Raw genomic sequence first — 54,928 nt, forward strand, 5'->3', positions numbered from 1 at the left:
AGCTCTTCCACGGCTCGGCCGAAGCGCGGGGGCGCCATGTTTTCGGCTGCGCCGAGGGCGAGGGCGGTGGCCTGCTCGTGCTGGCAAAAGCCGGGCAGGGAACCGCTGCGGCATGGAGCGGGCGCAAGCTCGGCTATCCGGACGAGCGCCGTGTCAGCGCCCTGAAGTCGCGAGCCGGCGGGCGCTATCTTGTCGGCAATTACGGGCTGAAGGCGCCGTATGACGCGCTGCTGCGGATCGATCCGGATGCAAAGGCGCTCAAGGCGGACGATGTGCTGGCGGTGCCGGGCGGGCAGGCTGCCTGCCAGTTCGAACTGAGCGGTAATGGCAGCCGCCTCGCCAATCTGACGCCGGACGGCAAGCTCCGGATTTACGAGATCGCGCCGTCCTGGAAGGAGCTTGCGGCCTTCGATGCCGTTGCCGCCTTCGACTGTGCCTATGGCGCGAAGACGCCGGTGCCGAGCCTCGCCGTGATCGGCGGCAACGCCTTCGTCAGCGATCCCGCCAATGGGCGCATTCGCGAATTCCATCTGGATACGCTGAAGCAGGGGCTCGACATGCCCGTCGGTGGCATGCCGGCCAATCTGGCTGGCAGCGACGCCGGCTGACGGGCTTCCGCGAACCCACGGCATCCTCTAGGAAGCGCGGATGCCGCTTCGCCAGTATCCGCGCCAGTTTCGCCAGCTCGCCGCCTATGTCTTGGCCGGCGGGCTGACCGCGGTCGCGCATTACGGCGTGCTGATCGGGCTGGTCGAGCTCGGCCGCATCGATCCCGTGCCGGCGACGCTCGCCGGCTTCATCGTCGGCGCGCTGGTGTCCTATGCGCTCAATCGCTGGATGACCTTCGATGCGACCCGCAGCCATGCCCAGGCCGGCTGGCGTTTCGCCCTGATCGCGGCCGGCGGCTTCGTGCTCACCGGCATCCTGATGCATCTGTTCGTGGCGCGGGCGGGGTTGCCCTATCTGCCGATGCAACTGGTCACCACGGGCGTGGTGATGGTGTTTTCCTTCCTCGGCCACAAGTTCTTCAGCTTCGCGGACAGGACGGCGTGAGGCGACAGGCTCGCACCGCCCTGTCCGGCTTTATTGCGTCGGGGCGACGGTCAGCGTGAGCTGCCTGCGGCCCACGCGGCCTTCCTTGTCGGTGGCCTCGATCTCGATGACATGGCTGCCGCTCGGGACGACGACCGAAGGAGCGTCGATCCCGGCGGGCGTGATGAACGGCTTGATCCGCTGGGTGATGTCGATCGGCGGCTGGCGCCGGTAGAAGACGCGCACGGTCGCCGGGTCGATTGGCACGCCGTTGCTCGGCATGAAGCGCACGGCGAGGCGGAAAGGCTTGCCGTCGACGCCCTTGTCCGGGGTCGGCAGGGTGTCGATGCCGGGGCCGCGCGTCAGGTTGCGCGTGCTGGCCGGGGTCTTGGCCGCGGCCGGCAGCCCGGCTTCCTCGCGGGTGATGAGGTGGACCGGGTCGGCGGCTTGTACCGCCGTCAGCATGGCGGCGGTGGCGAGAACGGCAGGCAGCATGTGCCGAGCGAGCACAGACTTCATCATCGTCCTATTTCACTCCCAGGATTGCGGCAATGAGACCGGCGATTGCCGAAATGGCGGTGCCGGCCATCAGGATGGTGGTTTCGATCGTCTTCAGCGTTTCCATCGGCACCTTGCCGTGGACGGCCTGCAGCCCCTTTCGCAGTTCCGGCAGCGAGACGAGGCCACGCGCGGTCAGCGCAGCCTGCGTCACGCGCAGCAACATCCCCGAGAACATGGAAGCGCCGATGCTCAGCGCGTAGAACGAAGTCTCGCGCCAGGCTGCCGGCCCTTGCGGAAGGAGCGGTATGTTGTCGTGCCAACTCAGCAACGCGTTCATGGTCCCGACAGAAAAAATCGCGAAAGCGATGGCAACGCCGATATCGAAGGCGATCAGGCGCGGGCGGAGGCCGAAATAGATCAGGCCCGTCAGGAAGGGGATCGCGATCGAGGACAGGCGCAGGGTCCAGAGCGGCAGGTCGAGCCAGAGGATCACCGCGCAATAGGCGAGCAGCAGCAAGACCAGGCCGAAGGGCAGCACCCAGAAGCGCCGGCGCGCGACCGGCAGGACGCGCGGCTCGGCTTCCCGCCAAGGCCCGGCAGGCTCGACGGCGGCAGCTCTTTGAGGTTCGGCCACCCAAGTGCGGGCCATTGCAGCGCGATCTTCCTCGGCGCTTTTCTCGAAGGCGGCGAGGCGCTGTTCCAGCGCGTCGAGGCGATGCAGCAGCGGCAGCACGGGGGTAAGGTCCCGGCCGCAGCAGCGGCACGACAGCACGCCCCGATTGAGCGCGGCATCGCAGTAGGGGCAGACGAACTGGTCCTGCACGGAAATCTCGCGCCTGAAGGGGCAAGCCGCGCTCAAAGCCATATCTGATCCGCCAGATCAAGGCGTTTGGCGACATTCCGTAAGGTAATATTGATGCAGGGCGCCGAATTTCCGGCTCGAATTCTACTTTCGTCTATATCTTGGCCTTGGTTGCCTTGAACGTCATCCGGTGCGGATTGTGCCCGAAGTTCTTCGGTTGCTGCACATCGGCGAAGCCCGCTTCACGGATCAGGGCCGTGATCGCGTCCGCGGTATAGGTCGAAAGGCCGTATTGCGCCCTGAGCTTGCGATAGTCCGAGAAGACGGTCCGGATGAGGCCGCCGAGGGCCGCCAGCAGGAAGCCGCCGCGCCAGGCGAAGGCGAGCAATTGCGAGGCGTCGGTCAGGGGGCTGACATCGGGCGGGATGATGTCGGCGACGATCAGTGCGCCGCCCGGCTTCAGCCGGTCCCGCCAGATTTCGAGCAGCGCCTTCAGCTCGTCGCGCGAGAGATACTGGAGCAGCGAGTTGGCGACCACGAGGTCGAGCGAGGTCGGGGGCAGGGCCTCGACCTCTTCCGGCGAGACCACGACGATATTGTCCTTGCGGCCGAACTGCGCGCGCAGCTTGTCGCGAACGGTCGGCGCCGCCTCGCAGAGATAGAGCCGCCCACAGGATGCGGCGACGCGGCCGGCATCCAGCGCCTCGCCGCAGCCATGGTCGAGGACGACGGCGTCGCCGGCCGGGATATGGGCGATGAGATCGGTCGCGATGGCGCGGTAATGCAGGGCCTTGTGGCGTGGCGAGACGTAGATCGAATGCTCGCCATTCCAGAAATCGCGCCAGGACATGTGTTCGGTCGACCCTCGGGTTGCAGCGATGTTCGCGATGACTACGCATAAGCCGGGTGGCTCTGCAACAGCCGGGCTTTCGAGGCCGCGGCGTTTCGGCTTTAGTTGTCGCTTCGTCCGGATGTCGAATCGAGACGAGGAGCGCCATGCTGCTGCTGCCGCGATTGCTCAAGCGGTTCGTCCGCCACGGTCGCCTGACGGTCATTACGCCCGACGGCAAGAAGCATGTCTTCGGCTCGGGGCCGGCGGAACTGCTCTTCGCCGGCGTCACCAAGACCGCGCCTTCCGTGACCGTGCGTTTCCACGACAACCGCGTCGAGCGCGAGCTCTTCCTCAATCCCGAGCTCGCCCTGGCCGAAGGCTACATGGACGGGCGGATCGATTTCGAGGAAGGCACGATCCACGATCTGCTGACGCTGTTCTGGCTGCAGCGCCGCGAGATGCGCAAGGACCCGTTGCAACAGGCGATCCGCAAGGTGCGCTTCAAGATCCGGCGCTGGCGGATGCACAATCCGCTCGGCGTCGCCGGCAAGAAGGTCAAGCATCACTACGACATCCCGACCGATTTCTATCGGCTCTGGCTCGACGAGACGATGACCTATTCCTGCGCCTATTGGCACAGCCCCGATGTTGGGCTGGAGAACGCGCAGAAGGCGAAGCTCCGCCATCTCGCCGCCAAACTCAGGATCGAGCCCGGCATGAGCGTGCTCGATATCGGCTCGGGCTGGGGCGAGCTTGCGATCTACCTCGCCAAGGCCTGCGGCGCGAAGGTGACCGGGCTCAACGTCTCGCCGGACCAGATGGCGGCCGCGCAGAAGCGGGCCGAGGCGGCCGGCGTTGCCGATGCCGTCACCTTCATCAACAAGGACTATCGCGAACTCGGCGGTACGTTCGACCGCGCCGTCTCCGTCGGCATGATGGAGCATGTCGGCGTTGCGCATTACGGCGAGTACTTCGGCAGGATACGCGACCTGCTGACGCCGGACGGGATCGCGCTCGTCCACTGTATCGGTCGCGTCGGGCCGCCCGGCTTCACCGGGCCGTTCTTCGATAAATACATCTTCCCGGGCGGCTATGCTCCGGCTTTGTCGGAGGTCTTCGCGGCGCAGGAGCAGACCGGCTTGTGGGCCTCCGACTGCGAGTTCTGGCGCCGGCACTACCACTGGACGCTGGAAGCCTGGCGCGAGCGCTTCATGGCCAAGCGCGAGGAGGTCGTCGGCATGATGGGCGAGCGTTTCGCCCGGATGTGGGAATTCTATCTCTGCGCCTGCTCGATCTCCTTCGATATCGGCGGCGACATGGTGTTCCAGCTCCTGCTCGGCCCGCACAAGAGCGCCGTGCCCGTCATCCGCGACTATATCGCGGATGACAAGAAGGCGCTGGAGGCGAGAGGGTTCTGATCAGCGCTTGAGGTTGACGACGACGACCCCGGCGAGCGCCATGGCGCCGCCGATCAGCCCGAAGATCGTGGGGATTTCCCCGAGCCAGAGGAAGCCGATCAGCATCGCCATCGGCGGCACGGCATACTGGAAATTCGAGGCGCGGGCGGCCGGCAGGCGCGAGAGCGTGATCGCCCAGGTGCCATAGGCGATCAGGCTTGGCACCACCGCGAGATAGACCACCGACCAGAAGGAGATGGCGGGGGCAACCTGCGCCTGCTCGATTGCCGAGGGCAGGAAGGGCAGCAGCACGAAGCCGCCGATCGCCATGTTCCACGCGGCGACATGGAGCGGCTTGTAGCGGGCGAAGAGCGGCTTCTGCACGACCGTGGTGATGGCGTTGCAGAAGGCGGCGCCGAGGATCAGCAGCACGCTGACGCCGATCTCGACGTCGAGCCCCTTGCCGAGCGCGATCACGCCGATGCCCGCGAAGGAGATGGCCGTGCCGAGCCAGGCGGTGAGGCTGAAGCGCTCGCCCAAAATCATCATGGCGAGCACGGCCGTCATGATCGGGTTGGTGTTGATGATGAAGGCGGCGGGACCGGCCGGCACGACGCGCTGGCCGAAATTCAAGAGCAGCGCATAGCCCGCGATGAAGATCACGCCGCCGACGAGGAAGCGCCAGATGTCGCCGAGCTCGGGCAGCTTCGCCCGCGTCGCGATGAGAAAGAGCGCGGCCGGGCCTCCGGCGAGCGCGAAGCGCAGCGCCGCCATCTCGGCCGGGCCGAAGCCGGCGAGGCCGGCGCGGATCGCCGGGAAGGAGGAGGCCCAGGCCATGACCGTGAAGGTCACGGTGAAGACCAGCGTCGGGTCGAGGCGCTGGGAGCCTGAGGCGGTCAGCGCGGGGGAGGCGCAACTTGAGGAGGACATGGCGTCGATCCATCGATGACGAGAAGTTGCTCCGATAAGCGCCCATGCCAGCTGATTGACAAACGAACAATTCGCGCATGAGCTGTGAGGATGGATCACAGCTCGAACTTGCCGCCACTCGATACCTTGCGCGCCTTCGAGGCGGCCGCGCGTACCGGCAGCTTCTCCGCCGCCGCCGAGGCGCTGAACCTGACCCATGGCGCGGTGAGCCGGCAGATCGCCAAGCTCGAGCATTGGCTGGGCCTGCGCGTCTTCCTGCGGCAGGCGCGCGGCGTCTCGCTGACGCCGGAAGGGCAGCGCCTGCTCCAGCGCACACAGGAGGCTTTTGCGTTGATCGCCGATAATTCCGAGCGCTGGCGCGAGGCGCGGGGTGCCTCGGTCGTGCGGGTCAGCGCGCCGCCTTCGGTCTGCGCGCTCTGGCTGATGCCGCGATTGGCCGTGCTGGAGGCGGGGACGCCCGCGCTGCGGATCGTGCTGCAGGTCGAGCATCGCAAGGTGGATTTCGAAGAGGAAGGTGTGGATCTCGGGATACGTTGCGGGCGCGGCGGTGCGCCGGACCGGCTCTCGCTCAAGCTGTTCGAGGAGTGGTGCTTCCCCATCGCCTCGCCGCAGCTTGCCGAAGTGATCGGGGAGGGCGCGCCGGAGCGCCTGCTGGCTCAGCCGTTGATCCACGACTCGGATGCCGCCGGCTGGAAAGCGTGGTTCGCGGCGCAGGGGCTGGACTATCGCCCGCGCCCGCAGGATCGGCGCTTCGAGGACTACAATCTCGTGCTGGATGCCGCCGCGCATGGGCTTGGCATTGCACTGGCGCGCCCGCCCCTGGCGCGCGAGCAACTGGCTGTGGGACGGATCGTCAGGGTCGATGAACGCGAGGCCCTGAACCCGGTCTCCTACTGGCTCGACCGGCCGCTGGGGGCGCTGCGGCCCTCGGCTGCGGCCTTGGCCGAGCGGATCGCCCTGGAGGCAGGAGCCGATCGCGGGGAGATCGCGACGTTTCTCAGCCGGGAAGCCAGAGCGGCCTAACGCCTAGGTCTCGCGCAAGCTGTGCCTTGGCGCGGCGAACTCGCCGCGCTGGCTGGCGCGGGCCATCTCGAAACTGTCGGCGATGCGGCGCGCCCGGACGATGAAGGCCTGCGCGATATCGGGCGGGCAGACCTCATGCGCCGTGATCTCGAACAGGTCGAGCCAGCGGTCGAAATGCTTGCCTTCCAGCGGCAGGATCAGATGCGGGCGCATCGGGCGGCCATCGTAGCGGCCGGTGCGCAGCATCACGCCGCTCCAGAAATCGGTGATCTTGCCGATATGGTGGTCCCAGTCCTCGACCGCCGCCTCGAAGACCGGGCCGATCAGCTTGTCCTCCCGAGCCCGCGCATAGAAGGTGCGGACGAGCTCCGCGATCATCGGCTCGCGCAGGTCGGGGTGGGCGGCGCCCGGGTAGAGCAGGGGATTGTCGGTCATCGCAGGAGCATTCGTGTTTCCGGTATTCTCGTCGGTCAGGATCGCGAAGGCTAGACCTGCGCAACCTCTGCGACCTTGTGAGGCAGGGCGGCGGACTGTGCGGTTTCGGCATGGCCATGTTCCAGGAACAGCCGCATCTCCTCGGCCAGCGCGAAGAAGCGGTCGCGCACCGCCTTGGCATGCGGATTGGCGCGCTCGATCGCCATGAAAACGTTCGGTGCGTCGTAGCGCACCATCTCGGTCGCCTGCATCAGGAGGTCGAAGCTCGCCGTGGTCATCGTCCGGGGCAGGGGTTCCATCCGGACCAGGATCTTGGCGATGAGATGGGTCAGGCCCTGCACCATCGCAACCTCGCGGTCATGGGCGTCCGCCGTGGTGACGATGACCTTCAGCTTGAGGACATGGCGCAGGAAGGCGGCGATGCGCGGTGTGCTTTTCCCTCTGATGGGGCACAGCGCGATCTTTAGGCCGGCGAGCCCGTCGCGGGCGCTCTGCGGGCCGAAGAGCGGGTGAGTGCCGATAATCTCGACATCGTCGGGCAGCGCCGCCTGCATCGCGCGGGCCGGGCCGATCTTGACCGAGCCGACATCGAGCACGATGGCGCCGGCCTTGAGATGCGGACGCAAGGTCGTGATCGCCTCGGGGATGGCCGGGACGGGCACGGCGAGGATGACGAGATCGCAGGCGGCGACTTCAGCAGCGGTGGCAGGCTGCAAGCCCTTGCCGCTCGCATCGGGCGCGGGCGCGTTTACGGGATCACAGATGCGCAGCGCGAAATGCGGCTGGAGATGGCGGGCCATCAGTCGGCCGAAGGCGCCGAAACCCATGATGCCGATGGTGGAGATGGTTCTGATCTTGGAGGACATCGTTTTCGCTCGGTGGTGAGCCGCGATGCCGGGTGATCTGCCTGAATTCAACCGCCAGCGCGGCGGTTGAACATGGGAATGCCACCGCCTCTATGAGGACGGGGCGTAATAGCTGCGCTGGGCCATCAGGCTGGTCATAGACCGCTTAAACCGCGCCCAACCCGCGCTGTCAATCGAGCGAGGGCGAATAGGCGGTCAGGGTCATCAGGCGGTCCTCGATCGCGCCGACCATGTCGCCCTGCTCGATCTTGGTCACGCGCTTGATCTCGATCCATTCGGGATCGGCCATGAAGCTCGCCCAGGCCGCCGCCTTCGTCTCGGCATCGGGCCAGGCGAGGATATAGGCGAACTCGGTGCGGGCGGCGCTGGCCGTCTCCCACATCGCCATGATCCTGAAGCCGTGGCGCGCCATGATGCGGGCGGCATGGTCGCGGAAACGGGCATGGAAGGCCGCCTTGTTGCGCTCGAAGATCTCGTAGATGCGCAACTGGTGGATCATGCCTGTCTCCTTCGGCATCAGGACGGCCCTCAGGCCGCCTTCTTCGCCTTCTCGGTCGCCATCAGCTCGGTGAAGCGGATGAAGAGGTAGTGGCTGTCCTGCGGGCCGGGCGAGGCTTCCGGGTGGTGCTGGACGCTGAAGGCCGGGCGGTCGGTGAGCGCGATGCCGCTGTTCGAGCCGTCGAAGAGAGAGACATGGGTCTCGACCGCATGCGCGGGCAGGCTCGCCGGATCGACCGCGAAGCCGTGGTTCATCGAGACGATCTCGACCTTGCCGGTGGTCTTGTCCTGAACCGGGTGGTTGGCGCCGTGATGGCCCTGCTTCATCTTCATGGTCTGGCCGCCGATGGCGAGCGCCATCATCTGGTGACCCAGGCAGATGCCGAAGGTCGGGACCTTCCGGTCGAGCAACTGCTTGATCACCGGCACGGCATATTCGCCGGTCGCGGCCGGGTCGCCGGGGCCGTTGGAGAGGAAGATGCCGTCGGGATTGAGCGCGAGGATATCCTCGGCGGTCGCCGTCGAGGGCACCACGGTGACGTCGCAGCCGGCCTTGGCGAGCAGGCGCAGGATGTTGCGCTTCACGCCGTAATCGATGGCGACGACCTTGAACTGGCTGCTGTCGCGCTTGCCGTAGCCGGCCGGCCAGATCCAGGGCGTCTCGTCCCAGTCATAGCGCTGCGCGGCGGTGACCAGCGGAACGAGGTCGAGGCCTGCCATCGAGGGCAGCGCGGCCGCCTGCTTCTTGAGGCGCTCGATGTCGAAGACGCCGTCCGGGCTATGGGCGAGGATGGCATTCGGCATGCCGTTGTCGCGGATCAGCGCGGTCAGCGCACGGGTGTCGACGCCGCAGATGCCGACGATGTTGCGCGCCTTGAGCCAGGCGTCGAAATGCCGGTTGGCGCGCCAGCTTGAGGGCTCTGTGATGGCGGCATGGAGTACGCAGCCGCGCACGCCGGAGGAGGCCGCGGCGTTCACCGTCTCGGTGTCCTCCTCGTTCACGCCGACATTGCCGACATGCGGGAAGGTGAAGGTGATGATCTGCCCGGCATAGGACGGGTCGGTCAGGATTTCCTGGTAGCCGGTCATCGCCGTGTTGAAGCAGACCTCGCCCGGCGCCTCACCGATGGCGCCGAGGCCGAAGCCTTCCAGCACCGTGCCGTCGGCCAGCACGAGGAGTGCGGTCGCGTGCGGTTCTGTCCAGCCGCCTGCGGCGGGGTTTCCTTCGGTGGCGGTCATGTCTATGTCTCGATCCAGGCCGCGCCAGCGGCAAAATGCGGGGGCGGGGCTGCAGCAATCCACTCCGCCGGTCTGGAACGCGAGCCTTAAAGAGCCGGGCCCGGCCCGTCAATCAAAGCCGGCGCAGGCCGCACAAAAGAAAAAGGAACAACGAGATGACGAGCCTGCGCGAGCGCTTCACGGCCGACATGAAGGAAGCGATGAAGGCCGGCGAAAAAGCCAAGGTCGCGGCGATCCGCCTGATCAGCGCCGCGCTGAAGGAAAAGGATATCGAGGCGCGCGGCGCCGGCAAGGGCGAGGCGACCGCCGACGAGATCCTCGGCGTGCTCCAGAAGATGATCAAGCAGCGCCAGGAATCGATCGCGATCTACGACGCCAACAACCGCCCGGAGCTGGCCGATGGCGAGCGCGTCGAGGTCGCGGTGATCTCGTCCTACCTGCCGAAGCAGATGTCCGACGACGAAGTGAAGGCCGCGATCGATAAGGCGGTGGCCGAGACCGGCGCGACCGCCGTCAAGGACATGGGCAAGGTCATCGGCGTCCTGCGCGCCGCCTATGCCGGCCAGATGGATTTCGGCAAGGTCAGCCCGATGGTGAAGGCCGCGCTCGGCGGCTGAGCGTCTCGCGGCGACCGCCTTTCGAGGTTGCCCGCCATCACTGTGAATCACGGTTGAAAGCCAGCCGCCGGCGCGATCGGCGGTTGGCTTTCGGCTTCTGCAGGTCCACATAAGGTCGATGAAATTCCCGCCCTCCGTCCTTGATGAGATCAAGGCGCGGCTGCCTGTCTCGGCGGTCGTGGGCAAGCGCGTGCGCCTGCAGAAGGCCGGTCGCGAATGGAAGGGGCTTTCGCCCTTCAATGCCGAGAAGACGGCCTCCTTCTTCGTCAACGACCAGAAAGCTTCGTTCTTCGATTTCTCATCCGGCAAGAACGGCGACATCTTCAAGTTCGTGATGGAGACCGAAGGGCTCTCCTTCCCGGAGGCCGTCGAGAAGCTCGCGGCTGAGGCCGGCGTCATCCTGCCGAAGATCACGGCGGAGGCGCAGGTCCAGGAGGAGAAACGCAAGGGGCTGCACGAGGTCGTGGAGCTCGCGGCGCAGTTCTTCGAGGCTGAACTGATGGGCGATCGCGGCGGCGGCGCCCGGCGTTATCTCGCGACGCGCGGGCTCGACGGTGAGGCGCGCACGCGCTTCCGGCTCGGCTACGGTCCGGTCGATCGCTTCGCGCTACGCGACCATCTGGCGGGGAAGGGCGTTCCGGCCGAACTGATGATGGAGGCGGGGTTGCTCGTGCATGGCGAGGAGATCGCCGTGCCCTATGACCGTTTCCGCGACAGGGTGATGTTTCCGATCCATGATTCCCGCGGGCGGGTCATCGCCTTCGGCGGGCGGGCCATGAGCTCGGAGGTGGCGGCGAAATACCTGAACTCGCCGGAGACGCCGCTCTTCCACAAGGGCTCGCTGCTGTTCAACCATCATAATGCCCGCAAGGCGTCGCACGACACCGGGCAGGTCGTCGTGGTCGAGGGCTATGTCGACGTCATCGCGATGTCGCTCTCGGGTTTTCCGCAGACGGTGGCGCCGCTCGGCACGGCGCTGACCGAGGACCAGCTCGGCCTGCTCTGGCGCATGGCCGACGAACCGGTGATCTGCCTCGACGGCGACAAGGCCGGCCGCAAGGCCGCGAGCCGGGCGATCGACCTGGCCTTGCCGATGCTGGAGCCGGGCAAGTCGCTTTCCTTCGCCCTGCTGCCGGACGGGCAGGACCCGGACGACCTCGCTCGCTCGGGCGGGCGGCAGGCGATCGCGGAGGTGGTCGCGGCGGCGCGCCCGCTGGTCGACATGCTCTGGCAGCGCGAGGTCGAGGCCGGTCCGCTCGACACGCCGGAGCGCCGCGCCGCTTTCGAGCGGCGGCTGAAGGAACCGCTCGGGCAGATTCGCGACGAGACCACGCGCAAGCATTATCGTCGCGAGATGGACGAGCGGCTGGGGCAGCTCTTCGCCAGCACCGCGCCGGCGCGACAGGAGCGTGGCGGCGGAGGTGGAAATTTTCAGCGCAACCGGGGCGGATCGCCTCAGCGCGGCGGGTTCGGTCGGCAGGTGCCCCCCTGGCTTGCCGGGCCGCTCAAGGCTTCGAGCGCGGTGACACAGTCACGCATGCTGGCGAAGCTGCGCGGCGAGGACCAGCGCGAGGCCTTCATCCTGCTGGCGCTGGCGAGCCATCCCGATCTCATCCTGCGCTGCGCCGACGAGATCGCAGAGCTTTCGCTGGACGGGACCGCGGCCGAGCGTTTCCGGCAGGCGCTGCTCGATTCCGTCGAGGGTACGCTCGATCGCGAGGTGCTGGCGAATCGCCTGGCGCAGCCGCGGGTTCGGGAAGCGCAGGGCCACCTGATGGCGGTCACAGGGCCGGCCGAGCGATTAAAACTCGCGCAAGACGCTGATCCTGAATCGGTTTTCGACTCGATTCATCAGGCTCTCGTCTTGCATCATCGCGCGCGAACGCTAAATAGCGAGTTGAGAGCAGCCGAGCGCGCCTTGGCTGACGACGCGACCGAAGCCAATTTCGCCTGGATCAAGGACGTCAAGGCCCGCCTCGAGACGATCGAGGGTACCGAGGCCATGTCCGAGGATTGATCACCCAGCGATTGGTGGACGCGGGTCCATGCGCGCAAGCTGTCGGGTGGTTCACGATTCGTCAACGACGTCTGGTGCCATCTGCGAGCAATGATTTGGGTGGGTGAGCGCGCCGGACCTGCGGTCGCGCCGCCCTTTTATGCGTCGGTATATGGCTTTCTCGGTCATGGCCGGCGCGAGTGCGGAGCGCTGATTGATGGCGACTAAAGCGAGCGAACGGGAAAAGACCGATCAGGTCGTGCCGGATGCCCCCCCGACGACCGATGGCCCGTTGCTCGACCTGACTGATCAGGCCGTAAGGCGGATGATCAAGCTCGCCAAGAAGCGCGGCTATGTCACCTATGACGAACTGAACGAAGTGCTGCCTTCGGAGGAATTCTCCTCCGAGCAGATCGAGGACGTGCTCGGCCAGCTCAGCGAGCAGGGCATCAACGTCGTCGACAACGAGGATCCGGAAGCTGCCGGCGAGGAGCGCGCTGCCCGCAAGGATGGCGGCGCCGACGAGGAAGAGCCCGAGGGCGGCGACATGGTCGACGCCTCGCGCCAGACCCTGCCGGTCGAGACCAAGCGCAATCTCGAGCCGACCGAGCGCACCGACGATCCCGTCCGCATGTATCTGCGCGAGATGGGCTCGGTCGAGCTGCTCTCGCGCGAGGGCGAGATCGCGATCGCCAAGCGCATCGAGGCCGGCCGCGAGGCGATGATCGCGGGCCTCTGCGAGAGCCCGCTGACGTTTCAGGCCATCATCATCTGGCGCGACGAGCTCGTCGACGGCAAGGTGCTGCTGCGCGACATCATCGATCTCGAAGCCACCTATGCCGGCCCCGACGGCAAGAACCCCGCCGTCGCCGGCGAGGAAGAGGCCGAGGAGAGCGAGCAGACCGAGACTCCGGAGGGCGAGACCCCGCCGGACATGGACGACGACGACATGGAGAACAACGTGTCGCTCTCGGCCATGGAGGCCGAGCTCAAGCCGCGCGTGCTCGAAACCTTCAACGCCATCGCCGACGACTACAAGAAGCTGCGCCGCCTGCAGGACCAGGACATCGCCAACCGGCTGGAGAACACCAAGCTCTCGCCGTCGCAGGACCGCAAGTACAAGAAGCTCAAGGACGACATCATCACCGCGGTGAAGTCGCTCTCGCTCAACAACAACCGCATCGAGGCGCTGGTCGAGCAGCTCTACGACATCAACAAGCGCCTGATCGGCCATGAGACGCGCCTGCTGCGCCTCGCCGAGAGCTATGGCGTCGGCCGCGAGGACTTCCTCAAGCAGCATGTCGGCGGCGAGCTCGACCCGAAATGGGTCCTGCGCGTCTCCAAGCTCGGCTCGCGCGGCTGGAAGGAATTCGTCGCGGCGGAGTTGGAGCGGATCAAGCAGCTGCGCGAGGAGGTGCATACACTCGCCTCCGAGACCGGCCTGGAGATCCAGGAATTCCGCAAGATCGTGCTGATGGTCCAGAAGGGCGAGCGCGAGGCCCGTCAGGCGAAGAAGGAGATGATCGAGGCGAACCTGCGTCTCGTGATCTCGATCGCCAAGAAGTACACGAACCGCGGCCTGCAGTTCCTCGACCTGATCCAGGAAGGCAATATCGGCCTGATGAAGGCGGTCGACAAGTTCGAGTACCGCCGGGGCTACAAGTTCTCGACCTACGCGACCTGGTGGATCCGGCAGGCGATCACCCGCTCGATCGCCGACCAGGCCCGCACGATCCGCATCCCCGTGCACATGATCGAGACGATCAACAAGATCGTGCGGACCTCGCGCCAGATGCTGCACGAGATCGGCCGCGAGCCGACCCCGGAGGAGCTGGCCGAGAAGCTGGCGATGCCGCTGGAGAAGGTGCGCAAGGTCCTGAAGATCGCCAAGGAGCCGATCTCGCTCGAGACGCCGATCGGCGACGAGGAGGATTCGCATCTTGGCGACTTCATCGAGGACAAGAACGCGATCCTGCCGATCGACGCCGCGATTCAGTCGAACCTGCGGGAGACGACGACCCGCGTGCTGGCCTCGCTCACGCCGCGCGAGGAGCGCGTGCTGCGCATGCGCTTCGGTATCGGCATGAACACCGACCACACGCTCGAAGAGGTCGGCCAGCAGTTTAGCGTCACCCGCGAGCGCATCCGCCAGATCGAGGCGAAGGCGCTGCGCAAGCTGAAGCACCCCAGCCGCTCCCGGAAGCTGCGAAGCTTCCTCGACAACTGAGATAAAAAAGAAGGGCGCCATCGGCGCCCTTCTTCGTTTCCCGCTCGACTTTGGTCAGCTCAGAGCGTTCGCGCCAGCGTGACCAGTTGCTCCCAGGCCGCGCCCCAGCCGTCGTGGAAGCCCATCTCCTCGTGCTGCTGCTTGCCGGCGGCATCCTTGTGATAGGCGCGGGCGATGTAGAGCGTGCCGGTCGCCGTCGGCTCGATCGTGACCGAAGCGGTCATGAAGCCGCCCTCGATCGGACGGAAACCCGGGCCGAGCGCGTCGGTGAAGAGCAGGAAGGTTTCCGGCACCACCGCCAGCACGCAGCCGTTATTGTCGTGCTTCTCGCCGTTCGGTCCTTCCATCACGGTGTGGAACTTGCCGCCGGGACGCAGGTCGAGCTCGCAGGCGGTCGTCTTCCAGGGCGCCGGGGTGAACCACTGCATCAGCAGCTTCGGCTCGGTCCAGGCACGCCAGACCAGGCGGGGTGGAACGTCCGTCTCGCGCCGCAATTCGAGGTCGAGCGCCGGGTCGAAGGCGGTCGCATGCGTATCGGTCATCCGTTGTCCTCCTGATTTTTCAGTTGCAGCACCAGCCGGTCGAGCTGGTCGAGGCGTCTGGTCCAGAGTGAGCGCTGCGCCTCCAGCCAATGCTCGGCCGCGGCGAGCGGTTCCGCCCGCAGGGTGCAGGTGCGCACCCGGCCGGCCTTGCGCGTGGCGACGAGGCCGCAATCCTCGAGCACCTTGAGATGCTGCAGGAAGCTCGGCAGCGCCATCTCGAAGGGCTTCGCCAGTTCGCTGACGGAGGCCGGCCCACGGCCGAGCGCCTGGACGACCGCCCGGCGCGTCGGATCGGACAGCGCGCGGAAGGTGTCGTCGAGGGCGGGCTGGGTTGCGACCATGCTCCTCGATAGCGTGCCGATAATACTTAGGTCAACGCCTAAGTTTTGAGAGCTGCTGACACGGCCTTGATCTTCGCTGCGGGAGAGGGCTTCCTGCGCATCACGTTTTTGGAGGCACCATGTCCCCTGAATTCCTGCTGACCTCGCTCATCATCGTCGCTTCGCCGGGAACGGGCGCGATCTACACGATCGCCGCCGGGCTGACGCGCGGTTCGCGGGCGAGCGTGCTCGCGGCCTTCGCCTGCACGCTGGGGATCGTGCCGCATCTGATCGCGGCGATGATGGGGATCGCGGCACTGCTGCATGCCAGCGCGCTCGCCTTCGCCATCGTAAAATATGCCGGCGTCGCCTATCTGCTCTACATGGCCTGGCAGACGCTCCGGGAGCATGGCGCGCTCAAGGTCGAAACCACCGCGGATGCGCGCTCGGCCTGGCTGGTGCTGCGCGACGGGCTGGCGCTCAACCTGCTCAACCCCAAGCTCTCGATCTTCTTCGTCGCCTTCCTGCCGCAGTTCATCGCGGCGAACGAGGCAAGCCCGATGGCGCGCATGCTGGAGCTCTCCGGCGTGTTCATGGCGATGACCTTCATCGTCTTCGCGCTCTACGGGCTGTTCGCCGCGGCGATGCGCGACAAGGTCATCGGCCGCCCAGTGGTGATGGCCTGGCTCAGGCGCAGCTTCGCCGCAGCCTTCGTCGCGCTCGGCGCCAAGCTCGCGCTGACCGAGCGCTGATGGCGCGGCAGACGATCCTGAGCGTCGAGACGCGCGGGCCGGGGCTCTACGAGTTCACCGACCGCGCGGTCGCCTTCGTGAAGGCGAGTGGAGAGGCGAGCGGGTTGCTGACGCTGTTCGTGCGCCATACCTCCTGCTCGCTCCTGATCCAGGAGAATGCCGACCCGGATGTGCGTGTTGATCTCGACGCGTTCTTCCGCAGGTTGGTACCGTCCGCGGATGATCCGGCGATGGCCTATCTCGTCCATCGCGACGAGGGGCCGGACGACATGCCGGCCCATATCAAGGCGGCGCTGACGCCGGTCTCGCTCTCGATTCCGGTGATGGGCGGGCGCCTCGCGCTCGGCACCTGGCAGGGCATCTATCTGTTCGAGCATCGCCAGCGGCCGCATCGGCGCGAGGTCGCCCTCCATCTCTCTGTGTGAGATCAGGCCGGCGGCGCCACCACGAGGGCGACGAGGCGCCGGACGATCGGCAGGACCAGCATCAGCGTCGGGAAGGCGACGATCCAGGACAGGGCCCAGGAGGCAGGCCAGGTCTGGAGGAATGCGGTGGTTGGGCCGAGCGCCTTCAGGGTCGAGATGCCGGAGACGACGAAGGTCATCAGCACGGACAGGAAGAACGGCATCACCACGCCGGCGTAGCGGGCGGGGAGGCGAGGGTAGGCAGAGCTGGACATAGATAAATCAGGCTTTCGCAAGGGGCAGGCTGGTCGGACGCATCCGAGACGGCCTATGCCGAATGGATGCGTTGCCTGACGTGAGACGCTTACGAACGGGACCAGAGCCCGATGGGGGCCTCCATACCGAACGACCTCACTGCTGCCAAGGGCTTCTATTGCGCCGCGAAGTGTTCTGGAGTCGGCAGGGGCTCCCAGGCCTCGCCGGAGCCGATCAGGCAACTCCTCCCGGTGGGGACGGTGGCGAGCAGGGTCCAACTGCCATTGGCCCCGACATAGAGCTCAAAGAGGACGCCGCTCTCGGCCAACCCACTGCCGATCATGCGTTCGCCGAAGGTTTCGCGAAGCTGGCCGGCGACATGGTCGCGATCGGCGCAGGGCGGGCCGCGCGGCGAGGGGTTCTGGGCGAGTACGGACGTCGCCAGCGTCGCGCCGGTCAAGCCCGCGATCATCAGGAATTTGCCGAGTGTCATGACCACCTCCCTGTCCGGAGGCAGCCGCTGGAGCGGCAGGATATCGGGAAGCCTTGCGGCTGCCCTGAACATTATCAATGTGGGAAGCGGCGAAACGCCGTTCAAGCGGTAGACCGACGTGGGGTTTACTCGATCAGGCGAAACAGCGCTCCCCTTGGCGCTGCTCCTGTCCTATACCGGGCCGCAAGCAATGCGGAGGCACCATGTCTTTCTTCAAGTCGCTGTTCGGGGGCCGCAAGCCGGCCGAGGAGAAGCCCGCCGGCCCGGTCAAGACGATCGAGCACAATGGTTTCACGATCCATGCCACGCCCTACCAAGAGGCGGGCCAGTACCAGCTCTGCGGCGTCATCGAGAAGGTCGTCGACGGCGAGACGAAGAGCCATCGTTTCATCCGGGCCGACCGCTTTCCCGGACAGGCCGAGGCCGCCGACTTCACCTTGGTGAAGGGCCAGCAGATCGTCGACATGGAAGGCGACCGCATCTTCCGCTGAGCGGCTGATGCCGGGTGCCTGCCGCTGGCGCGCGGCAGGGCTGCCCCGCAGGCGCTTGCCCGGCGGATTCCAGTCGCTAAAGCTGCCCGGAGAAGAGCCATCTCCCAAGATATGGCCGCCGAGGAAGCATGTCCCAGGACGCCGACCGCTACCAACCCGATTCGTCCTATGCCTGGCTGAGGCTTGCCGTCGCATTGCTGGTCGGCACGATCGCCTGCGTCGGTTCCTGGTCGGTCGTCGTCGTGCTGCCGGCGATGCAGGGCGAGTTCGATACGCTGCGGGCTGGGGCCTCGCTGCCCTATACCTTCGCCATGCTCGGCTTCGGCGCCGGCAACATCATCATGGGCCGGGTCGCGGACCGCTACGGCATCATGGTGCCGATCGTGATGGGTGCCTTCCTGCTTGCGGCTGGCTATGCCGCAGCGGCGATGTCGCATTCGCTCTGGCAGTTCGCACTCGCGCATGGGTTGCTGATCGGCATGGGCAGCGCCGCCGGCTTCTCGCCGCTGATCTCGGATCTGTCGCACTGGTTCCGCAAGCATCGTGGCCTCGCCGTCGTCTGCGGCGCGTCCGGCAGCTATCTCGCCGGCGTGTTCTGGCCGCAGATCATCACCTGGGGCGTGGCCAACCATGGCTGGCGCGCGACCCATTTCGGCATTGCTGTCGTCACGCTGGTGGTGCTGCTGCCGCTCGCGCCGTTCTTCCGGCGCCAACCGACCGCTGCGACCATGGCCGCGGCAGAGGCGAGCAGCGCCGGGGCGCGCGGCGATCTCGGCCTCAGCGCCGGCCAGCTCCAGCTCCTGCTCTGCGTCGCGGGCTTCGCCTGCTGTGTCGCCATGGCGATGCCGCAGGTCCATATCGTCGCCTATTGCGGTGATCTCGGTTACGGCGTGGCGCGCGGCGCCGAGATGCTCTCGCTGATGATGCTGCTCGGCATCGTCAGCCGCATCGGCTCGGGCTTCGTCGCGGACCGGATCGGCGGCGCGGCGACGCTGGCGCTGGGCTCGCTGATGCAGGGCGTGGCGCTGTTCCTCTATCTCTGGTTCGACGGCCTGCAGTCGCTCTATGTCGTCAGCGGCATCTTCGGTCTGTTCCAGGGCGGCATCGTGCCGATGTACGCCGTCGTCATCCGCGAATACCTCCCGGCCAAGCAGGCCGGCATCCGGATCGGGCTGGTGATGTCGGTGACCGTGCTCGGCATGGCCTTCGGCGGCTATCTCTCGGGCGTGATCTTCGACTATTTCAGCTCGTACCGGATGGCGTTCCTCAACGGGCTCGCCTGGAACCTCGTCAATCTCAGCATCGTCTGCTGGCTGATGCTGCGGGCGCGCCGATCGATGCCGCCACTTCAGGTCGCGGGCTGAGAAGGGCGATAGGTGCCAAAGCACCAGACGTGGCCCTCGGGGTCCTTGCAAATGAAGTCGCGGCTGCCATAGGGCTGGTCGGTCGGCTCCATGCAGATCTGGGCGCCGGCCTTGCGAGCGCGTTCACAGCGTGCGTCGATATCGTCGGTGGCGATATAGGGCGAGGCGGTGGTGCCGCCGAGCTCGGCCGGGCGCGAGACAAGCTTGCCGAATTCGTTGCCCTCGGACGAACCGAGCATGACGAAGCTCGCCCCCATCCTGAGTTCGCCATGGAGGAGCGTCCTGCCGTCCTCCGAATAATAGGCAGCGTGCTTCTCGAAACCGAAGGCCTCGATCAGCCAGTCATACATGCGCGGTGCATCGGCATAGCGCAGCGAGATGATGATCATGGGCTCGGGTTTGGACGCATTGGCGCTGGGCATGGCATGAATCCCTGTTCGCGAGGCTTGCCGCGATTGTCGGCGAGATGGCCGGGCAGTGCAAAGCGCCCGCTTGCGTGTCCACCATGGCGCCAGCATCATCGGCTGAGCGGATTCCCCGCCTGCCTGAAGGACGCCCATGAGCCCTGCCACTGACGGACCCGAGGAAGCGCCGCGCGGGACGCTGACCGTGCGCACCATCGCCATGCCGGGCGATACTAACGCCAATGGCGATATCTTCGGCGGCTGGGTGATGTCGCGGATGGACCAGGCGGGCGGCATCGCAGGCGTCGACCAGGCGCAGGGGCGCGTCGTCACCATCGCGGTCGAGGCCATGACCTTCATCCGGCCGGTCAAGGTCGGCGACGTGCTGAGCGTCTATACCGAGATCGAATCCATCGGGCGGACCTCGATGAAGATCCATGTCGAGGCCTGGGCCAAGCGCTTCCGCACGACGCTGCACGAGAAGGTCACCGACGCCACCTTCACCTTCGTGGCGATCGACGAGGAAGGGCGGCCCCGGCCGGTGCCGAGAGGATCGGCCTGAATATTCGGCCCGATCCTCCCGGCTGTTTGATCGTGCATCGGCTTTTCGAAAAAACCGCGCTCCACTTTCGGGCCGATGCTCCCCTCAGAAGGTTGACGGGATTTAACCTCCCCTAACGTCAGATGAATCCCGCGACTGTCGGAGTGATTCAAAAGAATCCACTTTTAAGCGTTCTTTAAGCGCAATTGGAGGATGCTGCGCTCCAGACCGGGGGTACGCCTCGGCCGGGGGACTTCCATGGCCTTTCGACGCTGCATGCGGACCCAACCGCCTGGCTCATATGCCGGGGGAGGGAGGGGATTCGCGCATCAGTCTGATGATCGAGGCCGGTTCAGGGTGAACCTGAGCGGGGAATTCTTCCCGTTTTCCGAGCTCCTCTCCAGCGTTGCGTGAATTCCGGAGTACGACTTCATGACGAAAGCCAAGCCCGCGCGTGAGGGCAAGCCGCTGCGGATCGGTATCGCGCCACGCATCTACGCCGCTCTCGGCGTGATGACGGCGCTGACCATCGTCTCATCCTCGGTCGCCTGGTTCTCCTATAACAGCGTCGACCATACGGTCGACGACCTGGTCGGTCAGAAGATGCCCGTCGTGGAACTCGCGCTTGAGCTCTCGCAGGCGGCGACGCAGTCGACTGCACTGGCGGCGCGCTTCAGCGAAGTATCGACCCTCCAGCAGCGCGCGGCCCTGACCGGCGAGCTCGACAGCGTCGAGGCGCGCCAGCTGGAGCTGCTGCGGCGCATCGCCGAGCAGGGCAAGGTCGACAAGTCCAAGCCGCAATCGGCGATCGACGACCTGGCGCGGCAGATCAACGACATCAACGACCTGACGGGAGAGCGGCTGCGCAACGCCGCCGACACCGCCACTGCGCTGGCCGCCCTGTCCAAGGCTCGCGAAGGTTTCAGCGCCATGGCCGATTTCGAGACGGCTGACGCCCAGTTCAACGTCAAGATGAACATCACCAGCGCGGCGCAGCTCAGCGGCGCCGAATTCGATGCCGCCCTGTCCAAGGTGCTGGACAAGGATCTGTCCTCGCTCCAGACCGCCCAGGCGCTCCAGCTCCAGATCAGCGAGACCGTCGGCCTGCTGCGCGAGATCTCCCAGGTCGACAGCACCGAGAAGCTCGAGTTCGCCAAGTCGCGCCTGAAGGCCCAGCTCGGCCAGGTTCGCGGCCTCCTGACGGCAGCGGACATGCTGCAGGCCAACCCGGCGCGCGGGCAGGCGGTCAGCGCCGTGACCGATCTCGGCGAGGGCGCCAGCGGCCTGGTTGCCATCCGCGAGCGCGATCTTGCGACGCAAGCCGCTATCGTCGCCGGGCTGAAGAATCTCGACCAGGCGGCGCAGAAGGTTCGCCGCGAAGTCGGCGAGCTGGTGACGGCTGCCCGTGGTGGCGCCATCGCCGGGCGCGACTCGACCAAAGCCCTGATCGAGCGGAGCGAGCTCACGCTCGCCGCCATCGGCATCGGCGCGCTGCTGATCGCGCTCGCGCTGTCCTTCTTCTTCGTCCGCCCGATGATCATCGGGCGCCTCAACCGGCTCTGGGCTGCGACCCGTGCGATCGCCGATGGCGCGCTGGAGACGGTGGTCGATACCAAGGGCAATGACGAGATCTCCGACATCTCGAAGAGCGTCCTGCTGTTCCGCGACAATGCGGTGGCGCTGCGTGCCGCCGAGCTCGCCAAGGTCGAGGACGAGGCGCGGGCGCAGGAGCAGCGCCGCGAGATGATGCGCGAGCTGGGCGAGGCCTTCGGCGTCGTCGTCGCGGCCGCCGCGGCCGGCGACTTCACTCAGCGCGTCGCCGCGCAGTTCGCCGACCCCGAGCTCAATGCGCTCGCCGGTTCGGTCAACACGCTGCTGGAGACGGTCCAGACCGGCCTGCTCGAGACCTGCGACGTGCTGGCAGAACTCTCGGCCGGCCATCTCTCGACCCGGATCGAGGGGATGTATCAGGGCGCCTTCGCCGAGCTCAAGGACGGCACCAATGCGCTGGCCGAAGAGTTCGAGAGCACGCTCGCCCGCCTGGCCGAGACGGTTACCGCCGTCCGCAGCGCGACCAGCGAGATCCTCGACGGCGTCACCGATCTCGCCGAGCGCACCAGCGAGGAGAGCAATGCCGTCTCGATGGCGACCAACCAGCTCGGCGCCTTCGCCGGCACCGTGAAGAAGACCGCGAGCGAGGCGGCCCAGGCGACCGGCATGGCGCAGGGCGCGGAAGAGCGTGCGCAGCAGGGCGAGAAGGTCGTGGCCTCGGCGCTGGAAGCGATGCAGCGCATCCGCCAGTCCTCGAGCAAGATTTCCGAGGTCATCGCGATGATCGACGAGATCGCTTTCCAGACCAACCTGCTGGCGCTCAACGCAGCGGTCGAGGCGGCGCGTGCCGGCGATGCCGGCAAGGGCTTCGCTGTGGTCGCGACCGAGGTGCGCAGCCTCGCCAAGCGCTCGGCCGATGCCTCGAACGACGTCAAGAAGCTGGTCGAGGCGGCGCATGGCGACGTCAAGGTCGGCGTCGGCCTGGTCGAGGAGACCTCCGCGATGTTCGGCGCGATCGTCTCCTCGGTGAACGAGCTGACCGGGCTGATGAACGGCATCTCGCAGACCGCCCGCAGCCAGGCGAGCGACGTCTCGGCGATCAACACCGAGATCGACGGCATCGGCACGATGGCGCACCAGAACGCCGCTCTGGTCGAGGAGACGAACGCTGCGCTCGCCCTGACGGACGAGCAGACGCGGGCGCTGACCGAGCATATCGGCCGCTTCACCTTCCGGCAGAGCCAAGCGGCCGAGCATGACGAACGCGAGGTCCCCGCCGCGGCATAATGTGCGCGATTGGAGCGATCCCGCTCCCATGAACGCAACAGGGCCTCCCGGTCGACCGGGAGGCCCTTTCGATTCCGGCTGCATGTGCCTTGCTTGCCGGGCGGCGGCGATGCTAGGCGAAGAGCGGGCCGGTAGCTCAATGGTTAGAGCTCGCTGCTCATAACAGCGCCGGTGCCGGTTCGAGTCCGGCCCGGCCCACCATCTTTTTCCCAACCATTTGATTTCGCTTCCTTGCCCGTCGGTGCGGGAACAAGCGTTCGGCTTTGGTGCGGGAAACGGCCATGACGGTGGTCAGCGATTGACGTCGAGCCGCGGTGCCGCTCTCCAGAGCATGGCGGCTCCCAGCAGGGCGGCGCCGATCGAGGCGGCGAAGACCGCAATCTTGGCGGCGGCGAAATCGCCGGGATCGGCGAAGGCCTGGCCGGCGATGAACAGCGACATGGTGAAGCCGATGCCGGCAAGTGCGCTCGCGCCGGCAAGCTGCAGCCAGGAATACTCCGCCGGCTTCACCGCGACGCCGAGGCGGACGGCCAGTGCGGTGGCGCCGAGCATGCCGAGCGGCTTGCCGAGCACGAGCCCTGCCACGATCGCGAGCAGCAGCATCCCGCGGCCTTCGAGGACATCGGGCGCGATGACGACGCCGGCATTGGCGAGAGCGAAGAGCGGCAGCACCAGATAGCTCGAGCGGGCGCCGGCGTGCCGGAGCAGGCGGTCGGCCGGCGATTCCAGGCGATCATGGATCGCGTCGAGCGCGCGCAGGGCCGGGGTCGAGGGGCCGTGCCGCAGGACCTCGGCACCATGGGCCGCTTCCGCCAGCATGATCGAATTGGCCTGGGCGGTGAGCGCGGTGAGATCGGCTGGCGGGCGCGTCGGAATGAACAGCGCCAGCACGACGCCGGCCAGCGTCGCATGCAAGCCTCCGGCATAGACGCAGAGCCAGAGCGCGATGCCGATCAGCGCATAGGGCGCGACGCGATAGATATGCGAGCGGTTGAGCGCTGCAAGCCCGCCCGTCAGGACCAGCGCGGCCAGCAGGTAGCCGAGCTGGAGCTTGCCCGAATAGAACAGCGCCACCACGATGATCGCGCCGATATCGTCGACGATGGCCGCGGCGGTGAGGAAGATGCGCAGCTCGATCGGCACCCGCGAGCCCATCATGACAATGATCGCGATCGCGAAGGCCGTGTCTGTCGCCATCGGCACGCCCCAGCCATGCGACCAGGGGCCGCCGGGCAGGACGAGCATGTAGAGCGCCGCCGGCACCACCATGCCGCCGACCGCGCCGGCGATCGGCAGCGCTGCGGAGCGCCGGCCGGCGAGATGCCCGACGGTGAACTCGCGCTTGATCTCCAGCCCGACGACCAGGAAGAAGATCGTCAGCAGGCCGTCATTGACCCAGTGCTGGAGCGACATCCCGAAGCGGGCCTCGCCGAAGGACAGCGCCAGCTCGCGATGCCAGAACGCCTCGAAGCCCGGCCCCAGCGGCGAATTGGTCAGCGCGATCGCGAGGATCGTCGCGAGCAGGAGCAGGATGCCGGCCGAGGGCCCCCAGCTGGCGAAATCGAGTGCTGCGGCCCGGAAGCGGTGGCCGAGCGTCCCCAGCATCGCATCGAGGAAGGAGCTTTCATCCCAGGGGCCATCATAACGCCGCTCGTTGATGAAGAAGCTCGGCGTGAAGCGCACGCCGCTGGCATGGGAGCTGGCGATGTCGGCTTCGACGCGTGCCGCGGCCCGTTGCGCGTCGGTGGCGTCGTGCTCGGGGTCGATATCCGCAAGGCCGAGATCGCGCGCGACCGCCTCGAGATCCTCTTCGGTCAGAACCTGGGAGCGGGTCATCAGCTTGACATGCGCGTCCCAGAACTGCTCGGCGGTCGCTGCGCGTTCGACGAGGGCGGCGGCGCGTAGTGCGATGTCGCTGCCGGTCAGGGGCCGATGGCGGAAGACGTAGCGCAGGCGCTCGCCGAGCTGGTCGCGGACCTCGGCAATGCGCTCATTGGCGGCGCGGCAATAGGGGCAGGCATAGCTGCCATATTCAACGAGCGTGATCTGGGCGAGGCCGGGGCCGAGGATGTGATCGATCCTATCATCGACCGAGCGGTCGAGGCGGTTGGCAATCGCGGCCTCGGACATCCCTGTGGTCCCCTTTCTTCGACGAAAGCCGCCTGCCGCCTGGGTGCGGCCTTCCGGGCAAACCGATCCTGCCCATGGTAGCCACAATCGGGAAGATGCGTCAGCATCGGGTTTGGCCGCGCCGGCCGTCGGTCGGGCCGTTGGGCGCGAGGGAGCAACGATGACACGCCTTCTGGGAATTTCCGGCAGCCTGAGACAGGCGTCTTTCAATACCGGCCTGCTGCGGGCCGCAACGGAACTCACGCTCGACGGCGCGACCCTGCTGGCCGGCAGCATAGAGGGCATTCCGCTCTATAACGGCGACGACGAGCGGGAGCAGGGGATACCGCCCGCGGTGCAGGCGCTGAAGCAGCAATTGGCGGCGGCCGATGGCCTGCTGCTGTTCACGCCGGAATACAACAACTCATTGCCGGGCGTGTTCAAGAACGCGATCGACTGGCTGACGCGGCCGGCCTCCGATATCGGGCCGCTGTTCGGCGGCAAGCCGGTCGCCGTGCTCGGCGCCTCTCCGGGCGGCTTCGGGACGATCCTGGCACAGGATGCCTGGCTGCCGGTGCTGCGCACCCTCGGGACCCGGCCCTGGTTCGAGGGCCGGCTGATGGTGTCGCGGGCGCAGAGCGTCTTCGACGCCGAAGGCAACCTGACCGACGAGACCACGCGTCAGCGTCTCGCGCAGTTCATCGCGGGTTTCGCCGCCTTCGCCGCCGGGCGCTGAGCCGCTGTCAGGAAGCGCGGCGCGAAAGCCAGTCCGCGGCCAGGTCGATCGACGGCCCCAGGGGCGGACGGCTGATCGAGGTGCTGCCGGATTGGGCACCGTGATGAACGATCGAGACCCAGGAGCGTGATGGCTTGAGGGCTCATACGCTCCTGGGCCGGGTGTGGCGCGCGTCCGCTCGGGACGCGCGGGATCAGGCGAGCGGCTTGAGGTTGGCCTCGATCCGCGCCCGCTGCGCCTCGAGGAAGGGCGGCAGCGCCAGTCGCTCGCCGAGCGTTTCCAGCGGCTCATCGACCGCGAAGCCTGGTCCATCGGTGGCGATCTCGAACAGGTTGCCACCCGGCTCGCGGAAATAGAGCGACCGGAAATAGTAGCGCTCGACTTCGCCGCTGGAGGGAACCCGGTTTTCAGCCAGGCGACGGGACCACGCGTTCATGCCTTCGAGATCCGGAGTCCGGAAGGCGACGTGATGGACGCCACCCGCACCCTGCCGAGCGATGGGCAAGCCAGGCTGGACCGCAACGTGCAACTCCGCGGCCGGGCCACCTTCGCCCATCGTGAAGACATGCACCTCGCCTGCGCCGTCGGGCGAGGCGTAGCTGCGTTCGCGGCGCATGTTCATGACCTGCGTCAGCACGGCTTCGGTCGGACCGAGCTCGGGCACGCTGATCGTGATCGGGCCGAGCCCCCGGATCTGGTGTTCTGCCGGGACGGGGCTGCCCGACCAGGCATGAGCCTCGCCCGTGCCGCTGTCATCGATGAAGCGCAGACGCTGCCCTTCCGGGTCTTCGGCGTCGAAGGACGCCCTGCCATCCAGCAGCGCCACGTCGGTTTTGGCGTAGCCGCCGGCCGAAAGGCGCTCGTGCCAGAAATTCAGCGCGGTCTCGCCGGCGACGCGCAATCCTGTGCGCGAGATCGAATGCGTACCGCGCCGTTCGGGCGCTGCCGGCCAGTCGAAGAAGGTGATGTCGGTGCCGGGGCTCGCCTGCCCGTCGGCGTAGAACAGGTGATAGGCCGAGGTATCGTCCTGGTTCACCGTCTTCTTGACGAGGCGCAGGCCGAGCGTGTCGGTATAGAAGCGCTTGTTGCCCGGTGCGTCGGCGGTGATCGCCGTCAGATGATGGATGCCGCTGAGTTGAAGAGCCATGATCGTCCCTTTCTGGTTTCTCCTGCCTGATATCGAGGCGCCGGCTTGGCTCGGTAGGGGATGATTCAAGAACGGGTTGTTCGATAAACGCGAACAGCTGGCCCTGCGGCCTGACCATCTCTGATTGACGTGCAAATCCGACGTTGTCCGGGTCTTGGCCATAACATCGCCCAGAAATGACCAAACCGGCTTCAGTCTGTGACCGCATTTGCACGGCCTGATACGGCTTCCATCGGCAAAACACAGGAGGATACTCCATGCGAACCGCCATGATTGCCATCGGCACTGCTTTGATCGTCTCGGGCAGCGCGATGGCGCAAGCTCCGGCGTCGCCGACAGCACCGGCACAATCGGCTCCCTCCACTCAAAAGGAAACGACGATCAAGTCGATCAGCGTCGTCGACATGGACGCATTGCCGGCTGCCGCCCAGGAGCAGGTCAAGCAGCAATCGGCGGCGCAGCCGGCCGGACAGCTTCAGCAGATCCAGGCCACGATCGAAAACGAGCCGAAACTGAAATCGGCCCTTGCCGTGAAGGGCTTCACGTCCCGGGACGTGGTGATGGCCGCGCTCGACAGCGAGGGTGAACTGACCATCGTCGCGAAACGGGCGGCGTAAGCGGGATCGGTCACCCCTCCCGGAGGATGCGGACGAGTTCCGCCTCGACCTCCGGGGGATGGCCGAGGGCTTCGAGCTTCGCGACCGTCGATTCGATGGGATAGTCGAAGCTGCGGAGTTCGAAGGCGCCATCCTGCCAGACCGCATAGCTTGGTCGGGGCTTGCCGCCGCGCGGCTGGCCGATGCTGCCGGGATTGACGACGGTCTTGTTCCCGATCCTCCGGATGAAGGGCATATGCGTGTGCCCGACCAGCAGCACGTCGGCATCGACGCTTTCCAGTTCGGCTGCCCAGCCATCCGCATCCTCCAGCAGGTAGCCGTAATGCGGGTCCGACGGCGTGGCGTGGACGAGCTGGAACCGGGTGCCCTCGCGCACGGCCTGGACGGCGAGCGGCAGCTCGCGCAGATAAAGCTTCTGCTCTTCGCTCAGCTTTGCCGAAGTATGGCGGCGCGTCGCCTCGGCGATGGCGCGGAATTTCGGCGTCCAGCGGCTGTCGTCGTCGAAGCCGACGGCGTGGTCGTGGTTGCCCTGGATCGCGATATCGGCCCGGTCGCGGATGATCTCGACGACTTCGCGCGGCTGCGGGCCGAAATTGACCTGATCGCCCAGTACCCAGAGCTCGTCATAGGTCTCGGAGAACGCCCGGAGCGCATCGAGATTGCCGTGGATGTCGGAGATGATCGCGATCTTCATGGGGCGGCTCGTCGAGGCTGTCGTCGATGGCCTATGCGGGCATGAACCACCGTCACCTCTGCTTAGGCCGGGCGCTTCGCAAAGGCGAGCCCGATCCCGAGTGCGACCATCGCGGCGCCCGAGCCTTCGCGCAGCCGGCGGACGAGGTTCGGCCGCGCCGCAGCACCCTGCCGGATGCGGCTGGCTGCGAACGCCACGCCGATATCGGCCAACGTGTTGAGGATGACAGAAACGAAGCCGAGCAACAGGAATTGCAGCGCGACATTTCCGGCGGACGAGTCCACGAATTGCGGGATGAAGGCGAGGAAGAACGCTGCCGTTTTCGGGTTGAGTGCTTCAACGATAGCGCCTTCCCGGAAAGCGCGCCGCGACCCGACCGGTGCGATGTCCTCACTCTGGATCAGGGCAGCGGCCGCATCGCGACGGGCGATCTGGATGGTGCGGATGCCCAGCCAGACCAGATAGACGGCACCGATGAGCTTCAGCGCGGTGAAGAGCTCGGCGCTGGCCAGCACGATCGCGGAGACGCCGAGCGCTCCGGCGAAGACATGAACCATGCCGCCGAGCCCGGTGCCGAAGCTCGACGCCATGCCCTCCGTGCGTCCGCCGGCCAGCGTGCGGGCGGCGACGTAGAATATGCCGGGGCCGGGTGTGATGGCGAGCAGAAGCGCTGCGACGAAGAAGAGGGCGAACTGGGTGGGATCAGGCATAGGGGCACGTTTCCGGATTGAAGGTTGGGGCTCAGACCGGGATCAGCGTCGCGACATGGCGATCCATCGGGCGATCGCTTTCGGCAAGGCCTGCGGTCACGCCCGCGCGGTCGGCCGGGCTGCGGTTCTGGCTGAGCTTGCGTTTGCCTTCGAGCGTCGCGATCGGCATGCGCAGGCCGACGATGCCGCGCAACTGGGCCTGGACGAATTCCGCCGGCGCATCGGAGACGGCCCAGGGCGCAGCGCGTTCGCCCTCGTGCAGATTGGTGAGGCGCGTCACGACATCGAGCAACCGGGCGGGGTCGTCGAAGAACTCGACCGGGCCGGAGGCGTGGACCGTGACGTAATTCCAGGTCGGCACGACCTTGCCGGTCTCCTGCTTCAGCGCATACCAGCTTGGCGTGACATAGGCGTCGGGGCCGGAGAAGATGGCGAGGCCATTGCCGACCACGGGCGCGCGCCATTGCGGGTTCGCCCTAGCGAGATGTCCGTAGAGCACGCCATGCTCGCCCTCGGTCTCATCGATGAAGAGCGGCAGCGGCGTCGCGAGCGGACCCTCCGTCGTAGCGGTGATGAAGGTGGCGAGCCGGGCGGCCCGGATCGTGGCCAGAAGGCTGCCCCTGTCCTCGTCGCGAAAGGCCGGTGGGGTGTACATGCGGGAACTCCTTGTGTCGGCGCTGTCATGCCTGCAATCTGGACCGATCGGAATATCCAGTTCTGAAGGTTTTCTGTGGTCCAGTTGGAAGGGCAGGGCATCGCCCGCCGGATCATCGCCGCGATCAAGCAGCGGATTCATGGCGGAGAGTACCACCCCGGCGATCGCCTGCCGTCGAGCCGGGCGCTCGCCCTCGAATGGGGCGTGTCGCGCACCACGGTGACGGCCGCTTATGCGCAGCTGATCGGGGAAGGCTATCTGCTCAATCGCCCCGGCGCGCGTGCCGTCGTGGCGCGCGGGCTTGCCGCGGCGCCGATACCCAAGGTTGCTGCGCCTGCAAGCGAGCGGACTTTGTCCGACTTCGCCGAACGCCTGCTGGCCTTGCCCGCGCCGGCCCGGTTCCAGACCTATCGCGTCGCCGATCTCCGCTATGGCGACTTGAACGGGGCGGATTTTCCGATGCTGCCCTGGCGCCGCGCGCTGAACCGCGCGAGCCTGCGCCGCACTGAGCGTCTGCGTTACAGCGACCCGCAGGGCTCGGCTCCGCTCAGGGCTGCTTTGCAGAGCTATCTGTGGCGCGCTCGCGGGATCAGCTGCGCGCCGGAACAGATCGTCGTCGTCAACGGCTCGCAGCAAGGCCTCGATCTCTGCGCCCGGTTGCTGCTCAATCCCAGCGATCGGTTCGTCATGGAGGACCCAGGCTACGTGCTGGCGCGGCATGCGTTCGCTGCCGCGGGCGGCGTGGCGGTCCCTGTCGCCGTCGATCGCGAAGGCATCCGGACGGATGGGCTGCCGGCAGCGCGATTAGCCTATGTCACGCCGTCCCATCAGTATCCGCTGGGCAGCGTGCTTTCGGCGGCGAGGCGACGGGCCTTGCTGGACTGGGCCGTCGAAGCCGGGGCCGTGATCGTCGAGGACGACTATGACGGCGAATACCGGCACGGCGTCGCGCCGATCCCGCCTCTCCAGACGTCGGCGCCTGATACGGTCATCTATCTCGGCACGGTCTCGAAGACGCTCTCGCCGACCCTGCGGCTCGGCTATCTCGTCGTGCCGCCCGATCTCTGCGGCGTCTTCGCGGAGGCCAAGCGCCTCACCGACCGGCACACACCGCTGCTGGAACAGGAGGCGCTGGCGGAATTTCTCGCCAGCGGTGGCTATGAGCGCCATATCCGCAGCATCCGCCGGCGCAATGCGGAGCGCCGGGCCGCGCTGTTGCAGGCTCTGGCGACGGAGTGCGGTTCGCGCCTGACGGTGGCCGGTGCGGATACCGGCCTGCATGTCGTCGCCTGGCTGAACGGTGTCCCGGCGGAGCGGGAGGCGAGCATCGTCGAAGCCGCACGCGCGGCCGGGATCGGCCTCTATCCGATCGGGCCGCTCTACGCCTCTCCCTTGGAGCGCCCGGCCGAGGCCGGGTTCGTGATCGGCTATGCGGCGCATGATGTCGACGTCATCCGCCGCGGTATCGCCGGGCTGGCCGAGGTGTTCGCGGCGGCCGGCTGAGATCAGCTCCGCAGGCCGCCGAGCATCAGGTCGCAGTAATCCTGGGCGAAGGCCGCAGCGCGACGGCCCTTGCCCGGCTTGAACCAGCGCACCATCCAGTTGAGCATCGAGAGGATGGCGCGGCTGGTGGTGTCGATATCGATCGGGCGGAAGGCGCCCTGGGCGACGCCGTCGGCGATGATCTGCCGCAGCGCCTGCTCGTGATCGTCGCGCAGCTTCTGCGCCTCCGCGATCATCACCACGTTCTCCATGCCGCCATAGCCGACGAGCATGGTGAGGAAGCCATCGTAATGCTCTTCGAAGAAATCGGCATGGGCGGTCATGAAGCCGGCCAGCGCCTCTTCGGGGCCGGAGGTTTGCATCGTGGCTTGTGAGACATGCTGGCGTAAGCCCTCCAGCGTGCGCACGATGATCGCCTCGTAGATCTCCTTCTTGTTCGGGAAATAGTGATAGATCGCGGCCTTGGTGACCCCGACGGAGGCGGCGAGTTCTCCCAGCGACGTCCCGTCATAGCCGTCCTGGGCGAAGAGACGGGCGGCATCGTCGAGGATGCGGTTGCGCGCATCCGGAATGATCGGCGGGCGTCCCTGGCGCTTCGATTTGATTTCGGTGTTGCCGGGCGCCGACATGGTCTGCGTCAGCCGATCGCGCCGGAGGACCGCAGCCGCTCGATCTGCTCAGGTCCAAGGCCGAGATGCTCGGCCAGAACCGCGTCGGTATGCTGCCCGATCGCGGGCGGCGGCGTCGGCTCCCGGCTGGGGCTTGCGGACATGCGCAGCGGACTGCGGACCGAGCGGAAGCTGCCGATGGTCGGAGCGGGCACGGAGACGACGCTCTGGCGCAGCGCCGCGATGTCGCTGGTCAGGGCCTGGCCAACGCTGCGGACTTCGCCGGCCGGCACGCTGGCGGCACGCAGCTCGGCGAGCAGCGCAGGCAGACTCAGGCTTGCGAAATGCTGTTCGAGCAGGGGGAGCAGCGTGTCCCGATGCTCGGTGCGCTTGCGATTAGTCGCGTAGCGCGGGTCGTCGGAAAGATGGGCCAGGCCGATGACCCGGCAGAAGCGGCGGAACTGCTCTTCAGTCCCGACGGCGATGGCGATGCGCCCGTCGCTGCAGGCGAAGATCTGGTAGGGCGCGATGCTGGGATGGGCATTGCCGTAGCGGCCGTGCTCCTTGCCGGTATTGAGATAGCCCGAGGCGACATTCGCGAGGAGGAACAGCGCGCTGTCGTTGAGGCCGATATCGAGCCATTGCCCCTCACCGGTGCGCTCGCGCATGTAGAGCGCTGCGAGCACCGCCTGGACCGCGTTCATGCCGGTGACGAGATCGATGAAGGCGACGCCGAGCCGCATCGGTTCGCCATCGCGCTCGCCGGTGATCGCCATGAAGCCGGATTCAGCCTGGATGATGAAATCGTAGCCGGGGCGCTCTTCAAGTTCGTGCCCGCGCCCGTAACCGGAGATCGAGCAGACGATCAGGCGCGGATTGATCGCCTTCAGGTCCTCATAAGTCAGCTTGAACTTGCGCAGCGAGGCCGGCCGGAAATTCTCGACGAGGATATCGGCCTTGCGGGCGAGCTCGATGATGATCTCGCGACCCTCGGGCCTGCCGATATCGACGGCGAGGCTCTTCTTGTTGCGGTTGGCGCCGAGATAATAGGTCGAGATGCCCTCGACCGAGGGCGGCATCCAGCCGCGCGTGTCGTCGCCGGCGCCGGGCTGTTCGATCTTCCAGATCTCCGCGCCGAGATCGCCCAGCGTCATGGTCGCCCAGGGGCCGGCGAGGACGCGGGAGAGATCGAGAACCTTGATGCCGTCCAGTACCGCGCCCATCACCGCCCGCCTCGTGCTCTCGATATTTACTTACCGGCTGGAAGGTATTTAACTGCCAGGCCTTGTCAAGGAAGCCGGAGGCGCCGGGCGAGGGCAAGCGAGGGAGACGGCGATGGCCTTGGACAGCGAGACGATGCAGGGGCTGCTGGAGAGCGTGGCGCGTTTCGTGCGCGAGCGCCTGCGGCCCCTGGAGCATCAGGTCGCGCAGGAGGATCGCATTCCCGCGGAGATCCGCCGGGAGATCGCGGAAATGGGCCTGTTCGGCCTGTCGATCCCGGAAGAGTACGGCGGTCTCGGCCTGACGATGGAGGAGGAGGTCCGTGTCGCCTTCGAACTCGGCAAGACCTCGCCGGCTTTCCGCTCGCTGATCGGGACCAATAACGGCATCGGCTCGCAAGGGCTGATCATGGACGGCACGGAAGAGCAGAAGCGGCGCTACCTGCCGCGACTGGCTTCGGGCGAATTGATCAGCTCGTTCGCGCTGACCGAGCCGGAGGCGGGTTCGGATGCGGCTTCGCTGAAGACCTCGGCGCGAAAGGTCGAGGGCGGCTATATCCTCAACGGCACCAAGCGCTTCATTACCAATGCCCCGCATGCCGGGCTGTTCACGGTGTTCGCGCGGACCGATCCGTCGCAGCCCGGCGCCAAGGGCGTCTCGGCCTTCCTCGTCGAGGCTGGTACTCCGGGGCTCTCGCTCGGGCCGATCGACAAGAAGATGGGCCAGAGCGGTTCGCATACCTCGGATGTGATCTTCGAGGATTGCCGCGTGCCGGCCGATGCGCTGCTCGGCGGGCGCGAGGGGCAAGGCTTCCGCACGGCGATGAAGGTACTCGACCGGGGACGCCTGCACATCTCGGCGGTCTGTGTCGCGATGGCCGAGCGCGTGATCGATGACAGCCTGCGCTACGCCGTCGAGCGCAAGCAGTTCGGCCAGCCGATCGCCGAATTCCAGCTCGTGCAGGCCATGCTCGCCGACAGCCGGACCGAGGCCTATGCGGCGCGTTGCATGGTGCTGGAGACGGCGCGGGCCAAGGATCGCGGCGAAGACGTCGCGACGGATGCCGCCTGCTGCAAACTCTTCGCCAGCGAGATGGTCGGCCGCGTCGTCGACCGCGCGGTGCAGATCCATGGCGGGGCCGGCTATATCGCCGATCACGGCATCGAGCGCTTCTACCGGGATGCGCGCCTGTTCCGGATCTACGAGGGCACCTCGCAGATCCAGCAGATCGTCATCGCTCGCAACATGGTGAAGGCGTTGGGCTGAAGTCCCTCAGCGCCGCTCGTCGAGCGCGTCGCGGACGCCGTCGCCGAGCAGGTTCACCGCCAGGATCAGCAGGCAGAGCCCGGCGCCCGGCAAGGCGATCAGCCAGGGGTCGAACAGGATGTGTTCGCGCCCTTCGGCGATCATCAGGCCCCAGGACGGGGTCGGCGGCTGGGCGCCGAGGCCGAGGAAGGAGAGCGCGGCTTCGAGCAGGATGACGTTGGCGATCTCCAGCGTCGCGACCACGATCAGCGTGTTGCGCAGGTTCGGCAGGATGCCGTGCAGCATGATGTAGAGATGCGAGGCGCCGAAGGATTGGGTCGCCTGCACGAACTCCCGGCTGCGCAGGCTCTGAGCCGCGGCGCGCACGACCACGGCGAAACGGTCCCAGAGCAGCAGGCTCAAGACGATGGCGAGCGTCTTCAACGAGGCGCCGCCCAGCGCCACCGCTGCGAGCGCGACCAGCACGATCGGCAGCGAGAGGCGCGTCGTCACGATGAAGCTGATCGCCATGTCGACACGCCCACCGAAATAGCCGGCGGCGAGCCCGAGCATCGTGCCGATGAACCCGGCGCAGAGTGTGACGCCAAGCCCGATCAGCAGCGAGACGCGTGCGCCATAGAGCAGGCGGGCGAGATAGTCGCGGCCGAGATGGTCAGTGCCGAGGAGGTGCGCCGGGTCCGAGCCCGGATACCAGAACGGCGGCACCATGCGCTTGCCGAGATCCTGGGCGATCGGATCATGGCTTGAGAGCCAGGGCGCGAAGATCGCGACGAAGACGATGACGGCGAGCAGGCCGCCGCCGATGCGGATGGCGCTGCTGGCGCTCAGACCCTTGAAGAGCTTGCGCCGGCGGATGGCAGGGCTGTCGGCGATCGACATCAGGCGCTCCTTAGGCGGGGATCGAGCCAGGCATTGATCAGGTCGGCCACGGTCGTCAGCGTGACGTAGATCAGCGAGAGGATCAGGATGATTGCCTGCACGACGGGCAGGTCGCTGCGCAGCAGCGATTCCCAGGCGAGGCGGCCGAGACCGTTGATGGCGAAGACGCTCTCGATCACGATCGAGCCCGAGAGCATCAGGCCGAACTGCACGGCGGCGAGCGAGACCAGCGGCAGCACGGCGTTGCGCAGCGCGTGGACCAGCAGGACGCGCGGCTGCGAGGCGCCCTTGGCGCGGGCGGTGCGGATATAGTCGGCGGTGAGCACGTCGATCATGCCGGCGCGGGTGAGGCGCATCAAAGCGGGCATCGCGTAGTAGCTGAGCACCACGACGGGCAGGATATAGCCCTGCCAGCTTTCCGTACCGGAGATCGGCACGAGCCCGTACCAGACGCCGAAGACGACGATCAGGATCAGGCCGAGCCAGAAGCTCGGGATCGCCTGGCCGAGCACGGCGAGCATCAGGGCGATGCGGTCGATCGTGCCGCCGGGCTTGAGCGAGGCGAGGATGCCGAGCGGGACGGCGACGACGAGCGCTAGCAGGAAGGCGAGAGAGCCGAGGACGAGCGTGACTGAGAGCCGCTCGGTGATGATCGGCGCCACCGGCAGGTTGAAATAGAGGCTCGTGCCAAAATTGCCGGTGAAGGCATTGCCGATCCAGCTCAGGAATTGCAGCGGGATCGGCCGGTCGAGGCCATAGGCCTGCCGGATCAATTCGACATCCTGCGCCCGGCCGGCCTGTCCGGCGAGGACGACGGCGGGATCGCCGGAGACGAACATCAATCCGAAGGCGACGGCCGAGACGGCGAGCGCCACGAGGGCGGCGACGATCAGGCGGCGCGCGAGAAAGGGCAGCATGACGGCTCCGGGAATAGCGGGTCGGCCTGCCTGGCAGGGATGGCGCCGCTACCGGGCGAAAGCCCGTAGCGGCGCGGCGATACGGATGAAGCTGTTACTTCCAGCTCGACAGCCACCAGCGGGCGAACTCGTCCGGATGGGGCTTGAAGGTGAGCTGCTGCGACAGGCCGTAATTGATGTTGAAGTCGTACATCGGCAGCCAATAGGCCTGATCGGCGATCTTCTTCAGCGCCTCGGCGTAGTTCGCCTCGCGTAGCGCGCGGTCCTGCGAGGTGTCGGCCGCGTTGACCAGTTCCATGACTTCCTTGTCCTGGACGAGGTCGTCGGCGCCGCCGCCGAAGAAGTTGGAGATGATGAAGGCGACGTCGCCGGTGCCGTAGCTGCCCCAGTTGGTGAAGAAGGCCGGCAGTTCGCCTGCGCGCCATTTCTGCACGCCGGCGGCATATTGCTGCTCGTTCAGCGTGGTGCGGATGCCGGCCTTGCCGAGATCATTGGCGATCGCCTCGGCGACCGGGCGCGGCATGGCGGCGAAGACCATCTCGATGTCGACGCCATTGGCGAAGCCGGCTTCCGCCAGCAGCGCCTTCGCCTTGGTCGGGTCATAGGCGTATTTCGTCACGTCCTGGGCGCAGCCGAACTGCTTGGGGTTGCAGGCGGCGTTGAGGACCTGCGAGGCGCCCCCGGCGAAGGCCTTGACGATGGCCTCGCGGTTGACGGCGTGGTTGATCGCCTGCCGGACCTTCAGGTTCTTGGTCGGGTAGTCCTTGCCCTTGCCGGTCACGGTCATGCCGACATAGGAGATGCGCATGATCGGGCCGTTGACGATCTGCACGCGGCTGGCGAGGCGCGCGGCCTGGTCCGGCGGGATGCGCCAGGTCCAGTCGAGCTTGCCGGCCATCAGCTCGGCGAACTGGGTGTTGAGCTCGGGGATGGTGCGCACGACGATCTTGCCGATCGCGGGCTTGCCCTTGGGGCTGCCGGCATAATGGCCGTCAAAGCGCTCGAAGGCGTAGCGGATGCCGGGCGTCATCTCGGTGAGCTTGTAGGGGCCGGTGCCGACGGGCTTGGCCGCCATGCCGGCCGAGCCGACCTCCTTGAAATAGGCGGCCGGGTAGATCGGCAGCGCATCGGCGAGCATCTCGACAGCGCCGGCGAAGGGCTTCGCCATCTTGATGCGGACCTGGAAGTCCGAGACCTTCTCGACCTTGTCGATCCAGTCCACGGCGATGCGGAAGCGCGTGCCATAGGCGGGGTCGAGCACGGTGGTCAGGGTGTAGACCACGTCGTCGGCGGTGAACTTCGCGCCGTTATGGAAGGTCACGCCCTCGCGCAGGTCGAACTCCATCGTCGTGGGATCGACGAAGCGCCAGGCCTTGGCGAGCGCGGGCTTGATCTCGCCGGTGTCGAGATCCTTGTAGAGCAGGCCGTCATAGATGTGCCGGGCGAGGATCAGGCCCTCGCGGCCGGCGATCTTGTAGGTGTCGAGCGCTTCCGGCTCCAGCGCGAAGGCGGCGTTGAGCGTATCGTCGGCCTTCCCGGCCATGGCCGGAGCCGGTGCCAGCGCAAAGGACGCAGCCAGCAGCGCGCCGGCCAGCGCGGTCGTTCCCAAAATCTTCATCGGTCTGTTCCCCTGTGTCTTCTGGATGATCCGTCCGGCCGAAGCGCGCCTCTATGGGCGATTCTGCGGCCGGGGCCTACGAGGCTCGCGATGTTTCGAAGAGTTTCCGCGCGCCGTTGATCTCGTCGATGCGTTCGCCCTTGCTGACCCGCTCGATGATGCCGGGCTCGGCCGCCTGCATTCCTGCGCAGGTCCGCGCCAGCGCTTCGGCCTCGGCGGGATCGATGACGCAGACGCCGTTCTCGTCGGCGAGGACGAGGTCGCCGGGACGCACCGTCGCGCCGCCGCAGTTCACAGTCTCGCTGATCGTGCCGCCCTTACCGAGGAGCTTCGTCGTCAGGGGCGAGCGGCCGCGGCACCAGACCGGAAGGCCGGAGGCCCGGATCGCCGCGACATCGGTGACGAAGCCGTCGATGACCACGCCGACGATGCCGGCGGCCTGGGCGGCGGCGGTCATCACCGCGCCCCAGCAGGCATGGCGGTCGTCGCCCAGGCGGTCGATGACGAGGATGTCGCCGGGCTTGGCCTGGGTCAGGGCGCAGGAGAGAACCGCGCCGTCATCGGGCGGAACGCTGACGGTGAGGGCCGGCCCGCAGACGCGCGGGCCCTCGATGACGCACTGGAGCGCCGGCGCCATGAAGCCCTCGGTCAGGATATGGCCGAGCGTCGCGGTCTCGATCTCGCGGAAGAGCGCGGCGCGCTGTGCGATCGAGGCTTCGGCCGATGATCCGGTCGCTGTCATGGTCGCCCTTGCGCTGGAGGATGTCGCGTTCTGCCGAACCTACGGAAGCACCGAAACCGGGTCCAATAGACAGTTCCTATGCTAAGCATAGGCTTGCCACGGCAGCCGGTTTGCATAAGGGGCAGGGGCCACCAAGGGAAGAGAGATACGCGCTTGAACGGAACGAAGCCGAAGCTGCACCATCTCAACTGGAACCTGCTGCACACCTTCCTCGTCATCGTCGAGGAGCGCAGCATCACGCGGGCGGCCGACCGTCTGCTCGTGCGCCAGCCCACGGTCAGCGCGGCGCTGCAAAGGCTCGAGGAGACGCTGGGCGGCCAGCTCATCCAGCGCGACAGCCGGCGCTTCGTCCTGACCAAGCGCGGCGAGCTGCTCTACAAGGAATGCGTCGACATCTACCGCAGCGTGGCGCGCATCGGCGACCGTCTGTCGGAGGATCATGACGATCTGACCGGGCTCGTGCGGCTGCTCGTCGTGACCCATGTCGTGCTGCCGCCGCTCGACCGGACGCTGACGCAGCTCAACCGCAAGCATCCCGGCGTCAGCGTGCGCATCGACGTCGCCAACAGCCAGGACATCGTCCGCGCCATCTCGCAGAAGCTCAGCCCCTTCGGCTTCTGCCTGCTCGCCAAGCCTTTGGCCGGGCTCGACTGCCGGCCGCTGCTGCGCGAGGAATTCGGCATCCTGTGCGGGCGCGGCCACCCGCTCTTCGGGCTCTCGGATGTGCCGCTGGCGGAATTGCGCGACGAGCCCTTCGTCGCGCTCGCCTGCGGGCAAGACGGCGCGCTGGAGCCGATGGTCTCCGTCAGGGAAGGGGCTGGGCTCGGCAGCCGGGTCGTCGGCTCCAGCCCGAATCTCGAAGAGGTCACCCGGATGATCGCGGCCGGGCTCGGCATCGGTATCCTGCCGCTGGCCTCGGTGGCGGAGGCGCTGGAAAGTCGTTCCCTGTGGAACCTCGCACGGCCCGAGGATCTGCTCGGCGCCGATCTCTATTTCGTCTCCAATCCGGCGATGCAGCTCAATGCCGCGGAAGAGGCCTTCCTGCGGCTGTTCGAGCAGCAGCGCGTCGCGACCGAGGAGGAACCGGCGACTGAGCCCGCCGAGGTGCTTCTCAGCGATCCGCTCGTGCCATGACGGTGTGAAGCAGCACGTTGAGACCGGGTTCGAGGTCTCCCTTCGTGCAGAGCTCGGCGTTGTTATGGGTGATGCCGCCCTTGCAGGGTGCGAAGATCATCGTCGTCGGCGCATGGCGCGCGACGAAATAGGCGTCGTGCCCGGCCTGGCTGAGGATGTCCTGGGTGCGATAGCCCAGCGCCAGCGAGGTCTGGCGGACGCTGTCGATCAGCTCCTGCGCGAAGATACTGCCGCCCCATTTCCAGATATCGAGGATCTCGGCGGTGCAGCCGGCGCGGGCGGCGGATTCGCCGACGGCGCGGCGGACGCGCTCGGCCATCACCTCGGAGGTTTCGGGATCGGGATGGCGGACGTCGCAGACGGCCTGCGCCCAGTCGGAGAGGATGCCGGGCTTGTTCGGCCAGGCGGCCAGGCGTGCGGCCGTCGCCTTGCCGCCGCCGGCGGCATAGGCCCAGCCGATCTCGTCGGTCTCGACCAGCAGACGGGCGCCGGCCAGAAGAGCGTTGCGGCGGCGCTCCATCGGCCAGGGGCCGGTATGGGCGGTCTCGCCCTTGAACTCGACGAGCATGCCGGTGCTCGGGAAGCCGCCGGTGACGACGCCGACCTGCATGCCGTCGCGGTCGAGATAGTAGCCCTGCTCGATATGGAACTCGATATAGGCGTCGAAGGCGTGCGGTGCCGCTTCCATCTCGCCGCGATAGCCGATCCGCTCCAGCTCCTGGCCGATCGTGCGGCCTTCCTCGTCGGTGCGCCCCTGCGCGAAGTCGAGCGTATAGGCGCCGACGAAGCAGCCGGAGCCGACCATCGGCGGCGAGAAGCGTGCGCCTTCCTCATTGGTCCAGTTGACGATCTCGATCGGCCGGCGCGTGCGATGGCCGAGCGCGTCGAGCGTGCGGCAGACTTCGAGACCGCCGAGCACGCCGGCGATGCCGTCGAAGCGGCCGCCATTGATCTGGGTATCGAGATGGCTGCCCATCACCACCGGCGGCAGGCTGTCATCGGTGCCGGCGCGGCGGGCGAAGATGTTGCCGATGCCGTCGACGCGCACGGTGAGACCCGCCTCGCGGCACCAGCCGACGAAGGTGTCGCGGATGTCCTTGTCGGCATCGGAGAGGGCGAGGCGCGAGAGGCCGCCCGGCCGGCCCGGACCGATCTCGGCCGAGCGCTCGATCGTGCTCCAGAACCGCTCGATGTCGATACGGGCCGTGTCGAGGCTGGGCATGACGTTCTCCTCTCCGCCGGATTGGGCGGGAGCTGCTGCGGGGCGAACAGGTCTGCTCTGCCAGAGCGAGCGAACCATCCGCCGCAGGATTTCAGGCCGGGGGCGGCGCAGGCAAATAGATATTGCCTATGCTAGTCATCGGCGCGCCCGCGTCAGCGCAATTGGCCAGCCGCTTCGGCTGCTCGTTGCCGGGGCCGGACGATCGCCCAGGAGCCGACGAGCACGATGATCTCGGAGAGCGCGCCGCCGAGCAGCGCCCAGGACGGCGAGACCGTCAGCAGCAGGACGAAGACGAGCAGCAATCCGGCGGCGGCAGCGATCGCCGAGAGGATGGCGATGGAGCGATAATCCTGCACGATCTCCAGCCAGATGCGCGGCATGACATAGAGCATCGGCAGGCTGCTCATCACCCAGGCGAGCACGGATATCTCGAAGAACCGCGCGCCCTCGAGGCTACCGGGCTCGATGAAGGGCAGGGCGATCAGGACGACGATGCCGTAGAGGATGCCCAGGCAGGCGAGCGGCAGGGGCCAGCGCCGCAGCCTTTGCCCGACCTTGGCGAAGTCGCGATGCGCCATGAGCTTCGAGAGCTCGGGGTGCATCATGTTGGCGAAGCCGGCGGAGACGATGCGCAGCGGCACGAAATTGACCAATGCCGCCGCGATCGGGGCGTAAGCCGCCGGGCCGGCCATCGCCGCGACCATCAGTGCCATGCCCTGGCCCTGCAGATTGGTGATCGTCACGCTCAGCACCGACCATTTCAGGTCGCGCCAGAGCCGACGATAGCGCCGCCAGACATGCCGGCCGAAGCTGAGCCGAAGCGTGCGCCGTCCCAGGACCAGCAGCACCGCGATGCCGAGTGCATTGGCCGCCGTCATCACCATGAAGGTATGCTGGAGGATATGGGTGTCGTCCCAGATCACCCAGGCCGTTCCCGCCGTTCCGCTCAGCGTGAAGGCGAGGTCGCTGGTGCTGACCAGCATCTGCCGGCCGCGGGCGAAGAAGACCATGCGGATATGCGCCCGCATCGCCCACAGGCCGACGAAGGCGCCGCCGAACAGGGCCCCCTCGTCGAGCCAGACGTTGAGCACGCCGGTGACGACGATGCCCAGCAGCAGCGACAGCAGCATCGCGGCCGAACCGAAGCTGACCTCATAGGCGCCGGCCGCACCGGTGCGGCGGCTCTGGGCGATCGCGATGCTGGCGGGCAGGGCCGTGAGCGCGCGGATATAGGTCAGGCCGAGGCCGCCGACGACCATCACCAGCGCGAAGATGCCGTAATCGCGGGCGGATACCGCATGCAGCAGCGCGATGTTGAGGCCGAGATGGAAGGCGCTCTGCATCGCCTCGCCGCCGACCATGACGACGAGCCGCAGGACGATGCGGCGGATGGCCTGGAGATTCATCGCAGGCCGGCCGGGCTCTGGCGCAGCATGTCGTCGGCGACGGCGGCGATGGCTCGTGCCACCGCTTGCTCGCTGAACAGGGCGGTGAAGCGCTCGCGCCCGGCCCGGGCCATCGGCGCGAGGATGTCCGGCTTGTCGACGATCTCTGCAAAAGCCTGTGCGAGTGCGCCTGCGTCGCCCGGCGGCAGCAGGCGGCCGGTGATGCCGTCTTCCACCACCTCGCGCAGGCCGCCGATGGCGGAGGCGAGCGGCGGGCGACCGAAGGCCATCGCCTCGATCGCGACGCGGCCAAGCGATTCGGGCCGGCGCGACGGCACGGCGACGACATCCGCCCAGCGATAGAGCGGCGTCGGATCGTCGAGGAAGGGCTCGACGCTGACATGGGAATCGAGGCCGGCGCTTGTCACGGATTCGCGCAGGGCGATTTCGAGGCCGGGATCCTCGAAGGCGCTGCCGACGATGCGGGTCTCGATGCGGCCGCGGATCTCCGCGGGAAGGGCGGCGAGCGCCGCGAGCAGGATTTCCTGTCCCTTGATGCGATTGATCCGGCCGAGCATCAGCACGCGCAGACGGCGCTTGCCGTCATAGTCTGTCGGCGCCCAGTCGGCGGGGCCGGCGACGCCGTTATAGATCACGTCCGAGGGAAGGCCGGGCGGGGGCTCGAAGGCCTCGCGCGTCGCCCGCGAGTTGAAGATCAATCGGGCGCGACCCCAGAGGACGAGCCGGCGCAGCAGCGTGCGGGTCGCGCCTTCGGGAATCTCGTGGATGTGCTGGAGCGCCTTGCCCGGGAAAAACCGGGCGGCGAGGACGTGATCGACGATGACCGAGGTGTTGATGTAGACGAGATCGCAACGCCGGAAGCGTCGTGCGGCCCGGAGAACGGCGCGGGGGAGGACGACCGGCGCGGTTGCGATCAGCCGGGGCAGGTCCCTGCGCCTGAGCACCCAGAGCGGCTCGATCACGATCCGGCTGGCGCTGCCTTCGAGCAGCCCCCGGATCGGCCCCTCGCGTGGCAGGACGACCTCGATCTCGGCGGAAGGATAGGCTTGGCGCAGGGCCGCGACGCTTTCGGCGAAGCTGCGATCCGAGCCATAGAGCTCGTAACCCTGGTGAATGCAGGCAATGCGGAGGGTCACGATCCATTTCCGTTCGAGGCCGCGGCGGCCCGTTCCGGGCACGTCCGGAATTCGGGAAAGCAGACCCTAACCATTCCAAATGAAAGGAGGATAAATCACGGTTCTTCAAGGCATAATGCGAGATGCGACGTTTTGCTCGCGATTCTTCGCGAGCCGGTTTGGACAGTTTTAAAATGGCTACCCCTCCCACCCTGCTGATCCTTGGAACACGCGGGATTCCGGCAGCGCATGGCGGTTTCGAGACCTTTGCGGAGAAACTGGCGCTCTTTCTGGTCGAGCGTGGCTGGCGCGTCGGCGTCTACTGCCAGGATGAGGTGACCACCGTCACGCAGCGCTTTCGCAGCGAGATGTGGCGGGGCATCGAGTTGATCCGCACGCAGGTCGCGTCGGAAGGGCCGCGTGCGACGCTCGAATTCGACTGGCACTGCGTACGCGATGCGGCGCGGCGCGAGGCGGTGAGCCTCGTGCTCGGCTATAACGGGGCCGTCTTCCTGCCCTGGCTGCGCCTGTCCGGCCGGAAGATCCTGACCAATATGGACGGCATCGAATGGCGTCGGCCGAAATGGCCCTTTCCGGTCCGTGCCTGGTTCTGGGTCAATGAATGGATCGCGGCCTGGACGTCAAACCGGCTCGTGGCCGACCACCCGATCATCGCCGATCATCTGGCGACCCGCCGACCGCGCGCGGCGACGGCGATGATTCCCTATGGCGGCGTGCCGATCTCCTCAGCACCGACAGCCCCGCTTGCCAAGCTCGGCCTTGAAAGTGGCCGCTACCTCGTCTCGATCGCCCGAATCGAGCCGGACAATTCGATCCTCACGCTGGTCGAGGCGTTCTCACGCAAGCCGCGTGGCATGAAGCTCGTGGTCCTCGGGACGCTTTCCGACGAGATCGACTACCATCGCCGGATCATGGCCGCGGCCGGGCCGGAGGTGCTGACGCCGGGTGCGATCTACGATGCGAATATCGTCCAGGCCCTGCGCTTCCATGCCCGCGCCTATATGCACGGCCATACCGTCGGCGGCACCAATCCGTCGCTGGTCGAGGCGCTCTGGGCGGGCAATCCGGTCATCGCGCACGACAATCCCTATAACCGCTGGACGGCTGGCGATGCCGGCTTGTTCTTCTCCGACGAGGCAAGCTGCTCCGAGGCGATCGAGAGGCTGATCGCCGATGACGACCTCGCCGGGCGCCTGAAGGCGGCAGCGCTGGCGCGGGCGCGGGAGAGCTTCGAGTGGGAAGCCGTGCTCGAACATTACGAGCGGGAGGCGCTGGCTCTGATGAACCGGGGCGCCGAGCCGGAACTGACCGCCGTCAAACTGGCGGACAAGGGCTGCGGATGAGCTTCAGCCGCCGGGCCGTTCTGGCGGGCGCTGCAGGAGCGGCCCTCCTCGGCCGGGATCGGGCGCGGGCGGCAGGACCGATCGTCCTTCGGCGCGGGATCAACCTCTGGCCCTGGTTCTCGCTGACGCGGGAATTTCCGGCGCCACGCATCGACTATGACTGGCCGCCTTTCCAGCTCGACCGACCGGTTCCGACCGCGCGCGATCTCGGGCAGTTGCGGCGGGCGGGCTTCGATTTCGTGCGCATCCCCGTCGACCCCGGCCCGATCGTCGCCGCGGCGCCGCGCGAGGGTGGGATTCTGCTGGATCAGGTCATTGCTGCGGTCGCGCTGGCGCTCGGCCAGGATTTCACGGTCGTGCTCAATCTCCACGCGAATGCCGCGACGCATCACTGGACGCCGGCGCATTTCTTCGGCAGCGAGACCGCTCCCGGCTTTCCCGCCTATCTCGCGTTGATCGCCGAACTGGCGCGGCGACTCGCCCGGCTGGATCCGGACCGCGTCGCGCTCGAACCGGTCAACGAGCCGTTCCAGGCCTGCGGCGCGGCCGAATGGGAGCGGCTCCAGAAGCGAATGCTCGGCGCCGCCCGCAGCGCCGCGCCCGGCCTGACCCTGGTCGCGACCGGAGCCTGCGGCAGCATGATCGCCGGGCTGGAGCCGCTGAAGGCGAGGGCACTGGCGGCTTTCGAGCCGCTGCTCTTCACCTTCCATTTCTACGAGCCCTATCTGTTCTCCCATCAAGGCGCGAAATGGATGAGCGAGCCGTTCTATCCGGCGCTCAACGCGGTGCCGTGGCCGGCCTCGCGCGGAACGCTGGAGGCGACGCTCGCTGCTGTCCGCGTTCGCATGGCGGAGCTCGGCCAGCCGGCAACGGGACGCGGCGCAGCCACCTACCGGGAGACCGAGCGGGTGCTGAAGGAGTATTTCGACGCCCGGCCGGACCGCCCCTCCATCGAAGGCTTCCTGCGGAACGTTCGAGCCTGGTCGGAGCGCGAGGGCGTCGCGCCCGGCCGCATCCTGATGGGCGAATTCGGTGCCGTCCGCACAGGGGCCGGCATCGCCGCCTCCGCGCCCGCCGACCGGGCGCGCTATGTCCGCGACGTCCGGATGAGCGCCGAGGCGCTCGGCTTTCCATGGGCCTTCTGGAACCTGTTTGACAGCCTCGGTCTGCTGGTCGACGATGTCAGCCGGCGGCCCGACCCGGCCATGATCGAGGCGCTCGGGCTGACGATGCCGGGCTGAGTGTGTTCGTCCGGCCTTGACGCTCCGGCCGGTAGAGGCAGAGCACGACGATCGCGAACTTGGCAGGCAGCGTGGTCTTGGTCGCGATGCTCTCCGAGCCGTTCAGAAGGATGATCCAGACCACCATCGGCAGCCAGACGCCGCCGGCCCGCCCCAGCCGCGCGAGCTCGTACATGAACAGGCCGAAGGCCACGGTGACCAGCGCGGTGACGATCGCGCCTTGGTAGAGGATCATGCGGATGAAGGGGTTCTCGATGCCCCATTCCAGGCCGTTGACGCGCCGGAGCGTGTCGACGAGCTCGTTGTCCGGGCCGAAGACGAGGTCGCCTAGCGAGAACATGCCGAGCAGGTCGAGCATTTCCTTGCGGGCATTGGCGCTGCCGCCGTCGGAAATGAAGCGCGCGGCCAGATCGTCGAAGAAGCCGAGAACTGCCAGCCCGCCGATCGCGACCGGCAGCAGCGCAGCCATCAGGCAGCCGATCGCGGCGCCGACCAGCGAGACCCTGCCGCGGCGCAGCGAGGCGAACAGCATGACGATGCCGTAGCAGAGGCCCAGTGCCAGCGAGGCCAGAAGCGCGGTGCGCCCGCCGAAAACGACGAGGGCGGCGCTCTGCAAGGCGATCAGCGTGCCGCGCACGGACGGCGACAGGGGGCGGGCGCCGCTGATCAGCGCCATCAGGTAGCAGGCCGTGATCATCGCATTGGCGAGGGGATGGCCATGCAGCGCCGCCGATCGCGTATCGGTCTCGAAGGCGATGCCGTCGAAGCGATAGGGGAACAGCCTGATCTGGGTGACGAATTCAGCGAGCGCGAGCAGGGCGTTCAGCGTCATCACGACATGCAGCAGCGTGGTCAGCGTCGCCATGGTCTCGTCATCGGCATCGGCCAGCAGGAAGACGAGGAGGCAGGCGGCGACATAGGTGTCGACCAGACCGCCGATGCCGGCGCCGCCGCGCAGGAGGGTCACCACGATGACGGCGATGGTGACGACCAGCATCAGCAACGTCGCCGGCCGGGCGCTGGCGAGATGGATGCCGCGGCTGACCGGGTCGCCGCTGGCGATCAGGCTCCAGCAGAAAACCAGCACGATCATGTAGGTCGAGGGGTGGATCTTGGTGGCGGCGGAGCCGGCGAGGCCGTCGTAATTATAGCCGACAAGCCAGAGCATGCCGCCGGAGACGCAGAACAGCACCAGCACCGCGGCGAGCGTGCCGATGCGGCTCAGGCCGCCGAGGCGCGCCCAGACCGGTGCTGCCCGAAGCCCTGCGGCGGCGCCGGGGCCGGCGGTGCGCATCAGCCGCTTCCGCCGTTGTCGACGAGGATCGTCGCCGTGATCGAGCGACCCATGATGCGCGCGGCCTCCATGGCCTGGACGATATCCTGCTGGCGCGTGGCATAGAGCCGGGCGACCAGCACGATCTCTTCGGCCATGCCGACGAGCGGGGCGATCCTGACATTGCGGCCGAGTGCGCCGCCATCCATCACGACGAGATCGAAATGGCGGCTCGCATCGGCCAGCATCCGCGTCGCGAAGGTGCGGCCGACGCCCTTCTGCGGCGGGGCCTTGCGGCGCCCGCCCGACATCATCGCGACGTCCTTGCTGGCGCCGAAATGGATCGCCGCCTCCAGGCTGCTTTCGCCACGGAGCAGGTCCATCAGGCCGGGGCCGGTTTCCTCCGGCGCCTTTTCGAGATCGGCATCGACCAGCAGCACGCGCTCGCCCTGTTGCACGGCTGCTTCCGCAAGGAGATCCGTCACGCGCTCGCGATCGGCCGCGTCGGCCTCGACCGAAGTCAGGAGGAGGCTGCGGGCCGCCGTCGCACCCGTTTCCGGCGCGTTGAACAGGCGCAGCAGCGCGAGCCCGGCCTCGCCATCGGCTTCCGCTGGCGCGGGCGACGCCTTCCATAGGCGCCAGCGTCGTTTCGTGGCCGGCTTGCGCGGACGCATGATGGCGATGACCGGCGCGCCCACCAGCGCCTCCGTCTGGGAACGGGACATGAGATGAGGCGCGGCGTATTCCCCGATCAGCGCGACGCCCGCGCCAAGGCCGAGGCCCAGCATTCCGGCAGCGGCGATGAGTGGCAGGGTCGGCGGCCAGCTCTTCTGTTGCGGCGGCTGCGCCCGGCTGATGATGCGGGCATTGGTGGTGTCGAGACTGGCCTGTTCGCGGGTTTCCTGGGCGCGCAGCAGAAAATTAGCATAGACGGTGCGGGCAGCCTCGAGATCGCGCTGGAGATCGCGCAGCCGGACCGAGGCCTGGTCTGCTCCCTGCGTCTGCCGGGTCAGGGCTTCCAGCTTGCCGGACAAGAGCTTCTCGTTGCCGAGCGCGCGCTCGTAATCGGTGCGCACGGATTGCTCGACGCGGGCGATTTCGGTCGCGATCATCTGGCGGATATGGACGAGCTGGCTCTGAGCCGCGCCGATCGAGGGATGGCGCGGGCCGAGCTGGCTCTGCAGATCGGCCGCGCGCTGGACCAGCGTCGCCTCCTGCTCGCGCAGCTTGGCGACGACCGGTGACTGGATCGCCTCGGTCGAACTGCCGGCGAGGCTGCCGCCGCTGCGGCGCTGCTGGGCGATCTGCTCGACCTGGGATTTGAGCGCGGCCGTCCGTGCCTGGGCCGCGGAGAGCTGGTTGCTGATCTCGCCGAGCTGCTGGTCGCTGATCAACCGACCGGAGGAGGCGACGAGATTGTTCTCCTGGCGGTAGCGCTCGACGGCATTCTCGGCTTTCTCGACACGCTTGCGCTGTTCGTCGAGCCGGGCGGTCAGGGAATCGGCAGCTTCGATCGCTGCCTTGCTGCGGGCATCGGCCTGGTCTGCGAGATAGGCTTCGGCGATGGCGTTGGCGAGTTTCGCGGATTTCTCCGCATCCTTCGTCGTCACGACGACGTCGACGACGAAGACCTTGTCGGCGCGGCGCACAGAGAACAGGCGGCGCAGATTGGTCAGCGTGCGCGTTTCCGCCGGCGTCAGGCTGCCATCGGCATTCGGCGGATCGGCGGCGCCCAGGCCGAAAAGGCGCGAGAGCAGGCCTCGACCATTGAACTCGCTATCCTCCGCGAGATGCGTGGCGCGGATGGCGCGCATCAGCACGCTGGTGGACTGGATGACGCTGGTCTGACTCTCGACCTGCGCCAGACCGCCATCCGGAGAGACGGTGCTGGGGTTGACGTCGTTGCTGACGACGTTGCGATCGCGCGGGTCGATCAGGAGCTGGGCCGAGGCGGTATAGAGCGGCGAGCTCACGACGCCATAGGCCAGCGCCAGGCCCGCCAGCAGGCCGGCGATGCCCAGGATCATGAAACGGCGATACCAGAGAATGCGCCAGAGCTCGGAAATCTCGACAGCGCCATCCGGGCGCCGGCGATAGCCTTCCCGAGGAGCCGGCTGCACCGCTTCCTCCTGCCGATGATCGCTCGCAGCCAGGCTGGCCATTCCTCTACTCTACTCAACGCAACAATGCCGGCACAGCGGCCTTTCCAGGCCGCGGCACCTCCGGGACCATGCCATCGACTCCTTAACAAGCCCCGTTCGGCCGTGGCTCCGCTGCGGCGTCAGGGCTAACGAAATCGAAATCCCGGTATGGCAGGTTGTCTGCTGCTGGCGAGCCGCTCGGCGTGCGCCGCCGCGTGGGATGGGGCATGCGACTGACGTTGACGATCGGTGCTTCGCCGTTGCGGCGATGGCATCTCCTGCTGATCGATCGCCTGAGCGGCATTCCGGGCCTCGATCTATCGATTTCGCTGCCGGAGGCCGATCCGGCCGACCGGAGCGGGCTCGGCCTTCTGTTTCGCGTCGAAGGCCTTCTCCACGGCCTGCGGCCCGATAGTCTGTTCGCCACGGCGCCCCGCAGCGCTGTGACGGTTCCGACCGGCCGGTCGGCGGGAGCTGCCGATCTGGTTCTGGATCTCGGTAACGGAGCGACAGTCGCGTCGGGGCGTCGCTGGACCCTGCATGCCGACGGAGAGGCGGGAGAGGGCGCTCTCGTTGCTGCCTTGCTCGCCGGGCGGATGCCGCTGGTCGAACTGAAGGAAGGCAGCGAACTGATCGCCGCCGGCCGCCCGGGAACCGAATATGGCCGCGTCCTCCTGGCGACGCTGGACGATGTCCTCAGCCGGCTGGTGACGCTGATCGTTGCCGCCGTGTCCGGCGGGCGACTGCGTGTTCCGGTCCTGCCGGTGATGGAGGCCGAGCAGCCGGCGACGCCCGCGCCGCAAGCCGGCATCGCGAAGACCATCGTCAAGGCCGGGGTCTCGAAAGCGCTCGCACTGGTCTACCGGGCCTGTTTCCACGCGCCGCATTGGCGGGTCGGCTGGCGCAGGTTCGACGGCCCCGATCTGTTCGCGTTGAAACAGCATCCCGACAGCGGCTGGACCGATCTGCCGGATGACGGCACCCGCTTCTATGCCGATCCGTTTCCGATCCTGCGCGAAGGCCGGCTCACGCTCTTCGTCGAGGATTTCGTCCACGCGACCGGCAAGGGCATCATCTCGGCGGTCGAGTTCGGATCGGACGGTCCGTTGGGCAGGCCCGAGCCCGTCTTCGAGCAGCCGGGGCACCTGTCCTATCCCTTCGTCTTCGCGCGGGACGGGGAAATCTGGATGATTCCGGAAAGCTGCAGCGCGGGGCGGGTCGACCTGTTCCGCGCCACCGCCTTCCCGGGCGGCTGGGTGAAGGAGGCGACCCTGATCGAGGGCGTCACCGCGAGCGACGCCACAATCATCGAGCGGGATGGGCTATGGTGGCTGTTCGCGACGGTGCGCGATGGCGGCGGGTCGTTCTCCGACGCGCTGCATCTGTGGTCGGCGCCGGATTTCCGGGGCCCCTGGACCCCGCATCCGCGCAATCCCGTGCTGATCGACATCGCCTCGGCGCGCCCCGCCGGCCGCATGGTCCTGCGTGACGGCCAATTGCTGCGCCCGGTGCAGGATTGCCGCCAGGGCTACGGCAAGGCGCTCGGCATCGCCCGCGTCACCCAACTCGACGATGCCGGTTTTGCGCAGGACATCGAGACCATCCTGGAGGCCGGTCCGCTCTGGCCCGGCCGTCGCCTGCACAGCCTGAACAGCGCCGGCGGCTTCGAATTCATCGATGGCTCGGCGATGGTTCGGCGGAATCCGCTGGCTCGGCGGAAGCCGGCGGACGCGAGCGCCAGTTCCTGAGGGCATGGCCGGCGCCGTCGGCCATCATGGCGAGCCGTCCGACCAGCGTGCGCGCGCCGGTCACCGAATCCAGCGTCTCGGATTGCGTGGCGAAGCGCCGCTTGAAATCCTCGCCGCCGCACATGAAGTCGACCATCTCCAAACCCTGGTCGATCGACCACTGGATATAATCCATCATCAGGACCATGCCGGGCGAGGCGCGCTCGAATTCCGGGTCGTAGGTGGTGATGAAGGCCATCATCCGCCGGCGCTGAACGACGTTGATCGAGACCGCGACGACGGTGCCGGCCAGTTCCAGCACGAAGACATGCAGGATGCCGAGCCGGGCCATCACGCCGACCAGCGCGGCAAGCGCGGGCGCGCCCTCATCGAACAGGTCGGAAGCGCGGCCATGCCGCTCCAGCCATTTGCGCTTGAGCGCGGCGACGCGCGCGAGCACCGGCTCCAGCGGCTCGTCCGGCGCCATCAGGCGGAAGCAGAGCTCGCCGCCTTCCTCCATGAATTTCCGGCCACGCCGGTAGTTCTGCCGCGTCTTCTTCGACTGCGCCTCGAACCACTCCGTGCCGCGCTGCCAGGGGCCGGCGACGCGATAGCTGATCTCGCTGCGATGGTTCGGGCGCAAGGTGCCCGCCGTGATGTCCGAGGCGATGATGCTCCGCATTGCGGCATCCGGCAGCAGCCGGTTGAGATAGAGCATGTCGAAGCGGCCGGTCGCGGCGATCTCCCACCACAGCGCGGCGACGGCATCGCGATTACGGTCCGGCGCCAGGAGGGCATCGCCGTAGTCGCTGTGCTCCTTGGCCGCCCATTCCAGGACGGTGACGCCCCGGCGCCGGATCGTGGCGAAGGGCAGCACGGCTTCGAGCTCGGCGCCGTTCCAGACCAGGCCGATCACGAGGTCGCGGTCGTCTCGGCGTGTCGCGGTGCACCACCAGGCATCGATCCAGGCATGGCTCTGGAAGACGAGGCCGTCGGCACGCTGCCACAGGGCGTTCCAGACCGGCGCGAGTGCGGCGAACTCCTGATAGGAGGTGATCGTCTCGATGTGCCGGCCGCCTGCCGCAGCGAGCCGCTTCTGCCCGCTCACGACTGGGTTTCCTCGATATCCGGCGTGGCCTGCTGCTGGCTGGCGCGGGGGCGCAGGCGCAACCTGATCTGCCGCCACATCCGCTTCAGCGGCATCAGATAGAGACCGGAGAGGGACTGGTAGTCGCGGACATTGCGCTCCATCAGCCCGAACTTGAAGTCCTCGTCGGGCTTCGGCACGCAGAGCGTCCCGAAGAAGCGGTCCCAGAACGAGAAGAGCAGGCCGAAATTCTTGTCGTAATGGCGCGGGTCGACGCTGTGATGCAGCTGGTGCCAATGCGGGCACAGGACGACGTTGTTGAGCGATCCGAACGAGATCTTGAAATGGGTGTGCCTGACGAAGTCCATCATCAGGATGTTGCGCATCACATAGACATTGATGCCGAAGACGGTGAGTTCGACCAGATTGAGCGAGACCAGCGACCAGATGCCGAAGCAGATGCCGGGGATGACGCCGTCCCAGGCCCGGTTCATCAGTTCGTCCAGCGGGTGCACCCGGTCCTTGGTGATGCCGACCATCACCTCGGCGGAGTGATGGACCTTGTGCAGCTCCCACAGGATCGGGAAGCGGTGCTGCGCGACATGGTAGAAATAATAGGAGATGTCGTAGGCCAGCAGCATCGTCACGGTGAAGATCACCGTGGTCACCGGTCCGGCCGGGCCGGGGATCAGCGGTGCGTCGATCTGGAAGAGCGCCGCCAGCAGCCGGTTGGTCGCATAGCCGACCGCGACGACGAAGGTGATGCCCGCCGGCAGCATCAGGAAGGGCATGAGCGCCTTGCGCGTGACCCAGAACAGCAGGTCGGCCTTCGCCGAGGGGTGGGTGATGATCTCGTGGGGAAACACGAAATCGAAGAACTCGCGGAAGCTGCGCTCCTTCGTCGTCCTGAGATAGGCGACGAGCGCGCTCACCAGCGCCGTCAGCAGGAGCATCCCGGTTGCCACCAGGCTCGTCGCCGAGATCTTGTCGAGGATCTTGCCGATAAAATCGGCCATTTGCGCAAACATCGGCATCTCAATCATCGATGCGGGGGCCACATCATTGGCACGCTGGTGATTAAGGCTTCGGCCGACGGGATGAAAGGCCGATGCCCGGGGTTAAGCCATTTCTGGTTAAGCCCGGGCGACCGCATTCGCAGAATCCGGGGCTGCGCCATTCAGCGATCGGGCGACAGCTCCGCATGGACCAGGCGGTTGCGGCCCTCGTTCTTGGCGCGGAAGAGAGCAAGGTCGGCGGCATTGACCAGCCGGGCAGGATCGCCCTCGGCATCCGGCCAGGCGGTCGCGACGCCGACGCTGATCGTCACCCGGTCAGTGCCATGGGCTATATTCAGGTCGCGCACGCCCTGCACCAGCCGTTCGGCGACATGGCTCGCGCCTTCCTGCGGCACGCCGGTCAGGATCACCACGAATTCCTCGCCGCCGAAGCGCGCGGCGAGGTCGGTCGAGCGGGTCGAGCCGTCCTGGATCACATGCGCGACCTGCTTCAGCACGTCGTCGCCGGCAAGATGTCCATAGGCGTCGTTGTAGCGCTTGAAATGGTCGACATCGATCATCAGCACCGAGAGCGGGCTTTCGGTGCGCTGGCAGCGCTTCCATTCGGCGGCGAGATATTCGTCGAAATAGCGGCGGTTGCCGAGACCGGTGAGCCCGTCGATCCGGGTCAGGCGTTCCAGTTCGAGATTGGCGCGCATCAACTCGCGCTGGCTTTCGCGCAGCGCGCGATAGGCCTCGTCGCGCTGGAGATGATCGAGATAGGCGCGGGTGTGGTAGCGCACCCGGGCGATCAGTTCGAGCTTGTCGGGCAGCTTGACGAGATAATCGTTGGCGCCGGCCTGGAACGCCTCGCTCTTCGTCGACGGGTCCTCCTTGGTGGAGAGCACGATGACGGGCACGGCATGTAGGGCCGGATGCTTGCGATATTGCCGGACGAGGTCGAGCCCGTCGACGCCGGGCATGACGAGGTCCTGCAGGATGACCGTCGGCTTGACGCGCTGGGCGACCGCGATCGCCTCCAGCGGGTCGGTGCAATAGTGGAAGTCGAGATCACCATGATGGGCCAGCGCGCGACGGACGGCTTCGCAGACCATGACCTGGTCGTCGACCAGCAGGACCATGGACAGGTAGCTGTCGGCCGGAAGCGGGACGTCGGGCAGGGAGGATTTCGTTTCGCCTGTCATGGGAAAACCTTCATCAGGGCGACGGAGCGTACACCTCGGTCAGGCGAGGGGCGATCGCGCCCAGTGGTAGAATTTCGACGGCCGCGCCGATGGCGGCTGCAGCCTTGGGCATCCCGTAGACCGCGCTTGTGGCTTTGTCCTGCGCGATCGTCAAACACTGCCTGTCGCGCAACAGTTTCAGGCCACGGGCGCCGTCGCGGCCCATGCCCGTCAGCAGGACGCCGATCGGGTCTCCCTGCCAGCTTTCCGCGACGCTCTCGAAGAACACGTCGACCGACGGACGATAGGGATAGTCGCGCGGCTCGGCCCGATAGCCGAGCTCGCCGCCCGACTTGAAAACGAGATGATCGGGGCTTGCCGCGATCAGCACGGTGCCGCGCTCCGGCCTGTCGCCTTCGCGGGCCGGCCGGACGGGCAGGCGGCAATGCTCGCCGAGCCAGCTTGCGAAGCCCGGCACGAACTGCTCGTCGAGGTGCTGGACGAGAATGATCGCAGCCGGGAATTCGGGCGCGAGCCCACCGAGCAGGGTCGCCACGGCGGCCGGACCGCCGGCGGAGGCGCCGATGGCGACGAGACGCTGGGAGGGAGAGGCCGCAGCTGGCGGCCGGCGGGGGCTCGGGTTCACCGGCGGCAGGTTGCGCGATAGGCGACCGATCGTCGCGATGCGCGTCAGCAGGGCGGCCGTCTGCGCCGAGGTATGACCGCCGAGACCGACGCTGGGGATGTCGACCGCATCAAGCGCGCCATGGCCCATCGCGTCGTAGACACCGGAGACATTGGCATCGACGCTGGCGGTG

At 67.1% G+C, this 54,928-nt stretch carries 54 protein-coding genes and 1 tRNA gene (2 of these 55 running past the window's edge); 22 read left to right on the forward strand and 33 right to left on the reverse strand.

All coding sequences use genetic code 11. The annotated features are described in order from the left end of the window. A protein-coding gene (locus tag BLQ70_RS06700) for a hypothetical protein (RefSeq protein WP_091856659.1) crosses the window boundary here: on the forward strand, positions 1–608 show its 3' portion. 700 nt of this gene lie to the left of the window's left edge; 608 of the gene's 1,308 nt are visible here — the last part of the coding sequence; the start codon falls outside the window, past its left edge; its stop codon occupies positions 606–608. Positions 609–648: 40 nt separating this feature from the next. Beyond that, positions 649–1,053 carry a GtrA family protein gene (locus tag BLQ70_RS06705; protein ID WP_091856345.1) on the forward strand — a complete coding sequence of 135 codons (405 nt, stop codon included), beginning with the start codon at positions 649–651 and terminating at the stop codon, positions 1,051–1,053. 30 nt (positions 1,054–1,083) lie between these two features. On the opposite strand, the gene BLQ70_RS06710 is transcribed toward BLQ70_RS06705, so the two are convergent. The 3 genes from BLQ70_RS06710 to BLQ70_RS06720 form a co-directional block, all read right to left on the reverse strand. Then, positions 1,084–1,554 carry a hypothetical protein gene (locus tag BLQ70_RS06710; protein WP_091856346.1) on the reverse strand — a complete coding sequence of 157 codons (471 nt, stop codon included), beginning with the start codon at positions 1,552–1,554 and terminating at the stop codon, positions 1,084–1,086. 4 nt (positions 1,555–1,558) lie between these two features. Further along, on the reverse strand, positions 1,559–2,398 hold the full coding sequence (locus tag BLQ70_RS06715) for a hypothetical protein (RefSeq protein ID WP_091856347.1): 840 nt from the start codon (positions 2,396–2,398) through the stop codon (positions 1,559–1,561). A gap of 91 nt (positions 2,399–2,489) precedes the next feature. Beyond that, positions 2,490–3,185: a class I SAM-dependent methyltransferase gene (locus tag BLQ70_RS06720; RefSeq protein ID WP_091856348.1), complete on the reverse strand. Its 696-nt coding sequence runs from the start codon at positions 3,183–3,185 to the stop codon at positions 2,490–2,492. A 146-nt stretch (positions 3,186–3,331) separates the two neighbouring features. Between BLQ70_RS06720 and BLQ70_RS06725 the strand changes: the two genes are divergently transcribed. After that, entirely contained in the window at positions 3,332–4,585 is a 1,254-nt protein-coding gene (locus tag BLQ70_RS06725) for an SAM-dependent methyltransferase (RefSeq protein WP_091856349.1), read from the forward strand. On the opposite strand, the gene BLQ70_RS06730 is transcribed toward BLQ70_RS06725, so the two are convergent. Continuing rightward, on the reverse strand, positions 4,586–5,494 hold the full coding sequence (locus BLQ70_RS06730; protein WP_061969292.1) for a DMT family transporter: 909 nt from the start codon (positions 5,492–5,494) through the stop codon (positions 4,586–4,588). It abuts the gene before it with no gap. 90 nt (positions 5,495–5,584) lie between these two features. Between BLQ70_RS06730 and BLQ70_RS06735 the strand changes: the two genes are divergently transcribed. After that, positions 5,585–6,517, forward strand: coding sequence for a LysR family transcriptional regulator (locus tag BLQ70_RS06735; protein WP_091856350.1), 933 nt, complete (start codon positions 5,585–5,587; stop codon positions 6,515–6,517). 3 nt (positions 6,518–6,520) lie between these two features. Here BLQ70_RS06735 and BLQ70_RS06740 read toward each other — a convergent pair whose 3' ends face one another. From BLQ70_RS06740 to carA, 4 genes are all read right to left on the reverse strand, one after another. Then, on the reverse strand, positions 6,521–6,952 hold the full coding sequence (locus BLQ70_RS06740; RefSeq protein WP_091856351.1) for a group III truncated hemoglobin: 432 nt from the start codon (positions 6,950–6,952) through the stop codon (positions 6,521–6,523). 50 nt (positions 6,953–7,002) lie between these two features. Beyond that, positions 7,003–7,818, reverse strand: coding sequence for a prephenate dehydrogenase (locus tag BLQ70_RS06745; RefSeq protein WP_091856352.1), 816 nt, complete (start codon positions 7,816–7,818; stop codon positions 7,003–7,005). A 169-nt stretch (positions 7,819–7,987) separates the two neighbouring features. Next, positions 7,988–8,317, reverse strand: coding sequence for an NIPSNAP family protein (locus BLQ70_RS06750; protein WP_091856660.1), 330 nt, complete (start codon positions 8,315–8,317; stop codon positions 7,988–7,990). Between the two features lie 29 nt (positions 8,318–8,346). Then, positions 8,347–9,555 (reverse strand): glutamine-hydrolyzing carbamoyl-phosphate synthase small subunit, encoded by a 1,209-nt coding sequence (gene carA, locus BLQ70_RS06755; protein ID WP_091856353.1) that lies wholly within the window; start codon positions 9,553–9,555, stop codon positions 8,347–8,349. A 155-nt stretch (positions 9,556–9,710) separates the two neighbouring features. On the opposite strand from carA, the gene BLQ70_RS06760 reads away from it, so the two are divergent. From BLQ70_RS06760 to rpoD, 3 genes are all read left to right on the forward strand, one after another. Then, positions 9,711–10,172: a GatB/YqeY domain-containing protein gene (locus tag BLQ70_RS06760; protein ID WP_091856354.1), complete on the forward strand. Its 462-nt coding sequence runs from the start codon at positions 9,711–9,713 to the stop codon at positions 10,170–10,172. A 118-nt stretch (positions 10,173–10,290) separates the two neighbouring features. Continuing rightward, a complete protein-coding gene (gene dnaG / locus BLQ70_RS06765) occupies positions 10,291–12,189 on the forward strand; it encodes a DNA primase (RefSeq protein WP_091856355.1) in 1,899 nt (632 codons plus the stop codon). Positions 12,190–12,385: 196 nt separating this feature from the next. Beyond that, positions 12,386–14,395 (forward strand): RNA polymerase sigma factor RpoD, encoded by a 2,010-nt coding sequence (gene rpoD, locus BLQ70_RS06770; protein WP_091856356.1) that lies wholly within the window; start codon positions 12,386–12,388, stop codon positions 14,393–14,395. A gap of 59 nt (positions 14,396–14,454) precedes the next feature. Here the strand turns inward: rpoD and BLQ70_RS06775 are convergent, their stop codons facing one another. Then, on the reverse strand, positions 14,455–14,937 hold the full coding sequence (locus BLQ70_RS06775) for an SRPBCC family protein (RefSeq protein WP_061969276.1): 483 nt from the start codon (positions 14,935–14,937) through the stop codon (positions 14,455–14,457). Then, positions 14,934–15,278, reverse strand: a complete 345-nt coding sequence (locus tag BLQ70_RS06780) for an ArsR/SmtB family transcription factor (RefSeq protein WP_091856357.1) — start codon at positions 15,276–15,278, stop codon at positions 14,934–14,936. The genes BLQ70_RS06775 and BLQ70_RS06780 overlap by 4 nt, the downstream gene beginning before the upstream one ends. Before the next feature lie 119 nt (positions 15,279–15,397). Here BLQ70_RS06780 and BLQ70_RS06785 point away from each other — a divergent pair, with 119 nt between their 5' ends. Together BLQ70_RS06785 and BLQ70_RS06790 are read left to right on the forward strand one after the other, a co-directional pair. Next, positions 15,398–16,009: a LysE family translocator gene (locus BLQ70_RS06785; protein ID WP_061969272.1), complete on the forward strand. Its 612-nt coding sequence runs from the start codon at positions 15,398–15,400 to the stop codon at positions 16,007–16,009. Next, positions 16,009–16,434: a secondary thiamine-phosphate synthase enzyme YjbQ gene (locus tag BLQ70_RS06790; RefSeq protein WP_091856358.1), complete on the forward strand. Its 426-nt coding sequence runs from the start codon at positions 16,009–16,011 to the stop codon at positions 16,432–16,434. The genes BLQ70_RS06785 and BLQ70_RS06790 overlap by 1 nt, the downstream gene beginning before the upstream one ends. A 2-nt stretch (positions 16,435–16,436) precedes the next feature. Here BLQ70_RS06790 and BLQ70_RS06795 read toward each other — a convergent pair whose 3' ends face one another. Then, entirely contained in the window at positions 16,437–16,688 is a 252-nt protein-coding gene (locus BLQ70_RS06795) for a DUF2798 domain-containing protein (protein ID WP_091856359.1), read from the reverse strand. A 155-nt stretch (positions 16,689–16,843) separates the two neighbouring features. After that, positions 16,844–17,161 (reverse strand): hypothetical protein, encoded by a 318-nt coding sequence (locus BLQ70_RS06800; RefSeq protein WP_139163498.1) that lies wholly within the window; start codon positions 17,159–17,161, stop codon positions 16,844–16,846. A gap of 203 nt (positions 17,162–17,364) precedes the next feature. On the opposite strand from BLQ70_RS06800, the gene BLQ70_RS06805 reads away from it, so the two are divergent. Next, positions 17,365–17,652: an HlyU family transcriptional regulator gene (locus BLQ70_RS06805; RefSeq protein ID WP_091856361.1), complete on the forward strand. Its 288-nt coding sequence runs from the start codon at positions 17,365–17,367 to the stop codon at positions 17,650–17,652. Between the two features lie 128 nt (positions 17,653–17,780). Beyond that, positions 17,781–19,016, forward strand: coding sequence for an MFS transporter (locus tag BLQ70_RS06810; protein WP_061969261.1), 1,236 nt, complete (start codon positions 17,781–17,783; stop codon positions 19,014–19,016). Here BLQ70_RS06810 and BLQ70_RS06815 read toward each other — a convergent pair. Then, positions 19,001–19,438 (reverse strand): VOC family protein, encoded by a 438-nt coding sequence (locus BLQ70_RS06815; RefSeq protein WP_091856362.1) that lies wholly within the window; start codon positions 19,436–19,438, stop codon positions 19,001–19,003. The two genes, BLQ70_RS06810 and BLQ70_RS06815, sit on opposite strands and share 16 nt — an antisense overlap. Positions 19,439–19,574: 136 nt before the next feature. Between BLQ70_RS06815 and BLQ70_RS06820 the strand changes: the two genes are divergently transcribed. The 3 genes from BLQ70_RS06820 (at position 19,575) to BLQ70_RS06830 (ending at position 23,000) form a co-directional block, all read left to right on the forward strand. Continuing rightward, a complete protein-coding gene (locus BLQ70_RS06820) occupies positions 19,575–19,982 on the forward strand; it encodes an acyl-CoA thioesterase (RefSeq protein WP_061969257.1) in 408 nt (135 codons plus the stop codon). 411 nt (positions 19,983–20,393) lie between these two features. Further along, the gene (locus tag BLQ70_RS06825; protein ID WP_091856363.1) at positions 20,394–22,799 is read left to right on the forward strand and encodes a methyl-accepting chemotaxis protein; all 2,406 of its coding nucleotides are present in this window, start codon (positions 20,394–20,396) and stop codon (positions 22,797–22,799) included. Positions 22,800–22,924: 125 nt separating this feature from the next. Further along, positions 22,925–23,000 (forward strand) — tRNA-Ile (locus BLQ70_RS06830). A 90-nt stretch (positions 23,001–23,090) separates the two neighbouring features. Here BLQ70_RS06830 and nhaA read toward each other — a convergent pair. Further along, positions 23,091–24,929 (reverse strand): Na+/H+ antiporter NhaA, encoded by a 1,839-nt coding sequence (gene nhaA, locus BLQ70_RS06835; protein WP_091856364.1) that lies wholly within the window; start codon positions 24,927–24,929, stop codon positions 23,091–23,093. A gap of 160 nt (positions 24,930–25,089) precedes the next feature. On the opposite strand from nhaA, the gene BLQ70_RS06840 reads away from it, so the two are divergent. Continuing rightward, positions 25,090–25,644, forward strand: coding sequence for an NADPH-dependent FMN reductase (locus tag BLQ70_RS06840; protein WP_061970229.1), 555 nt, complete (start codon positions 25,090–25,092; stop codon positions 25,642–25,644). Positions 25,645–25,837: 193 nt separating this feature from the next. Here BLQ70_RS06840 and BLQ70_RS06845 read toward each other — a convergent pair whose 3' ends face one another. Next, a complete protein-coding gene (locus BLQ70_RS06845) occupies positions 25,838–26,791 on the reverse strand; it encodes a ring-cleaving dioxygenase (protein WP_091856365.1) in 954 nt (317 codons plus the stop codon). A 269-nt stretch (positions 26,792–27,060) separates the two neighbouring features. Here BLQ70_RS06845 and BLQ70_RS06850 point away from each other — a divergent pair, with 269 nt between their 5' ends. Beyond that, the gene (locus BLQ70_RS06850; RefSeq protein WP_091856366.1) at positions 27,061–27,408 is read left to right on the forward strand and encodes a hypothetical protein; all 348 of its coding nucleotides are present in this window, start codon (positions 27,061–27,063) and stop codon (positions 27,406–27,408) included. Between the two features lie 10 nt (positions 27,409–27,418). On the opposite strand, the gene BLQ70_RS06855 is transcribed toward BLQ70_RS06850, so the two are convergent. From BLQ70_RS06855 to BLQ70_RS06865, 3 genes are all read right to left on the reverse strand, one after another. Next, positions 27,419–28,102: a metallophosphoesterase family protein gene (locus tag BLQ70_RS06855; protein WP_091856367.1), complete on the reverse strand. Its 684-nt coding sequence runs from the start codon at positions 28,100–28,102 to the stop codon at positions 27,419–27,421. 62 nt (positions 28,103–28,164) lie between these two features. Then, positions 28,165–28,812, reverse strand: a complete 648-nt coding sequence (locus BLQ70_RS06860) for a LysE family translocator (protein WP_091856368.1) — start codon at positions 28,810–28,812, stop codon at positions 28,165–28,167. 31 nt (positions 28,813–28,843) lie between these two features. Next, entirely contained in the window at positions 28,844–29,467 is a 624-nt protein-coding gene (locus BLQ70_RS06865; protein WP_091856369.1) for an FMN-binding negative transcriptional regulator, read from the reverse strand. Positions 29,468–29,542: 75 nt separating this feature from the next. Here BLQ70_RS06865 and pdxR point away from each other — a divergent pair, with 75 nt between their 5' ends. Continuing rightward, positions 29,543–30,970: a MocR-like pyridoxine biosynthesis transcription factor PdxR gene (pdxR, locus tag BLQ70_RS06870; RefSeq protein ID WP_091856370.1), complete on the forward strand. Its 1,428-nt coding sequence runs from the start codon at positions 29,543–29,545 to the stop codon at positions 30,968–30,970. Positions 30,971–30,972: 2 nt separating this feature from the next. On the opposite strand, the gene BLQ70_RS06875 is transcribed toward pdxR, so the two are convergent. Both BLQ70_RS06875 and BLQ70_RS06880 read right to left on the reverse strand, forming a co-directional pair. Further along, entirely contained in the window at positions 30,973–31,599 is a 627-nt protein-coding gene (locus BLQ70_RS06875) for a TetR/AcrR family transcriptional regulator (RefSeq protein WP_091856371.1), read from the reverse strand. A gap of 8 nt (positions 31,600–31,607) precedes the next feature. Continuing rightward, positions 31,608–32,801, reverse strand: a complete 1,194-nt coding sequence (locus tag BLQ70_RS06880; protein WP_091856372.1) for a CaiB/BaiF CoA transferase family protein — start codon at positions 32,799–32,801, stop codon at positions 31,608–31,610. A 112-nt stretch (positions 32,802–32,913) separates the two neighbouring features. Here BLQ70_RS06880 and BLQ70_RS06885 point away from each other — a divergent pair, with 112 nt between their 5' ends. After that, positions 32,914–34,065, forward strand: a complete 1,152-nt coding sequence (locus tag BLQ70_RS06885; RefSeq protein WP_091856373.1) for an acyl-CoA dehydrogenase family protein — start codon at positions 32,914–32,916, stop codon at positions 34,063–34,065. Between the two features lie 6 nt (positions 34,066–34,071). Here the strand turns inward: BLQ70_RS06885 and BLQ70_RS06890 are convergent, their stop codons facing one another. The 4 genes from BLQ70_RS06890 to BLQ70_RS06905 all read right to left on the reverse strand — a co-directional run bounded on the left by BLQ70_RS06890 (position 34,072) and on the right by BLQ70_RS06905 (position 38,221). Continuing rightward, positions 34,072–34,944: an ABC transporter permease gene (locus BLQ70_RS06890; protein WP_091856374.1), complete on the reverse strand. Its 873-nt coding sequence runs from the start codon at positions 34,942–34,944 to the stop codon at positions 34,072–34,074. Next, the gene (locus BLQ70_RS06895; RefSeq protein WP_091856375.1) at positions 34,944–35,861 is read right to left on the reverse strand and encodes an ABC transporter permease; all 918 of its coding nucleotides are present in this window, start codon (positions 35,859–35,861) and stop codon (positions 34,944–34,946) included. Before BLQ70_RS06895 ends, BLQ70_RS06890 begins: the two co-directional genes overlap by 1 nt. Positions 35,862–35,955: 94 nt before the next feature. After that, positions 35,956–37,479: an ABC transporter substrate-binding protein gene (locus BLQ70_RS06900; protein WP_091856376.1), complete on the reverse strand. Its 1,524-nt coding sequence runs from the start codon at positions 37,477–37,479 to the stop codon at positions 35,956–35,958. Positions 37,480–37,555: 76 nt separating this feature from the next. Continuing rightward, a complete protein-coding gene (locus BLQ70_RS06905) occupies positions 37,556–38,221 on the reverse strand; it encodes an RraA family protein (RefSeq protein WP_091856377.1) in 666 nt (221 codons plus the stop codon). Positions 38,222–38,374: 153 nt separating this feature from the next. Between BLQ70_RS06905 and BLQ70_RS06910 the strand changes: the two genes are divergently transcribed. Next, complete coding sequence (locus BLQ70_RS06910; RefSeq protein WP_244511931.1) at positions 38,375–39,355, forward strand: LysR family transcriptional regulator; 981 nt, start codon at positions 38,375–38,377, stop codon at positions 39,353–39,355. Here BLQ70_RS06910 and BLQ70_RS06915 read toward each other — a convergent pair. The 3 genes from BLQ70_RS06915 to BLQ70_RS06925 all read right to left on the reverse strand — a co-directional run bounded on the left by BLQ70_RS06915 (position 39,333) and on the right by BLQ70_RS06925 (position 43,119). Beyond that, positions 39,333–40,577 carry a Zn-dependent hydrolase gene (locus BLQ70_RS06915; RefSeq protein WP_091856379.1) on the reverse strand — a complete coding sequence of 415 codons (1,245 nt, stop codon included), beginning with the start codon at positions 40,575–40,577 and terminating at the stop codon, positions 39,333–39,335. The two genes, BLQ70_RS06910 and BLQ70_RS06915, sit on opposite strands and share 23 nt — an antisense overlap. A gap of 152 nt (positions 40,578–40,729) precedes the next feature. After that, positions 40,730–41,983 carry a hypothetical protein gene (locus BLQ70_RS06920; protein WP_091856380.1) on the reverse strand — a complete coding sequence of 418 codons (1,254 nt, stop codon included), beginning with the start codon at positions 41,981–41,983 and terminating at the stop codon, positions 40,730–40,732. After that, on the reverse strand, positions 41,980–43,119 hold the full coding sequence (locus tag BLQ70_RS06925) for a glycosyltransferase family 4 protein (RefSeq protein WP_091856661.1): 1,140 nt from the start codon (positions 43,117–43,119) through the stop codon (positions 41,980–41,982). Before BLQ70_RS06925 ends, BLQ70_RS06920 begins: the two co-directional genes overlap by 4 nt. 173 nt (positions 43,120–43,292) lie before the next feature. On the opposite strand from BLQ70_RS06925, the gene BLQ70_RS06930 reads away from it, so the two are divergent. Together BLQ70_RS06930 and BLQ70_RS06935 are read left to right on the forward strand one after the other, a co-directional pair. Beyond that, complete coding sequence (locus BLQ70_RS06930) at positions 43,293–44,462, forward strand: DUF1972 domain-containing protein (protein ID WP_091856381.1); 1,170 nt, start codon at positions 43,293–43,295, stop codon at positions 44,460–44,462. After that, positions 44,459–45,703, forward strand: a complete 1,245-nt coding sequence (locus tag BLQ70_RS06935; protein ID WP_091856382.1) for a glycoside hydrolase family 5 protein — start codon at positions 44,459–44,461, stop codon at positions 45,701–45,703. Before BLQ70_RS06930 ends, BLQ70_RS06935 begins: the two co-directional genes overlap by 4 nt. On the opposite strand, the gene BLQ70_RS06940 is transcribed toward BLQ70_RS06935, so the two are convergent. Beyond that, positions 45,645–46,997: a VpsF family polysaccharide biosynthesis protein gene (locus BLQ70_RS06940; RefSeq protein WP_210184251.1), complete on the reverse strand. Its 1,353-nt coding sequence runs from the start codon at positions 46,995–46,997 to the stop codon at positions 45,645–45,647. The genes BLQ70_RS06935 and BLQ70_RS06940 overlap by 59 nt on opposite strands. Continuing rightward, complete coding sequence (locus tag BLQ70_RS06945) at positions 46,997–49,138, reverse strand: GumC family protein (RefSeq protein WP_091856383.1); 2,142 nt, start codon at positions 49,136–49,138, stop codon at positions 46,997–46,999. Before BLQ70_RS06945 ends, BLQ70_RS06940 begins: the two co-directional genes overlap by 1 nt. 206 nt (positions 49,139–49,344) lie before the next feature. Between BLQ70_RS06945 and BLQ70_RS06950 the strand changes: the two genes are divergently transcribed. Continuing rightward, the gene (locus tag BLQ70_RS06950) at positions 49,345–50,865 is read left to right on the forward strand and encodes a glucosamine inositolphosphorylceramide transferase family protein (protein ID WP_091856384.1); all 1,521 of its coding nucleotides are present in this window, start codon (positions 49,345–49,347) and stop codon (positions 50,863–50,865) included. Here the strand turns inward: BLQ70_RS06950 and BLQ70_RS06955 are convergent. The 4 genes from BLQ70_RS06955 to cheB all read right to left on the reverse strand — a co-directional run. Continuing rightward, complete coding sequence (locus tag BLQ70_RS06955) at positions 50,789–51,952, reverse strand: GNAT family N-acetyltransferase (protein WP_091856385.1); 1,164 nt, start codon at positions 51,950–51,952, stop codon at positions 50,789–50,791. The two genes, BLQ70_RS06950 and BLQ70_RS06955, sit on opposite strands and share 77 nt — an antisense overlap. Further along, complete coding sequence (locus BLQ70_RS06960; RefSeq protein ID WP_091856662.1) at positions 51,949–52,947, reverse strand: sterol desaturase family protein; 999 nt, start codon at positions 52,945–52,947, stop codon at positions 51,949–51,951. The genes BLQ70_RS06955 and BLQ70_RS06960 overlap by 4 nt, the downstream gene beginning before the upstream one ends. A gap of 161 nt (positions 52,948–53,108) precedes the next feature. Continuing rightward, positions 53,109–54,131: a GGDEF domain-containing response regulator gene (locus BLQ70_RS06965; protein WP_061969211.1), complete on the reverse strand. Its 1,023-nt coding sequence runs from the start codon at positions 54,129–54,131 to the stop codon at positions 53,109–53,111. 13 nt (positions 54,132–54,144) lie between these two features. Then, on the reverse strand, positions 54,145–54,928 hold the 3' portion of the coding sequence (gene cheB / locus BLQ70_RS06970; RefSeq protein WP_091856663.1) for a chemotaxis response regulator protein-glutamate methylesterase. 236 nt of this gene lie beyond the right edge of the window; the window shows 784 of its 1,020 coding nt (coding positions 237–1,020); its start codon lies off the right edge, out of view; it ends in the stop codon at positions 54,145–54,147.

Origin of the sequence: Allobosea robiniae (assembly GCF_900102525.1) — a bacterium.
In the GTDB taxonomy this organism is placed as follows: domain Bacteria; phylum Pseudomonadota; class Alphaproteobacteria; order Rhizobiales; family Beijerinckiaceae; genus Allobosea; species Allobosea robiniae.

Bases quoted from the DNA above. Each gene is read 5' to 3' on its own strand.
- BLQ70_RS06945 (WP_091856383.1), bottom strand. From the start codon at position 49,138: ATGGCCAGCCTGGCTGCGAGCGATCATCGGCAGGAGGAAGCGGTGCAG.
- BLQ70_RS06940 (WP_210184251.1), bottom strand. From the start codon at position 46,997: ATGCGCACCGCCGGCCCCGGCGCCGCCGCAGGGCTTCGGGCAGCACCG.
- BLQ70_RS06710 (WP_091856346.1), bottom strand. From the start codon at position 1,554: ATGATGAAGTCTGTGCTCGCTCGGCACATGCTGCCTGCCGTTCTCGCC.
- BLQ70_RS06875 (WP_091856371.1), bottom strand. From the start codon at position 31,599: ATGTCGGCGCCCGGCAACACCGAAATCAAATCGAAGCGCCAGGGACGC.
- BLQ70_RS06865 (WP_091856369.1), bottom strand. From the start codon at position 29,467: ATGTACACCCCACCGGCCTTTCGCGACGAGGACAGGGGCAGCCTTCTG.
- BLQ70_RS06885 (WP_091856373.1), top strand. From the start codon at position 32,914: ATGGCCTTGGACAGCGAGACGATGCAGGGGCTGCTGGAGAGCGTGGCG.
- dnaG (WP_091856355.1), top strand. From the start codon at position 10,291: ATGAAATTCCCGCCCTCCGTCCTTGATGAGATCAAGGCGCGGCTGCCT.
- BLQ70_RS06725 (WP_091856349.1), top strand. From the start codon at position 3,332: ATGCTGCTGCTGCCGCGATTGCTCAAGCGGTTCGTCCGCCACGGTCGC.
- BLQ70_RS06780 (WP_091856357.1), bottom strand. From the start codon at position 15,278: ATGGTCGCAACCCAGCCCGCCCTCGACGACACCTTCCGCGCGCTGTCC.
- BLQ70_RS06880 (WP_091856372.1), bottom strand. From the start codon at position 32,801: ATGGGCGCGGTACTGGACGGCATCAAGGTTCTCGATCTCTCCCGCGTC.
- BLQ70_RS06800 (WP_139163498.1), bottom strand. From the start codon at position 17,161: ATGACACTCGGCAAATTCCTGATGATCGCGGGCTTGACCGGCGCGACG.
- BLQ70_RS06730 (WP_061969292.1), bottom strand. From the start codon at position 5,494: ATGTCCTCCTCAAGTTGCGCCTCCCCCGCGCTGACCGCCTCAGGCTCC.
- BLQ70_RS06900 (WP_091856376.1), bottom strand. From the start codon at position 37,479: ATGAAGATTTTGGGAACGACCGCGCTGGCCGGCGCGCTGCTGGCTGCG.
- rpoD (WP_091856356.1), top strand. From the start codon at position 12,386: ATGGCGACTAAAGCGAGCGAACGGGAAAAGACCGATCAGGTCGTGCCG.
- BLQ70_RS06930 (WP_091856381.1), top strand. From the start codon at position 43,293: ATGGCTACCCCTCCCACCCTGCTGATCCTTGGAACACGCGGGATTCCG.
- BLQ70_RS06795 (WP_091856359.1), bottom strand. From the start codon at position 16,688: ATGTCCAGCTCTGCCTACCCTCGCCTCCCCGCCCGCTACGCCGGCGTG.
- BLQ70_RS06760 (WP_091856354.1), top strand. From the start codon at position 9,711: ATGACGAGCCTGCGCGAGCGCTTCACGGCCGACATGAAGGAAGCGATG.
- BLQ70_RS06815 (WP_091856362.1), bottom strand. From the start codon at position 19,438: ATGCCCAGCGCCAATGCGTCCAAACCCGAGCCCATGATCATCATCTCG.
- BLQ70_RS06845 (WP_091856365.1), bottom strand. From the start codon at position 26,791: ATGGCTCTTCAACTCAGCGGCATCCATCATCTGACGGCGATCACCGCC.
- BLQ70_RS06855 (WP_091856367.1), bottom strand. From the start codon at position 28,102: ATGAAGATCGCGATCATCTCCGACATCCACGGCAATCTCGATGCGCTC.
- BLQ70_RS06960 (WP_091856662.1), bottom strand. From the start codon at position 52,947: ATGGCCGATTTTATCGGCAAGATCCTCGACAAGATCTCGGCGACGAGC.
- BLQ70_RS06965 (WP_061969211.1), bottom strand. From the start codon at position 54,131: ATGACAGGCGAAACGAAATCCTCCCTGCCCGACGTCCCGCTTCCGGCC.
- BLQ70_RS06785 (WP_061969272.1), top strand. From the start codon at position 15,398: ATGTCCCCTGAATTCCTGCTGACCTCGCTCATCATCGTCGCTTCGCCG.
- BLQ70_RS06920 (WP_091856380.1), bottom strand. From the start codon at position 41,983: ATGAATCTCCAGGCCATCCGCCGCATCGTCCTGCGGCTCGTCGTCATG.
- BLQ70_RS06820 (WP_061969257.1), top strand. From the start codon at position 19,575: ATGAGCCCTGCCACTGACGGACCCGAGGAAGCGCCGCGCGGGACGCTG.
- carA (WP_091856353.1), bottom strand. From the start codon at position 9,555: ATGACCGCCACCGAAGGAAACCCCGCCGCAGGCGGCTGGACAGAACCG.
- BLQ70_RS06905 (WP_091856377.1), bottom strand. From the start codon at position 38,221: ATGACAGCGACCGGATCATCGGCCGAAGCCTCGATCGCACAGCGCGCC.
- BLQ70_RS06950 (WP_091856384.1), top strand. From the start codon at position 49,345: ATGCGACTGACGTTGACGATCGGTGCTTCGCCGTTGCGGCGATGGCAT.
- BLQ70_RS06895 (WP_091856375.1), bottom strand. From the start codon at position 35,861: ATGCTGCCCTTTCTCGCGCGCCGCCTGATCGTCGCCGCCCTCGTGGCG.
- BLQ70_RS06840 (WP_061970229.1), top strand. From the start codon at position 25,090: ATGACACGCCTTCTGGGAATTTCCGGCAGCCTGAGACAGGCGTCTTTC.
- BLQ70_RS06775 (WP_061969276.1), bottom strand. From the start codon at position 14,937: ATGACCGATACGCATGCGACCGCCTTCGACCCGGCGCTCGACCTCGAA.
- BLQ70_RS06735 (WP_091856350.1), top strand. From the start codon at position 5,585: ATGGATCACAGCTCGAACTTGCCGCCACTCGATACCTTGCGCGCCTTC.
- BLQ70_RS06790 (WP_091856358.1), top strand. From the start codon at position 16,009: ATGGCGCGGCAGACGATCCTGAGCGTCGAGACGCGCGGGCCGGGGCTC.
- nhaA (WP_091856364.1), bottom strand. From the start codon at position 24,929: ATGTCCGAGGCCGCGATTGCCAACCGCCTCGACCGCTCGGTCGATGAT.
- BLQ70_RS06810 (WP_061969261.1), top strand. From the start codon at position 17,781: ATGTCCCAGGACGCCGACCGCTACCAACCCGATTCGTCCTATGCCTGG.
- BLQ70_RS06805 (WP_091856361.1), top strand. From the start codon at position 17,365: ATGTCTTTCTTCAAGTCGCTGTTCGGGGGCCGCAAGCCGGCCGAGGAG.
- BLQ70_RS06745 (WP_091856352.1), bottom strand. From the start codon at position 7,818: ATGTCCTCCAAGATCAGAACCATCTCCACCATCGGCATCATGGGTTTC.
- BLQ70_RS06705 (WP_091856345.1), top strand. From the start codon at position 649: ATGCCGCTTCGCCAGTATCCGCGCCAGTTTCGCCAGCTCGCCGCCTAT.
- BLQ70_RS06825 (WP_091856363.1), top strand. From the start codon at position 20,394: ATGACGAAAGCCAAGCCCGCGCGTGAGGGCAAGCCGCTGCGGATCGGT.
- BLQ70_RS06715 (WP_091856347.1), bottom strand. From the start codon at position 2,398: ATGGCTTTGAGCGCGGCTTGCCCCTTCAGGCGCGAGATTTCCGTGCAG.
- BLQ70_RS06915 (WP_091856379.1), bottom strand. From the start codon at position 40,577: ATGCCCAGCCTCGACACGGCCCGTATCGACATCGAGCGGTTCTGGAGC.
- BLQ70_RS06850 (WP_091856366.1), top strand. From the start codon at position 27,061: ATGATTGCCATCGGCACTGCTTTGATCGTCTCGGGCAGCGCGATGGCG.
- BLQ70_RS06740 (WP_091856351.1), bottom strand. From the start codon at position 6,952: ATGACCGACAATCCCCTGCTCTACCCGGGCGCCGCCCACCCCGACCTG.
- BLQ70_RS06890 (WP_091856374.1), bottom strand. From the start codon at position 34,944: ATGTCGATCGCCGACAGCCCTGCCATCCGCCGGCGCAAGCTCTTCAAG.
- BLQ70_RS06750 (WP_091856660.1), bottom strand. From the start codon at position 8,317: ATGATCCACCAGTTGCGCATCTACGAGATCTTCGAGCGCAACAAGGCG.
- BLQ70_RS06720 (WP_091856348.1), bottom strand. From the start codon at position 3,185: ATGTCCTGGCGCGATTTCTGGAATGGCGAGCATTCGATCTACGTCTCG.
- BLQ70_RS06860 (WP_091856368.1), bottom strand. From the start codon at position 28,812: ATGCCTGATCCCACCCAGTTCGCCCTCTTCTTCGTCGCAGCGCTTCTG.
- BLQ70_RS06935 (WP_091856382.1), top strand. From the start codon at position 44,459: ATGAGCTTCAGCCGCCGGGCCGTTCTGGCGGGCGCTGCAGGAGCGGCC.